This window comes from Burkholderia sp. Ax-1724, assembly GCF_011752995.1.
Taxonomy (GTDB): domain Bacteria; phylum Pseudomonadota; class Gammaproteobacteria; order Burkholderiales; family Burkholderiaceae; genus Paraburkholderia.
In genome coordinates this window covers 226548-283454 of the sequence record NZ_VWWL01000003.1, presented here as the reverse complement: position 1 = coordinate 283454, position 56907 = coordinate 226548, and the positions used below count along the sequence as shown (strand labels likewise).

Here is a 56907-nt window from a genome sequence, read left to right as displayed (position 1 = left end):
TGTCCACACCAACGCCCCGCGCTCCCATGCTCGCCACTGCCGATGCGCTGGCGATCCTGCTCGACGCAGCGCGCCCGATCGACGGTATCGAAACGCTGCCGACGCTCGACGCGCTGAACCGCGTGCTCGCCGCCGACGTCACGTCGCCGCTCGACGTCCCGCCGATGAACACGAGCGCGATGGACGGCTACGCGGTCCGCCTCGCCGATCTCGCGCACGGCAGCCGCCTGCCGGTCTCGCAACGCATCCCGGCCGGCCATGCGCCGGCGCCGCTTCAGTCCGGCACGGCGGCGCGCATCTTCACCGGCGCGACGGTGCCGCCCGGCGCGGACGCGGTCGTGATGCAGGAGCAGACCGAAGCGGCCGGCGACGAAGTCACGATCGTGCATCGTCCGCAGACGGGCGAATGGATCACGGCGCAGGGCGCCGACATTCGCCAGGGCGCGGTGATCCTGCCGGCCGGCACGCGGCTCACGCCGCAGGCGCTCGGGCTCGCGGCTTCGGTCGGTTGCGCGCGGCTCGCGGTGCGGCGGCGCGTGAAGGTCGCCGTGTTTTTCACCGGCGACGAACTGACGATGCCGGGCGAGCCGCTGAAGCCGGGCGCGATCTACAACTCGAATCGCTTCACGTTGCGCGGGCTGCTCGAAAAGCTCGGCTGCGAAGTCACCGACTACGGCATCGTCGCCGATCGGCTCGAGGCGACCCGCGCGACGCTGCGCGAAGCCGCGCGGGCGCATGACCTGATTCTCACGTGCGGCGGCGTGTCGGTCGGCGAGGAAGATCACGTGAAGCCGGCGGTCGAGGCGGAAGGGCGTCTGTCGATGTGGCAGATCGCGATGAAGCCGGGCAAGCCGCTCGCGTTCGGCGCGGTGCGCCGCGCGGCGGGAGCGGAGGGTGCGGCATCCGTGGGGGCTGAGGCCTCTTCATCGGCGGCGTCGGCGGCTTCGGCAGCGTCCGCGACTCCCACGGCGGCCGAAACGTTTTTCATCGGCCTGCCCGGCAATCCGGTGTCGAGCTTCGCGACGTTCCTGCTGTTCGTGCGGCCGTTCGTGCTGCGGCTGGCCGGCGTGCAGGCGGTCGTGCCGCGCGCGCTGTCGCTGCGCGCCGACTTCACGCAGGCCAAGGCCGATCGGCGCAACGAGTTTCTGCGCGCGCGCGTCAACGCGGCGGGCGGGCTCGATCTGTTTGCGAATCAAAGCTCGGCCGTGCTGACGTCGACCGTGTGGGGCGACGGCCTGATCGACAATCCGCCGAATCACGCGATCAGCGCCGGCGAAACCGTGCGCTTCATTCCGTTTTCCGAACTGCTGAACTGAGGCCGGGCCGCCGCCGCATCCGTGGCGGCGCCGGCGGCATTCCGATGAAGATTGAACTCCGATACTTTGCGAGCGTGCGTGAAGCGCTCAACCGGTCCGACGAAACCGTCGACGTGCCCGATGGCGTGGCGACCGTCGGCGACGTGCGCGCCTGGCTGCGCGTGCGCGGCGGCATCTGGGCCGAAACGCTCGCCGAGGGCCGCGCGCTGCGCATGGCCTGCAATCATGTGATGACCGATGCGAGCACCCGCATTACCGAGGGCTGCGAGGTCGCGTTCTTTCCGCCCGTCACGGGCGGCTAGGGCGTGCTTGCCGCCTGCTTTGCAACCACTTTGCAGCCACCTTCGACGCCGCGCGGTTCTAGGCCGCGTGCGCATCGATTCGCCGCGCACACGCGGTAAAAGCCCGAGGAGCCGCTCATGCCCGTTCGCGTCCAGACCGAAGACTTCGACCTCAGCGCCGAGGTGGCCGCGTTGCGCGCGCGCAATCCGAAGATCGGCGCGGTCGCGTGTTTCGTCGGCACGGTACGCGACCTGAACGAAGGCAGCGCGGTCGAGACGATGGAGCTCGAACACTATCCGGGCATGACGGAGAAGTCGCTGGAAGCGATCGTCGAGCGCGCGCGCGAGCGCTGGCCGGGCATCGAGGTGCTGATCGTGCATCGGGTCGGCCAGCTCTATCCGCTCGACCAGATCGTGCTCGTCGCGACGACGGCCGCGCATCGCGGCGACGCGTTTGCGTCGTGCGAGTTCGTGATGGACTATCTGAAGAGCGAGGCGCCGTTCTGGAAGAAAGAGAAAACCGACGCGGGCGAGCGCTGGGTCGATGCGCGCGTGACCGACGATGCGGCGCTGGCGCGCTGGGGTATCGAGTCGGGGAACCGGAAGGGCGCGTAGAGGCTCGTTGGTTGCGGACCGCTTTGCGACCTGCTTGACTGCGGGCTGCGCCCGCAATACCGCCACCGTCCGCGCAACCCATCTCACTCGTCGCGCGACCGGCCCACAATCGGCACCGGAAACGGCTCGCCGGCGGGCCGGACCGGATGATCGCCGTCATCGTCACGCGGACGGCGTTTCGGCGCGACGCGTTCGAGCAGCGCCTGCTGCTCCGCCGGAATCTTGTAGTCCCACCCAAAACGGCTCAACTGCAGACTTTGCGCGATGCGCAGCGCCGGTTCCATGAATCGGATCGCCGCGGCCGGCTGGTAGCGCGATTCGACGGTATCGAGAAACAGGTACAGCCAGCGGCTGAAATGCTGCGGCTCGATGCCTTCGAGAGGCTGGTGCGCCTGCTGCACATTGCCGCGATACTGCTTCGCGCCGAGCACGAGCGAGCCCCAGAACGTGCACATCTTCGGCAGGTGATCGTCCCAGCGGCCCGCGAGCTTCGCATCGAAGACGGGACCCAGCAGCGCATCGGCGCGCACGCGATCGTAAAAGCCGTAGACGAGCTCGCGGATATTCGCCTCGGTGGGTTCGGCCGCGCGCTCGACCGGCGGCGTGGCGGGAAAAGACGGATTCATGCAAATTCCAGAAAAATTCGGTTGCTGAGCAAGGCGGGGCGTTGCCGTGCCGCGAACGGCTGCCGACCGGCAGGCCCCGCAGTGGCGTTTTTTACGCCAGCCGCGACGAGGGCGCCGGGGGCGGTACGCCAGTGTTTCCGCAACGATCGGAAGCACGCTGCGAATACCTTGCTTGGCATACAAAAGATTAAAGCTTGCCGGACATGACACGAGGCTCGGCGCCGCCAGCCATGCATCTTAGGGCGCGGCGGTGATCCCCGGCAAGCCTGGGGCCGTTTGCCGCAGCCTTGCAACGATGACTTCGCCATGCCGCCCGCGCGCTGCGCGCGAAGCGGCGAGCCGGGCCTTCCTTGTCGCATCCAATCACTATACGATCGACGAAATCGCGCAACCGCAGGCGCCGTTTGCGGCTTTTCTTGGCCTCGGCGACCAGCTTCGGGCCTTTTGCCGGTAACAGCGATCGCACGCGGTGGCAGCCCAGCATCCGCAGCCCGGCGTTCGCCGCAGCCAAACCAGCCGGACAAAAAAGCCAGCCGAACCGGGCGAGTTCGCGCCAGATCCAGCACCCAGGCGGGCCGACAACCCGTCCGCTTGCCGCAGTGGGGCGCGATCACGTTGGTTCTTTCGCTCAAATGTTAAATAGTTGCGCCCGAGGCCAAAAAAACGCTTGAAACCCCAATAAAACGCCTCATTTTGGTGGTAATCGAAATTGGAGGTCTCTTGATGAGAATCGACAAACTCACCACTAAATTCCAGGAAGCCTTGGCGGATGCCCAGAGCCTGGCTGTAGGTCATGACAATCAGTACATCGAACCGGTCCACGTGCTGTCGGCGCTCGTCGCGCAGCAGGACGGTTCCGCGCGCTCGCTGCTTTCGCGCGCCGGCGTGCACGTGCAGCCGCTGCTCACCGCGTTGAACGACGCGATCACGCGGCTGCCGCAAGTGCGCGGCACCGACGGCAACGTGCAGATCGGCCGCGAACTGACCGGTCTGCTGAATCAGGCCGACAAGGAAGCGCAGAAGCTCAACGACACGTTCATCGCGAGCGAGATGTTCCTGCTCGCGGTCGCCGACGACAAGGGCGAGGCCGGCCGTCTCGCGCGCGAGCACGGCCTGTCGCGCAAGGCGCTCGAAACCGCGATCGCCGCGGTGCGCGGCGGCTCGCAGGTGCATAGCCAGGACGCCGAAAGCCAGCGCGAGGCGCTCAAGAAATACACGATCGATCTGACCGAGCGCGCCCGCGCCGGCAAGCTCGACCCCGTGATCGGCCGCGACGACGAAATCCGCCGCTCTATCCAGATCCTGCAGCGCCGCACCAAGAACAATCCGGTGCTGATCGGCGAGCCGGGCGTCGGCAAGACCGCGATCGTCGAAGGGCTCGCGCAGCGCATCGTCAACGGCGAAGTGCCGGAAACGCTGAAGAACAAGCGCGTGCTGTCGCTCGACATGGCCGCGCTGCTCGCGGGCGCCAAATATCGCGGCGAGTTTGAGGAGCGCCTGAAGGCCGTGCTCAACGACATCGCCAAGGACGAAGGGCAAACCATCGTCTTTATCGACGAGATTCACACGATGGTCGGCGCGGGCAAGGCCGAGGGCGCGATGGACGCGGGCAACATGCTGAAGCCGGCGCTCTCGCGCGGCGAGCTGCATTGCGTGGGCGCGACGACGCTCGACGAATACCGCAAGTACATCGAGAAGGATGCCGCGCTCGAACGCCGCTTCCAGAAGGTGCTGGTGGACGAGCCGTCGGTCGAGGCGACTATCGCGATCCTGCGCGGCTTGCAGGAGCGCTATGAGCTGCACCACGGCGTCGACATCACCGACCCGGCGATCGTCGCGGCGGCCGAGCTGTCGCATCGCTACATCACGGACCGCTTCCTGCCGGACAAGGCGATCGATCTGATCGACGAAGCCGCCTCGAAGATCAAGATGGAAATCGACTCGAAACCGGAAGAGATGGACCGGCTCGACCGTCGCCTGATCCAGCTGAAGATCGAACGCGAAGCGGTGAAGAAGGAAAAGGACGAAGCCTCGCAGAAGCGTCTGCAACTGATCGAAGAGGAAATCGAGCGCCTGAACCGCGAATATTCGGACCTCGACGAAATCTGGACCGCCGAAAAAGCCACGGTGCAGGGCAGCGCGCAACTGAAGGAAGAGATCGAGAAGACGCGCGCGGAAATCACGCGTTTGCAGCGCGAGGGCAAGCTCGAAAAGGTCGCCGAATTGCAGTACGGCAAGCTGCCGGGGCTCGAAGCGCAACTGAAGGAAGTGACGCGCGCCGAAGCCGAAGAGCAGAACAGTCCGAAGCGTCCGCGTCTGCTGCGCACGCAGGTGGGGGCGGAAGAAATTGCCGAGGTCGTCTCGCGTGCCACCGGTATTCCGGTGTCGCGCATGATGCAGGGCGAGCGCGAGAAGCTGTTGCAGATCGAGTCGAAGCTGCATGAGCGCGTGGTCGGCCAGGACGAGGCGATCAACGCGGTCGCCGATGCGATCCGCCGCTCGCGCGCGGGTCTGTCGGACCCGAACCGTCCGTATGGCTCGTTCCTGTTCCTTGGGCCGACCGGCGTCGGCAAGACCGAGCTGTGCAAGGCGCTGGCGTCGTTCCTGTTCGATTCGGAAGAGCACCTCATTCGTATCGACATGAGCGAGTTCATGGAGAAGCACAGCGTCGCGCGTCTGATCGGCGCGCCGCCGGGCTACGTCGGCTACGAGGAAGGCGGCTATCTGACCGAGGCCGTGCGCCGCAAGCCGTATAGCGTGATCCTGCTCGACGAGATCGAGAAGGCGCATCCGGACGTGTTCAACGTGCTCCTGCAGGTGCTCGACGACGGCCGCATGACCGACGGCCAGGGCCGCACCGTCGACTTCAAGAACACGGTGATCGTGATGACCTCCAACCTCGGTTCGCAGGTGATCCAGTCGATGGTCGGCGAGTCGCAGGAAACGGTGAAGGACGCCGTGTGGGAAGAGGTGAAGCTGCACTTCAGGCCCGAGTTCCTGAACCGGATCGACGACGTCGTCGTGTTCCATGCGCTCGATCGCTCGAATATCCAGTCGATCGCGCGGATTCAGTTGCAGCGACTGCACGAGCGGCTTGCCAAGCTCGACATGCAACTGGTGGTATCGGACGCGGCGCTCGAACACATCGGCAAGGTCGGCTACGACCCGCTGTTCGGCGCGCGGCCGTTGAAGCGCGCGATCCAGCAGGAGATCGAGAACCCGATCGCGAAGCTGATTCTGGCCGGCAAGTTCGGTCCGAAGGATGTGATTCCGGTCGAAATGGAAGACGGCAAACTGGTGTTCGACCGCGTCGTGCATTGAGCGCGGTGTGCTCTTGTCACGCCGGGTAGCAGGGTTGGCGGGGCGTTGATCGAGCGGCTCCCGCCGCCGCAATGAAAAAGCGGCAACGAAGGAAACTTCGTTGCCGCTTTTTTTTGCCCGCGGGCTTGGGCGCGCGCCGCGGGTTCCGGGTTGCGAGCGAATCGCCGCGCTTAAGCGTTGCCCTTGTTGCCGAGCAGCGATGCGATGCCGCCGAGTGCGCCGAGCACCGAGGTCGTGTTCAACTGGCCGCTGGCCGGCACTTCGCCTTCCGGCGTGGCCGCGTTGACGACGTGCGGCAGGATCTGCGAGAGCAGGCCCGTCACCTGATCGGGCTGGATGCCGGCCTTCGCGGCGAGGCTGGTCACGGCTTCCGAGCCGAGCACGCCATGCAGCGCATCGGCGGCGATCGGCTGGTTCTCGCCGTTGCCGACCCACGAGGACACGACGTCGCCGAGGCCCTTTTCCTGGAAGCGCTGGACCAGGCCGTTCAGGCCGCCCGGCTGGTTGTTGACGAATTCGAGCGCGGCTGCGATCAGCGCTTGCTGGCCGCCGCCTTCGGGCGACTTGCCAATCAGGGAACCGATAGTGTCGAGTAGGCTCATGACGGTCTCTCTTGAATGCCGGCGCGCGCATGGCGGCCTGGCGGGTGAAAGCGCCGCGCGGTTGCGCGGCACGTTGAAACGGAAGAACGGTGGCGGGCGGCTTGGCCACGCACGTTACGCGTGAATCGTCTGCATTCGTTCGCGTGTTGCGCGGGCCTGAAGCACGGCCTTGCAGCATGGATTCGCGATGCCGCCGGCCACGTCCTGGCGTGTTGCTGCTCGTGCTGCTCGATGCGTTGCTGCGGTAGGGCTTCGGTACGTCTGCGGCAGCGTTATGCGCCGGAAGCCGCGGCGGCCGATGCCGCCTTGCTCTTCTTCGCCTTCTTCTTCGAGGCCTTGGTGCCGGATGCGGCAGCCGGCGCGCTCGCAGCGGCTACCGGTGCCGATGCGGCCGCTGCCTCGGCTGCGGCGGCTTTGCTCTTCTTCTTCGACTTCGACGGTTTCGCCGCGGACGCTTGCGTGGGCGCGGCCGGTGCGGTCGTGGCAGCCGGTGCCGGTGCTGCGGTCGTAGCCGCGGGTGCGGCGGTGGTCGGCGCGGGAGCCGCCGTGGTCGCAGCCGGAGCCGCTGCCGGTGCGGCCTTCGTGCTGGCCGATTTCGTGGATGCCTTCGCGCCGGTCGGCGGCGCGGACGAGCCGTTGATCGTCAGGCCGGCCGCTTCGAGATTCTGGACCGATTTGGTGCCGATGCCCTTCACCCGCGCGGCGAGATCATCGGCATCCTTGAACGGGCCGTTTTTGGTCCGCTCGTCGATGATCGCTTTCGCATGCACGGGGCCGATGCCCTTGACCGATTCGAGCCCCGCCTGATCGGCGGAATTCACTTCAACGGCTGCGGCAAAACCGGCCGACAGCGACAAAGCCACAGCAACGCAAAGCATTAAAAGCTTCTTCAGCATGGCAAGCACTCCATTGAGGGCAAAAAAAGTTAGCCGGGAACGGACGACGCATTCTGTCGAGCGGCGCTGCGCTTAAGCATAGAACAAATCGCCGGCCCTTATTTGCGAACGCGGACGATTTATACCGATCGTTTCGAGACAAGTAAATCGCGGCGGACAATATTTAAACTTTTTGCCAGCCGGATAGCATGGTCTGCATAGTCTCCTTGAAGCCGTCGTTGCGAGAATTCGCCGTTGCCGTTTGAATCTTCCGATTCAAACCCCGCTTTCTCCCGATCCTACCCGCAACCACACGCAGCCACCCACAGCCGCTTTATCGCGCAGCCGAATCCACCTTCATTCCTACAGCTTCGCGCATATGTCGCCGGCTCACGAAGCGCCAGTACACGAACAGGCCGATTCCGGCCAGCGCGAGACTCGCCGTATTCGCGACCCAGAAGCCGCGCGCGCCGGTCAGCCACGGTGGCGTGACGCCGGTCGTATCGAAGCCGAGCAGGTAGCCGCCGCCGAGCCCGACGCCCCACAGCGCAACCGCATAGATCACGGTCGGCACGACCGCCACCTTGTAGGCGCGCAACACGAACGCGGTCGAGATCTGCAACGCGTCGAACAGGTGATAGCAGACGACGATCAGCACGAGCGGCAACGCCTTCGCCGCGACCTGCGCGTCGGTCGTATAACCGTCGACGATATACGGCCGCAGCAGAAGCACGAGCGCGCCATAGCAGCAGGCGATCGCCACCGCCATCGCGATGCCGTGACGCGACAGCGTGCGCGCCGCGTCCGGCTTATGCGCACCGAGCGCCTGGGCGACGAGCGTCGACGATGCGATGCCGATCGACAGCGGCGTCATGTAGAGCACCGCGCCGATATTGCCGGCGATCTGATGCCCCGCGAGCGTCGTCGTGCCGAAGCGCGCGATAAAGAGCGCCATGAACGTGTACGAGGTGACTTCGATCAGGTACGACAGACCCATCGGAATGCCGAGCCGCAACTGCGCCACCTGACGCTTCCAGACTGGCCAGCAGAAGTGCGTGAAGATGCCGAGCGGCCTGAACACGTCGACGCGCACGAGCAGCAGCATGCCGAGCACGGCGAGTCCCCAGTTGAGCGCGGTGCTGGCGAGCGCGCAGCCGGGACCGCCGAGCGCCGGCACACCGAGGCCGCCGAAAATGAGCCACGTATTGAGCGGGATCTTGAGCAGCAGCGCGCCGATCTGCAGGAACATCACGAGCCGCGGCTTGCCGAGCGCATTGGCGACCGAACTGTAGACGCGAAACGCGAGGCCGGCGGGCAGGCCGAACGCAAGAATCCGCAGATACGCGAGCGTGCGTTCGTGCAGCGCCTCGGGCACGCGGGAGAGTGCCAGCAGCGGCCCCGGAAAGAACAGGATCAGAAAGCCGATCACGGTCAGCGCGGCGGCGAGCCAGAACGACTGGCGCACTTCCTCGCCGATCTCGCCATGGCGGCGCGCGCCGTAGAGCTGCGCGGCAATCGGCTGCAATGCGGTGAGGATGCCGGTCAGGCTGATATAGACCGACACGTAGATCGACGAACCGAGACCGAGCGCGGCCAGATCGACGGCCGAGTAGCGGCCGACCATCGCCGTATCGATCACGCCAAAGGCGATGATCGCCAGTTGGCCGATCAATACGGGCCACGCGAGCGCGGCGATTTTCCGTATGTCGGCGAACATCGTCAGTCGAGCCTCTTGCGCCAGCCGCGCCGCTTGCCGGGCGGCGGCTTCGGACGGTCGATGCGCACGTACAGGCGGAAGCGTTCGTCGCGGTCGGCGGCGCGGCGGCCTTCCCAGACGAGCTTCCAGATGTAGTCGGGCATCGCGCTCGGATCGCCGTACTCCTGCGTGTCCTGGCGCAGGATCACGTCGCAGTCCTGGTCGAACGCGAAGTGCATGTCGCCGAAATAGGCGAAGGTCGCGATCTGCGCATTGCCGAGCCGCACGGGCGAGATGCAGGTGTAGTCCTCGGGCAGATGGCTCGCGATCTGTTGCGCGACGTCGCGGTAGGTCCGGCTGTAGTTGACGACCGGCAGCCAGAGGGTCATCAGCAGCACCCACATCAGCGTGGTGCCGGCGCTCGAGAGCACGACGCTGCGCCACAGCACCTTCGGATGACGCGCGAGACGCCAGCGCACGAGCACGAACCAGCACACGGTCACGGCCACCGCGCACACGAACGAGAGAATTTTGAACTGCGGCACGAAGCCCGGCGCGAGCCGAGCCAGATTGCGCGCGAGCGGATGCGGAAAACCGGTGAGGCTAGCCACGTACACGAGCCACACGAAGCTGCCGAGAATCGTGAAGCTCAACAGTGCGAACCAGTCGATCGCATTGATCGCGCCGCGCTTGAGAGTCGGCAGCGCGAAGGTCGCCAGCACCGCGAGCGGCGGCAGCAACAGCATATAGAGCCGGTTCGACTGGTGGCTTTGCAGCACGACGAGCACGAAGAGCGGACCGATCACCGAAAGTGGAATTGCCACGTGCGGCGCACGGCGCAGCCCCTTCCAGCTGAACCACGACCACAGCGCGAGCGGCCATGCGGGCCAGGTGAAGAGCGGCAGGTTTTTCAGCGCATAGGCGGCGACCGAGCCGGGCGGCCCCGCGAACGAAATCAGGCTGACGTGGACCCACTGGTTCAGATACCAGACGGCGTCGTCGGGGAAGGCGGCGATGGCGATGAGCGGCCACGATATCGCGAGCACGAGCGCGACCGGCAGACCCGCGAGCAGCAGCCAGCGCGAGCGCGTTTCGCGCACGATCAGCGTCATCGCGAGCGTGCCGAGCAGCAGCGCGCCGACCAGCACGGGACTGCTCGCGAGCGTGACGAGGCCGATCGCGAGACCCCAGATCAGCGCGCCCTGGATCGGCTTGTCGATCATGCGCACGAGGCCGTACACGAGCATTGCGATGCAGACGAACTGCGCGAGTTGCGGCGTGGTTTCGTGACCGCGCTCGGCGAGGCCGAAGCATGCGAGCAGGATCAGCAGCGCGCCGTCGCCGAGCGTGCGGCCGTAGTCGCGCGGTTCCGGCTCGCCGCCGAACGCATATTTGAACGGCTGGACCTCGGCGCGCCGGCCGAGCAGGTAAGCGGCATACCAGACGAACGCGCAGCCCGCGCAGAACAGCAGGCCCGTGAATACGCGCGAGGCGTTGCTCGCATCGACCCACGGCGCGAGCACGCGGATCGCACTGGCGCCGAGCCAGTAGCCGAGCGGGCCGTCCTCGGTCATATATTTGCCGACGAGGTTCGGCAGCAGCCAGTCGTGGGCGCCGCCGTTCGCCATGGTCCACATGACACCGAAGCCGGCTGCGTCCTCGTTCTTCCACGGGTCGCGACCGAACAGGCCGAACGATGCATAGACGATACAGATGGTCAGCAGCAGCCAGCGCGGCAAGGCACTGGTTGCTGAGGCAGTGAGGCGAACGACAGGTCTCATGCGGTGTGTCGGTATTGGATAGGCGATGCAGCCGGAGCGGGCCGGCGGGTCAGGGCGGAAGGGCCCGTCTCGAGCATCCGGCATTGTAGACGTGCCGTGCGATGCGCGTCACGGGCGGTAACGGCTGGCAACGTCCTTGTGCGTGCTGTAACAGTGGCGATAGCGGTGGTGCGAGCGGAGTACGCGCGCGGGAACGCCAGGGAGCGTGTGGCAGTGAGCAGGGCGGTGAGCGGAAGCGGCTACAAACGCGGGCACAAAATCGGACGCAGAAGCGGACACAAACGCAGGCGAAAGCAGGCGATACGAAAAAGGGCAGCTCGCGCTGCCCTTTTTTTGCTTCGCTGCCGGCCCGAGGCCGGCGACGATGCGGTATTACTTTGCTGCCTTGCCCGAAGCGCGTGCGCCGAACTTCTTGTTGAACTTCTCGACGCGGCCTGCCGTGTCCATGATCTTTTGCTGGCCGGTGTAGAACGGATGCGATTCCGACGACACTTCGATCTTTGCGAGCGGGTAGGTCTTGCCGTTGAATTCGGCGGTTTCACGCGTCTGGATGGTCGAGCGCGTCACGAACTTGAAGTCGTTCGACATGTCGATGAACAGGACTTCGCGGTAATCCGGGTGAATGCCTTCTTTCATGGTCTTTCCTTTAATCTGGCGGTAGCCAACCCGCGTGCAGCCTCGATAATCGGACTGCCTTCAGGCGCGAGCCACTTGCCTACGGTCGAAAAACCGCGATTATGCCAGAAAATCAGTTGCTTGGCGAATTTTCTGCCAGCGGTTTCTCTTGGCCTTGCCTCGGCTCATTGAATGGCGCCGGCGGCCCCCCGGCGCTGCCATCAAACCGGCGCGAAGCTCAGCCTCACGCGCGCCGGGTCCTGCCGGTAGTAGCGCGCGAGCAGCCGGTACAGTTCCGGATACTCGGCCTCGAACGCTTGCGGCCGCACGAACAGCGCCTCGCTGCACACGGCAAAAAATTCCGACGGATGATCGGCCGCATACGGATCGATCAGCGAGTCGCGCTCGAAACGCACCCAGCGGTGTTCCGGCACCGCGTCGACCTTCGCGCAGAACTGGTCGTACGCGTGGTCGAACACGTCGGCCCATGCCCCGCTATCGAGCGGCGCGTGCCAGCGGCGCAGCAGCGGCGGGTGGCCGTCCGCTTCGCCGTTCAGCATGTCGATCTTGTGCGCGAACTCGTGGATCACGACGTTGTACGCGTCGGTGCCGTCCGTCATCTGCGCGTCTTCCCACGACAGCACCACGGGCCCGCCTTGCCACGCCTCGCCGCTCGCATCGTGCTCGATCTCGTGGACGACGCCGTCTTCGTCCTCGACGGTCTTGCGAATCACGAATTCACCCGGATAGACGATCACGCCGACCCAGCCGCGGTACAGATCGAGGCCCAGGTTCAGCACGGGCAGGCAGGCTTGCACGGCGATGCCGACCGTCATTGCGTCGGTCAGCTCCAGTTCGTGCGCGGTGGAGAACTCCTTTTGCGCGATGAACAGGCTCGTCAGCTCGCGCAGCCGCGCGAGATCGGGCGCATCGAGATGCGCGAGAAACGGCAAGCCGTCGAGCGTGGCCTGCCACAGCGGCTTGTCGATTGCGTAATCGCGCAGCGCGCGCTCGCGGCGGCGTGTGCCGAGCCAGTCGGTGAGTTTCGAGAGCATGGCGTGAGCCTACCTCTAGTCGATCTGTTTTTGCTGCACGGTGAACAGGGCGCCGCGTAGCGCGACGCCGATCGGCGGATTAAAACCGTTGGGCGAAGCCGGAAAGCTTGTCTGCCGCGCGAGCATCCGCGCTGGTCGTGCGACTCGCGAGTGTGTCCCGGTACACCGGATTGTACGGACTCGCGGCCCCCGCGAGGCGACTCCGATGCAGCGTGAACCGATGCCGGCCCGACGATGATCCCGGCGGCGGGCTGGTGCCGAGCGTGTCGACACTTGAACCGATAGACGGGCATGTTTGACGACGCTGGCGATGCGCGGAGCAAGCGGCATAGGCGAAAAAAAACCGCTCGCGGATCGCGAGCGGTTTTGCATTCGATGATGCAGTCGCCAGCCTTTACATACAGCCAGCATGCGTCGTCATGCGTTAGCTGCCGCCACCGCGACGCATCATGTCGAAGAACTCGGAGTTGCTCTTCGTCTGACGGATCTTGTCGAGCAGGAATTCCATCGACTCGACTTCGTCCATGTCGTGGATGAACTTGCGCAGCACCCAGATTTTCTGCAGCACTTCGGGCTTGATCAGCAACTCTTCGCGGCGCGTGCCCGATTTGTTCAGGTTGATCGACGGGTAGACGCGCTTCTCGGCGAGGCGTCGCTCGAGGTGCACTTCCATGTTGCCGGTGCCCTTGAACTCTTCGTAGATCACGTCGTCCATACGGCTGCCGGTTTCGATCAGCGCCGTGCCGATGATGGTCAGCGAGCCGCCTTCCTCGATATTGCGCGCCGCGCCGAAGAAGCGCTTCGGGCGCTGCAGCGCGTTCGCGTCGACACCGCCGGTGAGCACCTTGCCCGAGGCCGGCACGACGGTGTTGTAGGCGCGCGCGAGCCGCGTGATCGAGTCGAGCAGGATCACCACGTCGTTCTTCATTTCGACGAGACGCTTGGCCTTTTCGATCACCATTTCGGCGACCTGCACGTGACGCGCGGCCGGTTCGTCGAACGTGGAAGCGATCACTTCGCCCGCCACCGAACGCTGCATTTCCGTCACTTCTTCCGGACGTTCGTCGATCAGCAGCACGAACAGCTTGACGTCGGGATGGTTCTGTTTGATTGCATGCGCGATGTGCTGAAGCATGACGGTCTTGCCCGACTTCGGCGAGGCGACGAGCAGGCCGCGCTGGCCTTTGCCGATCGGCGCGATCATGTCGATGATGCGGCCCGTCACGTTTTCTTCGCCACGCATTTCACGTTCGAGCAGCAGCACCTTGTTCGGGTGCAGCGGCGTCAGGTTTTCGAACATGATCTTGTGCTTCGAGGCCTCCGGCGGCTGGCCGTTGACCTTGTCCACCTTCACCAGCGCGAAATAGCGTTCGCCGTCTTTCGGCGTGCGCACTTCGCCTTCGATCGTGTCGCCCGTATGCAGGTTGAAGCGGCGGATTTGCGACGGGCTGATGTAAATATCATCCGTGCTGGCGAGGTAGGACGTTTCCGGCGAACGCAGGAAACCGAAACCGTCCGGCAGCACTTCGAGCGTGCCGTCGCCGAAGATCGTGTCGCCCGCTTTGGCTCGTTTTTTTAGAATGGCGAACATCAATTCCTGCTTGCGCAGGCGGTTCGCGCTTTCGATCTCGAGGCCATTGGCCATCTCGATCAATTGGGACACGTGCAGAGTCTTAAGCTCGGATAAATGCATACGGAGAACCCGCAGGAGAAGGTGCGACGAAATGAAATCTGGGAGGAGGGTGAGCGGAACGCTCAAAGACTTACACGTCTTTTCGACGTTGTGCGGATTCTAGCATAGCACACGCCAATTTCCGCCAGTGCGGCGGCGTGGCCTCTTTCTCGCGGGGCGTGTTGCCGGCTGACAACACGCCCGGTGGGTACGCACGGGTCAGGCGTTCTGGCGGAAGCGCTTGCTGAGTGCCGCGAGTCCGCCTGCGCCGCGGCGTTGCTTTACAGGTTGCCGTCGAGGAACGCGGTGAGTTGCGACTTCGACAATGCGCCGACTTTCTGAGCGGCGACTGCGCCGTTCTTGAACAGGATCAGCGTGGGGATGCCGCGCACGCCGAACTTGACCGGCGTGGACTGATGCTCGTCCACATTGATCTTCGCGATTTGCAGGCGATCTGCGTAATCCTTCGCGACTTCGTCGAGGATCGGCGCGATCATCTTGCACGGACCGCACCATTCGGCCCAGAAATCGAGCAGCACGGGTTTGTCGGATTTCACTACGTCCTGTTCGAACGATGCGTCGCTGATATGTTTGATTTGTTCGCTCATTTATGAATACCTCTATCGGTTCGAGGCCCGCCTGAATTGCTCGCCACGATACGTCAAAAACCGGGAAAACTTCCGTTCGTTTTGCCGCGCCCTGAGTCTTGCCGCGCATGCCTGCGAAAACCCGAAAACAGTCTGAAAAGACACCGGATTTTCACGGAATGAGCGGAAAGACTCGCGTTTGCGGGTCTTTCAACTGGCAGTGTAGCTTAATTCGCTATGCGTTGCCGGGGGCGATAGTACTCACAAAGGCAGTGGGGCCAACGACTGCCGGTGAAGCGCCATCGGGTTCCCTTGATTCCCGTTACTGTGACTGATTGATGTACGGTCATCGCGACGCAACGTAGATGGAGGCGGGCGTGCCGAACTCAAGTGCGGTGCGTGGACGCGATTTCGGCATGTGCTCATCTATATATAGAGAGGCGACGAAGGCAACGAGAGGGCGGGTGTCGCGAAGTGTCTGATCCCATGCGCCGAACTCGCTTTGCTCGTATTAACAGTCGCGCGATGCGCCAAGCAATGATAGAATCTTTCGTGACGGGCCTCCTCGCATGGAGGGATGGTCAACCTGGTCAGGTCGGGAACGAAGCAGCCACAGCCGTTTTCCACCAGTGCCGAGGGTCGGGCTCGTCACCTTCCTCTTCTGTTTTTCCCCGTAGCGGTTTTCTTTCGCGGTTTCTCCGCAGCCATTTCCGGTTTTCGTTTTCATTGCCTGCCGCGTTCGCCTAGAGCATCGTCGTGGTCAATGCGCGCGTCCATCGTGATCGCTCATCGCCGCTTCTTTTTCCGGCGGCCGTCGCGCATGCGGCCGCGAATGTCACCGGCTTTCCACGATGCTTCGTCAGCCTGTCCGAGGGGCGCGGCAACGCGCGCTCGCGCTCGTGTCCGATTCGGTTTTTCGCCGCATCGTTACTGATACAATTTCCGGATGACCTATCAAGTTCTCGCACGCAAATGGCGGCCGAAGGATTTCGCTTCGCTCGTCGGACAGGAGCACGTGGTGCGCGCGCTCACCCATGCGCTCGACGGTGGCCGTCTGCACCACGCCTATCTGTTTACCGGCACGCGCGGCGTCGGCAAGACCACGCTGTCGCGCATCTTCGCCAAAGCGCTGAACTGCGAGACCGGCGTGACCTCGACACCGTGCGGCGTGTGCCGCGCGTGTCGCGAGATCGATGAGGGGCGTTTCGTCGATTACGTCGAGATGGACGCGGCGAGCAATCGCGGCGTCGACGAAATGGCCGCGCTGCTCGAGCGCGCGGTGTACGCGCCCGTCGATGCGCGCTTCAAGGTCTATATGATCGACGAAGTGCACATGCTGACGAACCACGCCTTCAACGCGATGCTGAAGACGCTCGAAGAACCGCCGCCACACGTCAAATTCATTCTCGCGACCACCGACCCGCAGAAGATTCCGGTCACGGTGCTGTCGCGCTGTCTGCAGTTCAATCTGAAGCAGATGCCGGCCGGTCATATCGTGTCGCATCTCGAACGCATTCTCGGCGAAGAGCAGGTGCCGTACGACGCGCAGGCGCTGCGTCTGCTCGCGCGCGCGGCCGACGGCTCGATGCGCGACGCGCTTTCGCTGACCGATCAGGCGATCGCCTATTCGGCGAACCAGGTCAGCGAGGACGCGGTGCGCGGCATGCTCGGCGCGCTCGACCAGAGCTATCTGATCCGTCTGCTCGACGCGCTCGCGCAGGGCGACGGCGCGGCGGTGCTCGCGGTTGCCGACGAAATGGCGCTGCGCAGCCTGTCGTTTTCGACGGCGCTGCAGGATCTCGCGAGCTTGCTGCATCGGATCGCATGGGCGCAGTTCGCGCCGTCGTCGGTGCTCGACGAATGGCCGGAGGCGGCCGATCTGCGCCGCTTCGCCGAGGCGATGAGTCCCGAGCAGGTGCAACTGTTCTATCAGATCGCGACGATCGGCCGAAGCGAACTGGGGCTCGCGCCCGACGAGTACGCCGGTTTCACGATGACGCTGCTGCGCATGCTCGCGTTCGAGCCGGCGCCGGACGGCGGTGGCGGCGGTGGAACGGCAGGCGCGGGTTCGCAGGCAGGCGGCGCGGGCGCGGCGGGTGCGAAGCGCTCGGGCGCGCCGACGGTTGCCGCGTTGCGTGCGCCGTCGGGATCGTCTGCTGCGGTGGCTCCGTCGGTGCCGGCCGCGAGCACGCGCGATGCGATGCCGGCAGCCGCGGCGGTTCGCGGGCCGCAGGCTGGCGGCGATGTCAGCGGAGATCAACGCGAGGCGGTGAAATCCGCCGCGCCGGTTGTGCAACCGGCTGTGGTCACGCAAGCGTCGGCGGCATCGCAATCGTCCGATGCCGAAGTCGTCGGTGAAGGCGAGCCGGTTGCGGCTGAGGGCAAGGCGACGTCTGCCGGCATCGGCGATGCGTCGCCAGCAGCCGCGGAGCGTCCGGTGGCGCCTTGGGAAGACATGCCCACGGGCGAAAACGCCGCCAGCGCTGACTCGGCCGAGTCGGCTTCGCCAGCGCTGACCGATCACGCAGCGCCGGCATCCGCGCCGGCCGCGTCCGCAACAGCCGCGCATGCCGGCACCGGGCAAGCCGCATCGCAGATGCAGGAGCGGGATGAGCCAGAGGAACAGGCACAGCCCACCTCGACAACCGCGCAAGCCGCAGCCGATTCCACTGCGCGTCGTGCCGGCGGCGCGAGCGCCGCACTCGACGTGCTGCGTAACGCCGGCCTCAAGGTATCTTCGAACCGCGGCCGCGCGACTTCGGGCACGGCGCCTGCCGCACCCGCGACACCGAAGCCGGCCACACCGCGCGTAGTCGTCCCGGTGCCGACACCGGGCGCGCCGCGCCGTGCGCCACAAGAGGCGACGGGAACGGCCAGCGCCGCCGCGCAAGCATCGTCGCCGCGCAGCAGCAGCGCGGAGCCGGACGGCTCGTCAGTCCCGCCGTGGGACGACATGCCGCCCGACGACTACATGCCGGTCTCGGCTGCGGACGACGCCTATTTCGTCCCGCCGGACGATAACTACGTACCCGTATTCGATCGCGGCCCCGACGACGTCCGCATGGACCGCGCACCCGCGAAACCGGCTCCCGCGCCGGTCGTCGATACGCGCCCGCTGCCGCCCGCCGTGCCGCTCGATCCGCTCGGCTTCACGGGCGACTGGCCCGCGCTCGCGGTCGATCTGCCGTTGAAGGGCATTTCGTACCAGCTCGCGTTCAACAGCGAACTGATGGCGCTCGACGGCAACACGCTCAGGCTCAACGTACCGGTGCCGCAATACGCGGAAGCGTCGCAGGTCGCTAAACTGAAGGTGGCGCTCGCCGAGCGGCTTGGCCAGAGCGTCGACGTGCAGGTCGAGGTCGGCCCGGCGCGCCGCACGGCCGCCGCGCACGACGCCGCGCAGCGCGCCCAGCGCCAGCAGGAAGCCGAGCGCGAGATTCGCGCCGATCCGTTCGTGCAGTCGCTGATTCGCGAATTCGGCGCGAGCATCGTCGACGGCTCGATCCGCCCGCTTACCCCGGACGCCGCCAACGGCGCGTCGCCGGCCCACTGATCCAACCTGATCCACCCTTTGCGGCGTCGTCGGAGCACGGCGCCGGAACCCCGGATTTCACGCTATCCAGAAGGAGCATGTCCATGATGAAAGGCCAACTCGCCGGGCTGATGAAGCAAGCCCAGCAGATGCAGGAAAACATGAAGAAGATGCAGGAGCAACTCGCGCAGATCGAAGTCGAGGGGCAGTCGGGCGCCGGTCTCGTCAAGGTGACGATGACCTGCAAGAACGACGTGCGCCGCGTGTCGATCGATCCGAGCCTGCTTGCCGACGACAAGGACATGCTGGAAGACCTCGTCGCCGCCGCGTTCAACGACGCCGTGCGCAAGGCCGAGGCGACCGCCCAGGAAAAGATGGGCGGCATGACCGCGGGCCTGCCGCTGCCGCCGGGCTTCAAGCTGCCGTTCTGAATCTGCTGTCACGAGGGCGAATGCCGCGGCGCCCGTCGCCGTGGCGTGCGCGCAGGCGCTGAGACGGCGCGCGACGTGTGCGGGCTGCGGGGACTGAAAGCATCCGCAGGCATCCGCCGCGCGAAAGGCGAGGCCGAACGTGCCGCCGCCGCGGACGTTGCGAACTTCAACGTCACCGTCGCGCCGAAGCACGCTTCGCGCGGCGCGCCCGCACCTCGATTCGCCCACCAGAGCCTCATCCACTTCGACGCCGATCCGCATGAAACAACCTTCCGCCCTGTCGGCGCTCGTCGAAGCGCTGCGTGTGCTGCCCGGTGTCGGGCCCAAGTCCGCGCAACGCATGGCGTATCACCTGATGCAGCACGATCGCGAAGGCGCCGAAAAACTCGGCCGCTCGCTGCTGTTCGCCACCGAGCATCTGCGCCACTGCGAAAAGTGCAACACGTTTACCGAAGCGCAGATCTGCGAGGTCTGCCTCGATGAAGAGCGCGATCCGTCGCTGCTGTGCGTCGTCGAAACGCCGGCCGACCAGATCATGCTCGAACAGACGATGACCTATCGCGGCCTTTACTTCGTGCTGATGGGGCGGCTCAGTCCGCTCGACGGCATCGGCCCGAAGGAGATTCATTTCGACCGGCTCGTGAAGCGCGCCTCGGATGGCGTCGTCAAGGAAGTCGTGCTCGCGACCAATTTCACCAACGAAGGCGAAGCCACCGCGCACTACCTCGGGCAGACGCTCAAGGCGCGCGGGCTTGCGGTCACGCGTCTCGCGCGCGGCGTGCCGGTCGGCGGCGAACTCGAATATGTCGACGCCGGCACGATCGCGCGCGCGATGCTCGATCGCCGTTCGATGTAGCGCGGCGCGGTTGTGCGGTTGTGCGATTGCTGTGGCGAAGCGCACTGCTTTTTGCCGTGATTCGCGTTGCCGCCAGCATGAGCAGTGCGAGCGTGAAGAGCGGGAGCAAGCCACGCCGCGGCGGCAACGAAAAGCGCGCGGCCCGACCGCGCACCGCGCGTTCGTCGCCGCGGTTTGACGCAGAGAGAAGATAAGGAGCCCCATGAGCGCCACCCCCGAAGCAGGCACGAGCGACTCGGCTGGACGCGAAGGCCAGACTCAAACCCAAGGTCCGCTCGCCGGCGTCAAGGTGCTCGAACTCGGCACGCTGATCGCCGGTCCGTTCGCCGCACGTTTTCTCGGCGAATTCGGCGCCGAGGTCATCAAGATCGAAGACCCGAAAGGCGGCGATCCGCTGCGCAAATGGCGCAAGCTGTATCCCGAAGTCGGCGGTACATCGCTGTGGTGGGCCGTGCAGGCGCGCAACAAGAAGTCCGTCACGATCAATCTGAAAGCCGAAGAGGGCAAGGAGATCGTGCGGCGGCTCGCGAAAGAGGCCGATATCGTCGTCGAGAATTTCCGCCCCGGGCTGCTCGAAAAGCTCGGGCTCGGTTATGACGTGCTCTCGGCCGAGAACCCCGGCCTCGTGATGGTGCGGCTGTCCGGTTACGGTCAGACCGGCCCGTATCGCGACCGGCCAGGCTTCGGCGCGATTGCGGAGTCGATGGGCGGGCTGCGCCATATCACCGGCTATCCGGATCTGCCGCCGCCGCGCATCGGCATTTCGATCGGCGATTCGATCGCGGCGCTGCATGGCGTGATCGGCGCGCTGATGGCGCTGCATCACAAGCAGGTGAACGGCGGCAAGGGGCAGGTCGTCGACGTCGCGCTGTACGAGGCCGTCTTCAACATGATGGAAAGCGTGGTGCCCGAGTACGGTGTGTACGGCATGGTGCGCGAGCGCACCGGCGCGTCGCTGCCAGGCATCGTGCCGTCGAACACGTATCCGTGCCGCGACGGCAGCATCGTGATCGGCGGCAATAGCGATCCGATCTTCAAGCGCCTGATGAGCGCGATCGAACGCGACGATCTCGCGAACGACCCGGCGCTCGCGCATAACGACGGCCGCGTGCCGCGCACCCAGGAGATCGACGCTGCGATTGCCGCGTGGCTCTCCACGCGCACGATCGACGAGGCGCTCGCGGTGCTCAACGCGGCCGACGTGCCGGTCGGGCGCATCTACAGCGTGGCCGATATGTTCGCCGATCCGCAGTTCATCGCGCGGCAGATGATCGAGCGTTTCAAGTGGCAGGACGGCCGCGAAATCACGCTGCCGGCGGTCACGCCGAAGCTCTCGGCGACGCCCGGCGAGACGCGCTGGCTCGGCCCCGCACTGGGTGAACATACCGATGAAGTCCTGCAATCGCTAGGTTATGATGCTGACGACATTGCAAGGCTGCACACGCAACAGATCGTTTGACGCGCACGCAACAGGCGAGACCAGAAGCAACACAATAAGCGACACGACAGGCGGCGCAAAGAACGCCATCACGACCGACGCCGGGAAAACCGGACAACAAAAATCTGGAGACAACAGACCATGCAACGCAGAACCTTCCTTGCCGGCGGCGTCGCGCTCGCGGGCGCCACGCTCGCCACCACGCCGCTTGCCTTTGCGCAGGGCAAGCCTGAAACCACGAAGGTGGCGATCGCGGTCGGCGGCAAGAACCTGTTCTACTACCTGCCGCTCACGATCGCCGAGCGCCGCAATTACTTCAAGGACGAAGGGCTCGAGGTCGAGATTTCCGATTTCGCCGGCGGTTCGCAGGCGCTGAAGGCGGCGGTCGGCGGCAGCGCGGACGTGGTCTCCGGCGCGTTCGAACACACGCTGCTGCTGCAGGCGCAAAAGCAGTTTTTCCGCGAATTCGTGCTGCAAGGGCGCGCGCCGCAAATCGTGCTCGCGGTGTCGAAGAAGACGATGCCGAACTACAAGTCGATCGCCGATCTGAAGGGCAAGAAGATCGGCGTGACCGCACCGGGTTCGTCGACGTCGATCATGGCGAGCTTCGTGCTCGCGAAAGCGGGGCTCAGTGCGAAGGACGTCGCGTTCATCGGCGTCGGCGCGGGCGCCGGCGCGATCGCCGCGATGCAGTCCGGGCAGATCGACGCGATCGCCAATCTCGATCCGGTCGTGACGCGCCTCGAGCGCGCGGGCGACGTGCGCGTCGTCTCGGATACGCGCACGCTTGCCGATACGCACAGCGTGTTCGGCGGTGATATGCCCGCTGGTTGTCTGTATGCGTCGCAGGCCTTCATCACGAAGAACCCGAACACGACCCAGGCGCTGACCAATGCGATGGTGCGCGCGCTCAAGTGGCTGCAGAACGCGAGTGGCAGCGAACTCATCAACACGGTGCCGGAGAGCTATCTGCTCGGCGACCGCGCGCTCTATCTCGACGCATGGCAGCACGTGCGCGAAGCGATGTCGCCCGACGGCCTGATGCCCGTCGACGGTCCCGCGACCTCGCTGAAGACGCTGAAGGCCTTCGATCCGGTCGTGCAGAACGCACAGATCGATCTGTCGAAGACCTGGACCAACGACTTCGTGAAGAAGGCGCTGGCGACCGTCAAGGCATAAACAGGGCGGCGTGCGAGCGCCTCGGGAGCGATCCGGATGGCATGGCGGGTTCTGTCCATGCCACTCCCGGAGCCTTCGCCGCCGCGACGCTCCGCCCGAACCTGAAACCCGACCGATCCCGATCCCCGAAGCGAGCCGAACGATGACCGTTGCCGCCCTTGCGCTGGAAAACATCACCTGCACGTTTGCCGCGCGCGATAACCGGGCGCAGCGCTACACGGCGGTCAAGGACACCACGCTGCGCATCGAGCCGGGCGAGTTCGTCTCGGTGGTCGGGCCGACCGGCTGCGGCAAGTCCACGCTGCTGAACGTCGGCGCGGGTCTGCTGCAACCGTCGGCGGGTGAAGTCAGCGTGTTCGGCGAAAAGCTCGATGGCCTGAACCGGCGCGCCGGCTACATGTTCCAGGCCGACGCGCTGATGCCGTGGCGCTCGGCGATCGACAACGTGATGGCCGGCCTGTCGTTTCGCGGCGAACCGGCGGCCGACGCGCGCGCGAAAGCCGACGAATGGTTAAAGCGCGTCGGTCTCGGCGGTTTCGGCGACCGCTATCCGCACCAGCTCTCGGGCGGCATGCGCAAGCGCGTCGCGATGGCGCAGACGCTGATACTCGATCCCGACATCATCCTGATGGACGAGCCGTTTTCCGCGCTCGACATTCAAACGCGCCAGCTCATGGAAAACGAGCTGCTCGATCTGTGGGCCGCGAAGCGCAAGGCGGTGCTCTTCATCACGCACGATCTCGACGAGGCGATCGCGATGTCGGACCGCGTCGTCGTGCTCTCGGCGGGACCGGGCACGCATCCGATCGGCGAATTCAGGATCGACCTGCCGCGTCCGCGCGACGTCGCCGAGATTCGCTCGCATCCGCGTTTCGTCGAACTGCATGCACAGATCTGGAGCGTGCTGCGCGACGAGGTGCTGAAGGGGTATCAGCAGCAAATGACCGCCGTATAAGCCTGCCGCGCAGGCGGCCATGCACATCGAAAAAGAAGACGCGTTCAACCATCGTCGAAGGCAAACCAAGTCATGTGGAAGACGTTGCGCCCGAGCCGGGCGAATCTGGTGATCTGGCAATGGCTGCTGCTCGTGCTGTGCTTCGTGCTCTGGTACGTGCTGACGAGCCCGACGCTCCTGCCGCCGTTCTATTTCGACGATCCGAACAAGGCCGCGTTCTTCTTCGGCGAGCCGCAGAAAGTGCTGCAACGGATCTGGGAGTGGTTCACGGGCGGCGAAATCTATCTGCATCTGTGGATCACGCTCGTCGAGACCGTGCTCGCGTTCGTGCTCGGCACCGCGCTCGGGCTCGGCGTCGGCCTGTGGCTCGCGCTCGCGCCGGTGGCGAGCGCGCTGTTCGATCCGTACGTGAAGGCCGCGAACTCGATGCCGCGCGTGATTCTCGCGCCGATCTTCGGCGTGTGGTTCGGCCTCGGCATCTGGTCGAAGGTCGCGCTCGGCGTCACGCTGGTGTTCTTTATCGTGTTCTTCAACGTCTATCAGGGCGTGAAGGAAGTGAGCCCGGTCGTGCTCGCGAACGCGCGCATGCTCGGCGCGAACCGCAAGCAGCTGCTGCGCTTCGTCTATCTGCCGAGCGCGATGAGCTGGGTGTTTTCGAGCTTGCATACGTCGGTCGGGCTCGCCTTCGTGGGGTCGGTGGTGGGCGAGTATCTCGGCTCGGCGCGCGGCGTCGGCTATCTGATCCTGCAGGCCGAGGGCACCTTCGACATCAACACCGTGTTCGCGGGGATTCTCGTATTGACCGCGTTTGCGCTGATTCTCGATGGGGGCGTCGGACTCGGCGAGCGGCGCCTGATGAAGTGGCAGCCGCGCACGGGGGATACCGAAAAACTGTGAGGGCAGGGTGGGTGTGTGAGGAGTGGGGCACCGCACCGCGCGCAAAAAAACGCGCCCGGCCAACACGCGCAAGGGCCGCCAAAAAAACAAACGGCGCGGAGTCTGACAACGTTGTTCAGTCTGCGCGCCGTTTTTCATGCTGCGTCACGGTGTAGCCAAGGCGTAGTTACGGCGTAATCACCACCTTGCCGATCACGCGACGCTCGGCCATGTCGCGCAACGCGCGGCCGGTGTCGTCGAGCGCATAGCGGGCCGACACATAGGGCTTCAACTTGCCTGCGCGAATCCAGCCGGTCATCTGCTCGAATGCCGCCTGATTGCGCTGCGGCTCACGCTTCGCGAAGTCGCCCCAGAACACGCCGACCACGCTCGCGCCCTTGAGCAGCATCAGATTGAGCGGCAGCTTCGGAATCTCGCCGTTCGCGAAACCGACCACGAGATAGCGTCCGCGCCAGCCGATGCTGCGAAACGCGGGCTCCGCATACACGCCGCCGACCGGGTCGTAGATCACGTCGGGACCCTTGCCGTCGGTGAGCGCCTTGATGCGCTCGCGCAGGTCTTCGCTCGCGTAGTTGATGGTCGCGTCCGCGCCGTGCTTCACGCAGGTCGCGAGCTTCTCGTCGCTCGACGCCGCCGCGATCACGCGCGCGCCGAGCGCCTTGCCGATCTCGACCGCCGCGAGCCCGACGCCGCCGGCCGCGCCGAGCACGAGCAGGGTCTCGTCCGCCTGCAACGCGCCGCGATCGACCACCGCGTGATGCGACGTGCCGTACGCGAGCGTGAAAGCCGCCGCGAGTTCGAACGGCACGTCGTCCTCGAGCGGCACGCAGGCCGCGGCCGGCGCGAGCGCCTGCTCGGCGAAGCCGCCCGAGCCCATGAACGCGGTCACGCGCGAGCCCGGCCTGAATTGCGTGACACCCGCCCCCACCGCACGCACCACGCCCGCGGCTTCAGAGCCCGGCGTGAACGGCAGCGGCGGCTTGAACTGGTATTTGTTCTCGATGATCAGCACGTCGGGGAAGTTGACGGCGGCGGCCTTGACGTCGATCACGACGTGACCGGGCGGCGCTTCGAGGTCCGGCAGGTTGTCGACGACCAGGCTCTCGGGCGGCCCGTATTGCTTGCAGCGAATCGCGCGCATCGTGTCTCCATCTCGGTTAGGGTTCGCAACGATTTTGAGTGTAAAACAATTCGCACGACCGTGCGATTTATTGCCGGGCAGTGCGCAAGGCCGGCGCGTTTCGCTTGCCACGCAAGCGCGCCGGTCATGTCGCTCGCGTGCCATCTTTCCTCGGTTACAATCGCCGCATGCGAATCCTACTCAGCAACGACGACGGTTATCTGGCGCCGGGCCTGGCCGCGCTCTACGAAGCGCTCAAGCCGATCGCGGACGTCACCGTCATGGCTCCCGAACAGAACTGCAGCGCCGCGTCGAATTCCCTGACGCTGTGGCGGCCGCTGTCGGTTCTGCGCTCCGCCAACGGTTTCTACTACGTGAACGGTACGCCGACCGACTCGGTGCACATTGCGCTGACGGGCATGCTCGACCACAAGCCGGACCTCGTCGTATCGGGCATCAACAACGGCCAGAACATGGGTGACGACACACTGTACTCGGGCACCGTCGCGGCGGCCACCGAGGGCATCATGTTCGGCGTGCCGGCCATCGCGTTTTCGCTTGTCGACAAAGACTGGGCGCATCTCGACGATGCGGCCCGCGTCGCCGCCGAAATCGTCGCGCATTATCTCGAGCGGCCGTTGCCGGGGCATCCGCTGCTGAACGTCAACATTCCTAACTTGCCGTACGAAGAACTGCGTGGCTGGCAGATCACGCGGCTCGGCAAGCGGCATCCGTCGCAGCCGGTGATCCGCGAGACCAACCCGCGCGGCGAGCCGATCTACTGGATCGGCCCATCGGGCAGCGCGCGCGACGCGAGCGAAGGCACCGATTTTCACGCGGTCGCCAACGGCGCCGTGTCGATCACGCCGCTGCAGCTCGATCTGACCTACACGCAAATGCTGTCCACGGCGCGCGACTGGCTGCGCGACGGCAGCGGCGCTTCATGACCAGCGAGCGCGCGAGGCGTTTTCCGCTCGGCCTCGAGGACCTGGTGCGCGAGCCGCGCCGTCCCGAAGGACGTCCCGGTGAAATGCGCGCGGCGGCGATCGCCGCCAGCGCGGCGCTGAACACGCGGCAGCAGTCGGCGAAACCGGCGCAGGGCGGCTCGGCGGCACGCGCGCAGGCGAGGGCGGCGACGGTTACGCAGACAGCGTCGCCGGCGCGGCCTCAGGTGATTCCCCAGGCGAAGACGCAAGGCGTTACGTCGGGCGCGTCCGTGGCGGGAAATGGTGCAATAGGTGCGATGGGGGCGATGGGGGCGACGCCGCCGAAACCGCAGGCCGCGCCGCTCGCGAGAACCACGGCGAACCCGTTGACGAATGCGTCGGCCGGTGCGCAAGCAAGGCCGTCGCCCAAACAGGCTGTAAAGCAGGCTGTGAAGCCGCGGGGCGTGCAGGCGGCGCAGGCCGTGCCGGTCAAGACGTCGCTGCAGGCGACTGGCCACGGTGCGCGCGCGACGCCAGCGCCTCTTCAGCCGCAGCAGCAAGCCGCGAAACCGGCGCCGCGCGCGAGCGAGCGCGGCAACGTGCCGAACGCCGCGCCGGGCAGCGCCATGAGCGGAACATTCGGCGGTGCGTTCGGTGGTGCAAGCAGCGGCGCGCAGAACAACGCATTGGCGTTGACCTCGGAACGGGTTCGCGAGCGCATGGTCGAACGCCTGCGTGCCAACGGCGTGACCGATCAGCGCGTACTGAATGCGATGGCGGCGGTGCCGCGCCACCTGTTCGTCGATCCGGGTCTCGCGGCCCAGGCCTACGAAGATGCGGCGTTACCGATCGGCCATCACCAGACCATCTCGAAGCCCTCGGTGGTCGCGCGCATGATCGAACTGGCCGCGGCCGGGCGCGCGCTGAACACCGTGCTCGAAATCGGCACCGGTTGCGGCTATCAGGCGGCCGTGCTGAGCCAGGCCGCGCGCGAGGTTTACTCGATCGAACGCATCAAGCCGTTGTCCGAACGCGCGAAGACGAATCTGCGTCCGCTGCGCATTCCGAATATCCGGCTGCATTACGGCGACGGGCGGCTCGGGTTGCCGTCGGCGGCGCCGTTCGACGCGATCGTGATCGCGGCGGCAGGGCTCGATGTGCCGCAGGCGCTGCTCGAACAGCTTGCAATCGGCGGGCGCCTGGTGGCGCCGGTCGGTTCGCAGGAAGGGCAAAGCCAGGTGCTGACGCTGGTCGAGCGCCTCGGGCCCGCGCAATGGCGCGAGTCGCGGCTTGATCGCGTTTTCTTTGTACCCTTAAAATCCGGAGTGATTTGACACCGATGAGTATGTTGCGCGCGATGCAGAGAACCACCCCGAATTCCCCCCTGACCGTCACCCAGCGCAGCGTGTGCGTGCTCGCCTTGTCCCTGTTGATGACGGCCTGCGCCTCGCGGCTCGACCAGGCGCCCGTCGTCGACCGCTCCGGCGGCGGCGTGCTCGCCACGGCGCCGGGCGCGGCGTCGCAGCCGGCCGTGCCGCTCGGTCCGCCGCCGCCTGGCTACTATCGCGTGAAGCCGGGCGACACGCTATACCGGATCGCGCTCGAAAACGGCCAGAATTACCGCGATATTTCGGCGTGGAATAATTTGACCAATCCGAATCAGATCGAGGTCGACCAGTTGCTGCGCGTCGTGCCGCCGGGTGCGAATGCCGCGGCCATGACACCGGGTGTGGCGACCGCGCCGATCGGCGGCACGGGTGCGGTGCAGAGCGAGCCGCTCAACAACAACGCGCCGGCCGCGGTCGGCGCCGCGATGCCGCCGCTCTACGGCGCGGCGACCGGCGGCGCGAGCACGAATGGCGCAACGGTGCCGGCCAATCCGGCTGCGGCACCCGACACGGGCAGCGCTGCCGCGGGTAACGTCGCGTTCGCATGGCCGGTGCGCGGTCCGCTGCTCAACACGTTCAACGACTCGACCAACAAGGGCGTCAATATCGGCGGCACGGCGGGCGAGCCGGTGAAAGCGTCGGCGGACGGCCGTGTCGTCTATGCCGGAAATGGGCTGCGTGGTTACGGCAATCTCATTATCATCAAGCATGATGCAACTTATCTCACCGCGTATGCACACAACCGCGCTTTGATGGTAAAAGAGGGGGACGCGGTGACGAAAGGGCAGAAGATCGCTGAGATGGGCAATAGCGATTCCGACCGCGTGATGTTGCATTTCGAAGTTCGCCGGCAGGGCAAACCTGTCGACCCACTGAAGTATTTGCCGCCGCAATAAGCGATACGACCATGCCGAAATCGAAGCGCCGCCCGCCGCAAGCCGAGTCTGAGAAGATCAGCAAAGCCACGTCCGCCGCAGCGGACGAAAGCGGCGCTTCGGAAGTGGAAGAAGAGATCGTCGAAGAGCGCGATCTCGACGAGAACGAAACCGCCGACACACGCGAAGGCTCGAGCGGCGCGGCACCCGACGCCGACGATTTCCGCGCCCTGCTGCAGGCCGAGCTGACGGCCGACACGATCCAGCACTATCTGAACCGCATCAGCGTGAAGCCGCTGCTCACCGTCGAGGAAGAGCAGAAATATTCGCGTCTTGCCAAGGCCGGCGAATTCGAGGCGCGCCAGGTGATGATCGAGCGCAATCTGCGGCTCGTCGTCAGCATTGCCAAGGGTTATCTGAATCGCGGCGTGCCGCTGCTCGATCTGATCGAAGAGGGCAACCTCGGCCTCATGCACGCGATCGAGAAATTCGATCCGACGCGCGGCTTCCGCTTCTCGACTTACGCGACGTGGTGGATTCGCCAGAGCATCGAGCGCGCGATCATGAACCAGGCGCGCACGGTGCGATTACCGGTGCACGTGATTCGTGAGCTCAACCAGGTGCTGCGCGCGAAGCGCCATCTCGAGAAGAATTCGATGAATTCCGGCGAGGCCGCCGAGCGTCGCGACGCCAGCATCGACGACATCGCCTACCTGACCGGCAAAACCAGCGACGAAGTGACCGACATCCTCGCGCTGAACGAGCACACGGCCTCGCTCGATGCACCGCTCGATCTCGATCCGGCGAGCAGCCTGCTCGATCTGCTGTCCGACGATCAAAGCCAGTCGCCCGATGCGGAGGTGCAGCATCGCGAGCTCGAAACGCTGACGCGCGCGTGGCTCGCGCGTCTGTCGGACAAGCACCGCCATGTGATCGAACGGCGCTTCGGCCTCAATCACATTGAACCCGCCACGCTCGAAGAGCTGGCCGACGAAATGGGCCTCACGCGCGAGCGTGTGCGCCAGATCCAACAGGAAGCGCTGGTGCGTCTGAAGCGCTTCTTCGCCTCCAACGGTGTCCGCAAGGACGCCGTTCTGTAATCTGATGACACCGATTCTTGTTTTCGACATCGAGACGATTCCCGATGTCGCCGGCATCCGCCGTCTCGAAGATTTACCCGCCTCGATGAGCGACGCCGAAGTCGCCGAGCACGCGTTCGCCGCGCGTCGCGAAAAAACCGGCAGCGATTTCCTGCCGCATCATCTGCAACGGGTCGCGGCGATTTCCTGCGTGTTCCGCGACAGCAACGGCTTTCGCGTGCGCTCGCTCGGCACGCCCGAGGACGGCGAGGCAACGCTCGTGCAGTCGTTCTATCGCGTGATCGAGAAGTACACGCCGCAACTCGTGTCGTGGAACGGCGGCGGCTTCGATCTGCCGGTGCTCAACTATCGCGCGCTCGTCAACGGCATTCCCGCGTACCGCTTCTGGGACGTCGGCGAGGACGACCGCGAGTTCAAGTGGAACAACTACCTCAGCCGCTACCACGCGCGCCATACCGATCTGATGGACGTGCTGGCGATGTACCAGGCACGCGCCAACGCGCCGCTCGACGCGCTCGCGAAGATGTGCGGTTTTCCGGGCAAGATGGGCATGGACGGCAGCCAGGTGTGGCAGGCGTTCCAGGAAGGGCGCATCGAGGAAATCCGCAACTACTGTGAGACCGACGTCGTCAACACGTACCTGCTGTATTGCCGTTTCCAGTTGATGCGCGGCGGCTTCTCGCCGTCGGAGTATGCTGACGAGATCAATCTCGTGAAGAACGCGCTCGCGCTCGAAACTGCGCCGCAGTGGGCCGAGTATCTGGCGGCGTTCGAGCAGTGAGCCGCCGCGCGCGGTTGGGTGGGCGCATCGAGTCGGCGTGTTGCGGCTGGGAGGAAGACGTGCGGGTCCGGTTGCCGCGGTAATTCGGCCTCGGCTCTTTGCGGCGCACGCGGCCGAGTCGCGTACGATCGCAGGCAAGCCCGGCGCTTCGTCTACAATCTCGCCTTTCCCCACAGTTTGTCAGGAAGTCGCAGGTGTCCCGAACTGCCCCCCAACGTCGCGCGCCGCGGCGCTCATCGAAGCATGCCAAGGCGCCGGCCCCGACGCCGGCGCTCGTCATTACCGGCAACGAGCCGGTCATCGAAATCGTTTCGCTCGATATGGAAGCGCGCGGCGTGGGCCGCACCGACAGCGAAGACGGCACGCCAGGCAAGGTGATCTTCGTCGAAGGCGCGTTGCCGGGCGAGCGCGTTAGCTATACGACGCATCGCAGCAAGCCGAAATTCGAGCAGGCCGAAGTCGTGCAGGTGTTCCGCGAGAGCGCGATGCGCACCACGCCCCAATGCCGCCACTTCGACATTTGCGGCGGCTGTTCGATGCAGCATCTCGACGTGCGCGCGCAGGTCGCGGTCAAGCAACGCGTGCTTGAAGACAACCTGCAGCGCCTCGCGAAGCTGCGCCCTGAAACCGTGTTCCGGCCGATTCACGGGCCGTCTTGGGGTTATCGCTATCGCGCGCGTCTGGCCGTGCGTTATCTGCCGGAAAAGGGCGGTATGCGCATCGGCTTTCACGAGAAGAAGAGCAGCTATATCGCGGACATGAAAACCTGCGAGGTGCTGCCGCGGCATGTGTCGGCCATGCTGATGCCGCTGCGCTTCATGGTGCGCAAGCTGTCGATCTACGACCGCATGCCGCAGATCGAACTCGCGGTCGGCTCGTCGGTCACGGCGCTCGTCGTGCGCAACCTCGAACCGCTCACCGCCGCCGACGAACAGGTGCTGCGCGATTTCGCCGACGAGCACAAGGTGCAGTTCTGGATTCAGCCGGGCGGCCCGGACACAGTCACGCCGCTCTATCCGCTCGACGCGCAGCTCGACTACACGCTGCCCGAATACGGCATCCGCATGCCGTTCAAGCCGACCGACTTCACGCAGGTCAATCACGCGATCAACCGCGTGCTCGTGAGCCGCGCGTTGCGCCTGCTCGCGCCGGCGCGCACTGATCGCGTGCTCGATCTGTTCTGCGGAATCGGCAACTTCACGCTGCCGCTCGCGCGGCTTGCGCGGGAAGTGGTCGGTATCGAGGGCAGCGAGGTGCTGACCGGGCGCGCGCTCGCGAACGCCGAGCTGAACGGCGTCGCGGGGCATACGTCGTTTGCGTGCCGCAATCTGTTCGAAGTGACCGCCGACGACCTGCGCGCGCTCGGCCACTTCGACAAGTTCCTGCTCGATCCGCCGCGCGAAGGCGCGCTCGCGGTCGCGAAGGCGCTCGCGGAGATCGCGCAGAGCGGCAATGGACCGCTGCCGAAGCGCATCGTCTACGTGTCGTGCGCGCCGGCTACGCTCGCGCGCGATGCGGGCCTGCTCGTGCACGAAGCCGGCTATCGGCTCGTTGGGGCGGGTGTCGTGAACATGTTCCCGCACACGTCGCACGTGGAGTCGATTGCGTTGTTCGAGCGGGATTGAGGGGGAGCGCGCGACGCCCGCGGCCAGGCGGCGGGCGTCGCGTGTCAGTGCGCATGCAGACACGTTGACGTGCGGATGCGCGGGCATAAAAAACGCCACGACTTTCAGGTCGTGGCGTTTTTTATTTCAGAGGCTGAATGTATTCAGCGGGCGGCAAAGCTCAGCAAAGTTAGCTTAGAACTGCCACCACGACTTCTGCGTGCCCGGCCGCGCGTGGCCCGTGATGTACGGGCTGTCCGGGAACGTGCCCGCGAGCACGCGGCGCGTGTCGTCGGCCAGTTGCGGCTGGTTCAGCTTTTCGTACGACAGCATCATGATGTGCAGCGCGTCTTCGATGGCCGGCGCGTTCTTGTATTCGTGCAGCGCGAGTTGCGCGCGGTTGATTGCCGCGACATAGGCGCCGCGACGGTAGTAGTAGTCCGCCGCGTGGACTTCGTGCGACGCCAGCGCGTTCACGATATAGCGCATGCGTTGCGCCGCGTCCGGTGCGTACTTGCTGTTCGGGAACCGGTCCACCACGACCTTGAACGCGTCATACGATTCGCGGAGCGACTTCGGATCGCGCTCGCTCATGTCCTGGCCCGAGAAGCGGCCGAACAGACCGAGGTCGTCGTTGAAGTGGATCATGCCTTTCAGGTAGTACGCGTAGGCGATGTCCGGGTGATCCGGGTGCAGCTGGATGAAGCGGTCGATGGCCTGGTCGGCGGCGGCGTCTTCGTTGTCTTTCCAGTTGCAGTATGCGACGTTGATCTGCGCCTGCTGCGCGAAGTGGCCGAACGGGTCGCGGCCCTCGAGCATTTCGAAGTATTTCGCGCACTTGCCGAAGTCACCGCCGGTCAGGGCGTCGTTCGCCTCCGTATATAATTTGTTGTTGTTCCACGTTGCCGTTTCGTCGGTCTTCTCCGGCAGGCCGTGGCAAGCCGCAATAGCGACGACGGCCGCGGCGCACGCAACGTATCCGGCCACTTTCCGGGCCGCCTTCTTGATGGCCGCCAAATTGAGCGCCGCTGCTTCAGTGATGGTGTTCAAGGCTCGCATTTTCCAGTCTAGCTTTACGTCCAGGTGACCCAGACTCAATGACCCGCTCAAATACTCCAGGCACCGCAGGCGCCGGGAATAGCAACGAAGATTATAGCGTAAGCGCCGACCCCGCCGACGCGTTGGGCGTCGATTCGCTCGACGACGATTTTGCTGTCGACGCGCCCGCCGCAAGCCATTCGCAAGAAGCCGCCGCGAGCCCGGCGGCGCCGGTGCCGGGCCGCATCGCCGACGAAAGCCCGCGCCAGGTTGTGGTGCCCGACGAACTGGCCGGCGAGCGGCTCGACAAGGTGCTCGCCAAAGTGTTTCCGGAATTTTCGCGCAGCCGTCTGCAAAGCTGGATCGAAGCCGGGCGCGTGCGCGTCGACGGCAAGCCGGCGAAGATTCGCCAGCCGGTGCCGCTCGGCGCCACGATCGAGCTCGTGCCCGACCTGCTGCCCGAGCAGCTCGCCTTCACACCCGAGCCGGTGCCGCTCGAAATCGTCTACGAGGACGACACGCTCGTCGTCATCAACAAGCCGGCCGGCATGGTCGTGCATCCGGCCGCCGGCAACTGGAGCGGCACCGTGCTCAACGGTCTGCTGCATCGCTATGGCGAAGCCGCGGCCGGCCTGCCGCGCGCGGGCATCGTGCACCGGCTCGACAAGGAGACCTCGGGGCTCATGGTGGTCGCGCGCACGCTCGAGGCGCAGACCGACCTCGTGCGCCAGTTGCAGGCGCGCACGGTCAAGCGCCGCTATCTCGCGCTCGTGTGGGGCAACATGCCCGAGGACGGCACGATCGACGCGCCGATCGGCCGCGATCCGCGCGAGCGCACGCGCATGGCCGTGGTGACGGGCGCGGCCGGCAAGCCGGCGCGCACGCATTTCCGCCGCGTCGACGCGGCGATCTGGCAGCGGCAGCCGGTCACGGCGATTCACTGCGATCTCGAAACCGGCCGCACGCACCAGATTCGCGTGCATTGCGCGCACGTCGGCCATCCGCTGCTCGGCGACCCCGTGTATGGACGCGCGCGCGGCAAGCGTTCGGTTACGCCGCTGCCGGGCGGCTTCGCGCGCCAGGCGCTGCATGCATGGCGGCTCGGGCTGATTCATCCGAAGACGGGCCGCTCGATGCAGTGGCGCGCCGAGGTGCCGGCCGACATCGCGGCGCTGTCCGAGGCGCTCGGCCTCGGTCGCGACGACGCGGGCGAGTTCGACGACGCGTACTACGAGGATGAGGACTACGACGCATCGTCCGCCGACGCCGATTACGATGAAGATCACGACGGCGACGCCGACCCCGAAGATCACGACGCCAACGACGCCAACGACGCCAACGAGGCCCACGAGGCCCACGACGAGGACGATCCCACATGAACGCAGCTTTGCCGGAACTGGATTTCGCCGATGTCGTGCAACCCGCATGGAACGTCTCGCCGCGCGTGCGCGCGCTCGTCACCACCCGCAACGGCGGCGTGAGCGACGCGCCATTCGGCCGCTGGCGGGATGGCGCGGACCAGCCCGGCGGCCTCAACCTCGGCATGAAATCCGGTGACGATCCGGCCGCGGTCGCGAGCAATCGCGCGCGGCTGCTCGCGCTTGCCGGCGTTCGCGAAGCCGCGTGGCTCGAACAGATCCACGGCGCCGGCATCGTGCGCGCCGAGGACGTGCTCGCGCAGACTCACGCGGACGGCACGCCGACGCGCGCCGACGCGAGCGTCACCGATCGCGCGGGCACCGTCTGCGTCGTGCTGGTTGCCGATTGCATGCCGGTGCTGCTGTGCGACGCAGCGGGCCGCGCGGTCGGCGCCGCGCATGCGGGCTGGCGCGGCCTCGCGGCCGGCATCGTCGAGCAGACCGCGCAGCGCGTCGCGGCGCTCGCGGGCGTGGAAGCGGGCGCGCTGCATGCGTGCCTCGGGCCGTCGATCGGGCCGGACGCATTCGAAGTCGGCCCCGACGTGCGCGACGCGTTCATGGATGGCGTCGAGGGCGCGCAGCGCGACGCCACCGCGCATGCGTTCGTCGCGCATCCGGCGAACCCCGGCAAATATCTCGCCGATCTGCCGGCACTCGCGCGCCTGCGTCTGCAAGGCCTCGGCGTCACGCATATCAGCGGCGGCGATCTCTGCACGGTCACGCAACGCGAACGTTTCTATTCGTATCGCCGCGATCGTGAAACCGGCCGCATGGCCGCGCTGATCTGGCTCGACGCTCACGCGCAAGGCCTCGCCGACTGACGCATGCGCCGCGTGTCGAGGCGCGACGTGCGCGCGGCGTCTCGTCAGACGTTTGGCGATCAAGCAATCATTGGGCAATCGCATTGGGCAATCGTTAAGCCATTCATGCATGGGGTCCATGCCGGCATGAAGCCGCGCGCCATGCGGCAGACCTCGTGCGGACGCGGGCGCGAACGCTATCCGCTCGGGACGCCGGGCCATTTTGCTGCGCTGCCGGAAGGTCGGGCGGCAGCGTAAATCGCCGGCGGGAAATGTCCGCGGTCGCAGGTCTCGAGCGCCTTGAAAAGCCATGCGTCGCGGGTGCTTTTTCGATTCGTCGCGACGCCGCCCGGCGGCTCGTCAAAGCGTGATTTGTCACACAGGGAAAACGATAATTAAAAAAGTATCGCACTGCGGCAAAATCGGGAACAAGCATTGACATGCCTTGTGATGGGGAGCAAGAATGTTCCTCCCAAGCTCCTCGTCGTATATGGGACAGGGCGTGACGGATTCGCGAGCAATCGCCATGCGCGCACGAACCTGCCTCTCAACCCGTCCGCAAGGACTTACCGGTCAAAAGCAGGTATGGCTGCCTCTCATTCCTCAGATTCCCACAGCACGGACTCCTCGAAGGAGCAAACGCAGCAGGCCGGTACGAGCGGTGCATCGCCAGCCGCAGGCATGCAGCAGTTTTTCGATGCCTGGATGAACGCGTGGCGTTCGTTCGGCGTGCCGCCCGGCGGTGCGCCATTCCAGGTTCCTCCCGTGCAGATGCCCAACGTCGCGCAGATGGGTTTCCCGCCGATGCCGTCGTTTCCGGGCATGCCCGACTTCAGCAAGCTGGCCGCGGGCGCGATGCCGTCGCTGCCGCCGTTTCCGGCGCTGAACCTTCCTCCCGCCGCGATTCCACCGGAGCGCTTGCAGAAGCTGCAAGCCGACTATTCGCGCGAGGCGATGGAGCTGATCCAGCAGGCCACTACGTCGTCCAGCAAGGCGCCCGAACTCAAGGACCGGCGCTTTAGCGCGGACGCATGGAGCGAGACGCCGGCCTATGCGTTTACCGCCGCGTGGTATCTGCTGAACGCGCGCTATCTGCAGGAGATGGCCGACGCGCTCGACACCGAGCCGAAGATGCGCGAGCGCATCCGCTTCGCGGTCCAGCAGTGGACCGCGGCCGCTTCGCCGAGCAACTTCTTCGCGCTGAATCCCGAAGCGCAGAAAACGCTGCTCGACAGCAAGGGCGAGAGCCTGCGCCAGGGCGTGATGAACCTGCTCGGCGACATGCAGCGCGGCAAGATTTCCCAAACCGACGAATCGCGTTTCGCCGTGGGCGAGAACCTCGCGAACACCGAAGGCTCGGTCGTGTTCGAGAACGATCTGCTACAGCTGATCCAGTACAAGCCGCGCACGCCGACCGTGCGCGAGCGGCCGCTCCTGATCGTGCCGCCGTGCATCAACAAGTTCTACATTCTCGACCTGCAACCCGAAAACTCGCTCGTCGCGCATGGGCTCGAATCGGGTCACCAGGTGTTCCTGATTTCGTGGCGCAACGCAGATCAATCGGTCGCCAACAAGTCGTGGGACGACTACATCGGCGAGGGCGTGCTGGCCGCGATCGAGACCGTGCGCAAGATCAGCGGCCGCGAGCAGATCAACACGCTCGGCTTCTGCGTCGGCGGCACGATGCTCGCCACCGCGCTCGCGGTGGCCGCGGCGCGCGGCGAACATCCGGCCGCCTCGCTGACGCTGCTCACCGCGATGCTCGACTTCTCCGACACGGGCGTGCTCGACGTGTTCGTCGACGAGGCGCACGTGCAGATGCGCGAGCAGACCATCGGCGGCAAGAACGGTGCGCCGCCGGGACTGATGCGCGGCATCGAGTTCGCCAACACGTTCTCGTTCCTGCGCCCGAACGACCTCGTATGGAACTACGTGGTCGACAACTACCTGAAGGGCCGCACGCCGGTGCCGTTCGACCTGCTGTACTGGAACAGCGACTCGACCAGTCTGCCGGGGCCGATGTACTGCTGGTATCTGCGCAACACGTACCTCGAGAACAAGCTGCGCGAGCCCGGTGCGTTGACCACCTGCGGCGAGCCGGTCGATCTGTCGAAGATCGATGTGCCGACCTTCATCTACGGTTCGCGCGAAGACCATATCGTGCCGTGGCAAACCGCCTATGCGTCGGTGCCGCTGCTGTCCGGGCCGCTGAAGTTCGTGCTCGGCGCGTCGGGCCACATCGCTGGCGTGATCAATCCGCCCGCGAAGAAAAAGCGCAGCTTCTGGCGCCTCGAAACCGAAGAGAAGATGCTGCCGGAAACCGCCAACGAGTGGTTCGACGCCGCGACCGAAGTGCCCGGCAGCTGGTGGCCCGAATGGACCGCATGGCTCGATCAGCACGGCGGCCGGAAGGTGAAGCCGCGCGCCTCGGCCGGCTCCGACGAGTTCCCGGTGATCGAGCCGGCGCCCGGCCGCTACGTGCGGCAACGGGAATAGGTCCGACGCGCCGTGATGTCGAACACGGCGCGCGGTCGTGCGGTGTGTGGGTGTGGCTGGTCAATGAGCGTCTGGTTAAGGCGTAAGAGCAACGGAATTTTTTAACGTAACGGGCTGCGGCGCAGTTTGCCGAGGTGCCCGGAGGATATGGAAATGACTGATGTTGTGATCGTATCGGCCGCTCGTACTGCAGTGGGCAAGTTTGGTGGGTCGCTGGCCAAGGTTGCCGCGCCTGAACTCGGCGCGTTGGCGGTGCGTGCCGTCCTCGAACGGGCTGGCGTGAAGCCGGACCAGGTGAGCGAAGTGATTCTCGGCCAGGTGCTGACGGCGGGCTCGGGCCAGAACCCCGCGCGTCAATCGGTCATCAAGGCGGGCTTGCCGTCGTCGGTGCCGGGCATGACGATCAACAAGGTGTGCGGCTCGGGCCTGAAGGCTGTGATGCTGGCGGCCAACGCGATCATCGCGGGCGACGCGGACATCGTGGTCGCGGGCGGCCAGGAGAACATGAGCGCCGCGCCGCACGTGCTGCCGGGTTCGCGCGACGGCTTCCGCATGGGCGATGCGAAGCTGATCGACTCGATGATCGTCGACGGCCTGTGGGACGTCTACAACCAGTACCACATGGGCGTGACGGCGGAAAACGTCGCGAAGGAATACGGCATCACGCGCGAAGAGCAGGACGCGTTCGCGGCGCTGTCGCAGAACAAGGCGGAAGCCGCGCAGAAGGCCGGGCGCTTCAACGATGAAATCGTGCCGGTCGAGATTCCGCAGCGCAAGGGCGAGCCGCTGCGCTTCGCCACCGACGAATTCGTGCGCCACGGCGTGACGGCCGAATCGCTCGCGGGTCTGAAGCCGGCCTTCTCGAAGGAAGGCACGGTCACGGCGGCGAACGCGTCGGGTCTGAACGACGGCGCGGCCGCGGTGCTCGTGATGTCGCTGAAGAAGGCCGAAGCGCTCGGTCTCACGCCGCTCGCGCGCATCAAGGCGTATGCGAACGCCGGTATCGATCCGAAGGTGATGGGCATGGGCCCGGTGCCGGCATCGCGCCGTTGTCTCGAGCGCGCGGGCTGGACGCCGGCCGATCTGGACCTGATGGAAATCAACGAAGCGTTCGCCGCGCAGGCGCTCGCGGTGCACAAGCAGATGGGCTGGGACACCTCGAAGATCAACGTGAACGGCGGGGCAATCGCGATCGGCCATCCGATCGGCGCGTCCGGCTGCCGGATTCTCGTCACGCTGCTGCACGAAATGCAGAAGCGCGATGCGAAGAAGGGTTTGGCGTCGCTGTGCATCGGCGGCGGTATGGGTGTCGCGCTGGCTGTCGAGCGCATGTAAGGTATGGCTGGGGTGCGCCGCGCCGGTCCTGCGCGGTGTACCCCGGAACGTGGCTCGCGCCGGTAGTGCGCGTTGCCGGCTGGTCGCCCGGCCGCAGCGGAGAACCAGCATCAGGCGAGACAGGAGGTTGCCGGTCGGCACCTCGAAAACGATAACGGAGTAGGGTTTATGACACAGCGAATTGCGTATGTAACGGGCGGCATGGGCGGCATTGGCACGAGCATCTGCCAGCGTCTGCACAAGGAAGGTTTCAAGGTGATCGCGGGCTGCGGCCCGAATTCGCCGCGCCGCGCGAAGTGGCTCGATGAGCAGAAGGCGCTCGGTTTCGATTTCGTCGCCTCCGAAGGCAACGTCGGCGACTGGGAATCGACCAAGGCCGCGTTCGACAAGGTCAAGGCCGAGGTCGGCGAGATCGACGTGCTGGTCAACAATGCCGGTATCACGCGCGACGTCGTGTTCCGCAAGATGACGCACGAAGACTGGACGGCGGTGATCGACACCAACCTGACGAGCCTTTTCAACGTCACCAAGCAGGTGATCGACGGCATGGTCGAGCGTGGCTTTGGCCGCGTGATCAACATTTCGTCGGTGAACGGCCAGAAGGGCCAGTTCGGCCAGACCAATTATTCGACGGCGAAGGCCGGTATTCACGGCTTCACGATGTCGCTCGCGCAGGAAGTGGCGACCAAGGGCGTGACGGTCAACACCGTGTCGCCGGGCTATATCGGCACCGACATGGTCAAGGCGATCCGCCCCGACGTGCTGGAAAAGATCGTGGCGACGATCCCGGTGCGCCGTCTCGGCCAGCCGGACGAAATCGGCTCGATCGTGGCGTGGCTCGCGTCGGAAGAGTCGGGTTTCTCCACGGGCGCCGATTTTTCGCTCAACGGCGGCTTGCATATGGGTTGAGCCCCCGGCGCGCCGCTCACAAGGCGGCGCGCTTCGGCTCAGAGGGTTCCGCCGGCGTTCCACCTGTGCAATGATCCGATTGCACAGGTGGAACGCCGTTTCCGCGTTTAACTCGAGCTTAAAAGGCGCTACATGACTACTACTACAAAGAAAACGGCCGAACGACTGATAAAGAAATATCCGAATCGTCGGCTTTACGATACCGAGACGAGTACCTACATCACGCTGACCGATGTGAAACAGCTCGTGCTCGATCAGGAGGATTTCAAGGTTATCGATGCCAAAAGCAACGAGGACCTGACGCGAGCCATCCTGTTGCAGATCATTCTCGAAGAGGAGAGCGGCGGCTTGCCGATGTTCTCGTCGTCGATGCTCTCGCAGATCATCCGTTTCTATGGTCATGCGATGCAGGGCATGATGGGCACGTACCTGGAAAAGAACATCCAGGCCTTCATCGACATTCAGGCGAAGCTCGCCGACCAGTCGAAGAATCTCTATGAAGGCAAGGCGATGAACCCCGAAGTCTGGTCGCAGTTCATGAACATGCAGGCACCGATGATGCAGGGCATGATGACCAGCTATATCGAGCAATCGAAGAACATGTTCGTGCAGATGCAGGAGCAGATGCAAAACCAGGCAAAAACGATGTTCGCTACCTTCCCGTTCACGCCCGGTAGCGGGGTCAACGCGAGCAATGCGCCTGCTGCGTCGCAGGACAATCCGGAACCGGAGAAGAAGTAATAGCGACGAAGTAATGGCGACTCGCGGCGTAAGCGACGCTGCGCCATTGCCGGGGCTCGGGGAGCCGCCGTGGGATGGCAGGCAGGTCTGCTTGCGTGGGGTGCCTCGCGGGTATTGAGCGTATCGGCGGGTGCTGGCGGTGGGCCGGTTGCGCGGCGCCGTGCGTGTCGGCGGACGGCGTTCCGGATAAGCGGGATGGGCCTGGTGCCGGATCGGCCAGCCCCGACGTCGGCGTCCTTGCGGGCCTTACCCGTTGCGTGGAAGTGCGCGGTGGGCAGCACGGTACAATAGCGGGTTCGCGTGCACGCGGAATCACGCGGATTAATCACCTGGATTATTTCCGCCGGCGGAGCCGGGCATGCCGTGCGCATGCTTGCATGCTGCTTGTGCGGTCGTTCGTGTGCCCTGTTTGTGCATCGTCGCCCGCGGTTCGACGTTCCGCTGTTCCCGTCGCCCGGTTCGCTCGCGTCTTGAGTTTCGCGCCATTCCTTCTGGTTTGATGAGTCATTCTCCGGCGCGACCGACGTCCTCACCGTTGCCATCGCTTTTTGCCGGACCCGCCCCGTGTTTCAGATCGTTTCCCTCATTGCCTCGATGCCTGTGCCCAGGCTGCATCGCTTCGCTTTAGCCGCCGTTGTCCGGCATTTCATCGAGGCGCTGCGATGAGCCGGCTGTTTCTTGCACCGATGGAAGGGCTGGCGGACTACGTGCTGCGCGACGTGCTGACCGGCACCGGCGGATTCGACGGCTGCGTGTCCGAATTTATCCGCGTGACGGGCACGTTGTTGCCCACGCGCATCTACGAGCGCGAGGCGCCCGAAATCCTGCATGCGAGCGTGACCGCGAGCGGCACGCCGATGGTGATCCAGTTGCTCGGCAGCGATCCGGAATGGATGGCGCGCAATGCCGCGCACGCGGCCACGTTGTCGCCCTATGGCATCGATCTGAACTTCGGCTGTCCCGCCAAGGTCGTCAATCGGCATGGCGGCGGCGCGATGCTGCTCGCGGACCCGACGCAATTGAACGAGATCGTGTCGGCGGTGCGCGCGGCGGTGCCGGCCGGGATCGTGGTGACCGCGAAAATGCGCCTTGGCGTTTCCGATACGTCGCGGGCGATCGATTGCGCGCAGGCGCTCGCGGAAGGCGGCGCGGCGTCGCTGGTCGTACATGCGCGCACGCGCGACGACGGCTACCGGCCGCCCGCGCACTGGGAGTGGATCGCGCGTATCGATGATGCCGTCGACGTGCCCGTCATCGCGAACGGCGACGTCTGGAGCGTCGCGGACTGGGCGCGCTGCCGTGCCGTGAGCGGTTGTGCGGACGTGATGATCGGACGCGGCGCCGTATCGGACCCGTTCCTCGCGCGACGGATTCGCGGATTGATGGACCCGTCCCCGTCGGCTGGCGAGTGGTGCGACGTGCTGCGCTCCATTGCCGGCTATCTGACGAGGCTGCAGGCGCGCGGCACGTTGCGCCACGAGCATGGCCGCGTCAAGCAATGGCTCAGCTATCTGCGGCGCACCTGGCCGCAAGCCGCCGAATTGCACGAGACGATCCGGCGCATGCAGGATTCCCGCGAGATTTTTGCGGTGATCGGGCAGGCGTTGGCGTGTGAGGGCGCGGTGATGGCGTCCGGATACGAAACGGTTGATGGTTGCGTGTGACGGGGAGTTGACTGCCGACTGGTCTGGGCGCGACTGCCATCACACTTTAGTGGCTGCGTTTCGGGATCTCGATGATTGTCGGGCCGGCGAGCTTGTACGTGTCTTTATGGGTGGGTGGATACGTGTGTGCCTGGCTTTGCCGGTGGGATTCGCATCCCGACTGTGCGTGCCGGTGCGTCATCGATCACGCCTTGCATTCGTTGCGAACTGCCTGGACGCAGCGCGCCGAAGTACGCTCGATCTTTCGCGCAGCGCAGCATCGGGACGACGACGGAGTACCTCACGATCTTTAAGCCGGTTAATTGTCGGTGGGGGGCGGTTGTGTGTTTTGCGTGGCAGTAGTAAGCGGCGATAAAGACGGTTGCCCCAGCGCGAGTAGCAGGAGACTTGCAAGGCCGAGCGTGCGCGCGAATTCGTCATCCAGTTGATTGCCTTGATCGGTAATCGACATCGGCACAACGAGCTCCCGGTTTGTCAGCTTGATCGCAGCATCCTTGGGGACCGTCGAGATGCAGATTGATTTATTCGCTTCATCATAAGTAATGACCACACCACGGGGCGGCATCTGCTTTTTTATCGACATCGCTACATTCCTTTTAGCGTGCAGCTCCGATGAGTTCCAACCTTGAATTCGATCGCCATCCGCCTTCCATGTCCGCGTCAGATCAGCGGGCAAACCTATCATGGCGTCGAATCACGTATGACAAAAGAATGAATCCCTGAAACCACTGCGCACGCCGCAATACCCGCCGGCAGCCGCAGGAACACACCATGCCGCGAGTGAGAGCATCTCGCAACATCGTGGACAACCGTCAACGAAAGCCGGCAGAAACCACCGAAGATCGATCGCGGACGAATCGGCCCGTACGCAGCCGTGCTTCGCCGTGTCACGCGCCGCAGGTTCGAGCGGCGCGGCTGCCTGTTGTCAGCCACCTGTTTTTGGATCGGGGAACCACAAATAGCTGTAAACTCTCGTCTTTGCTGCCATTCCAAGATTCCCCTCACATGTCCAAGCTGCACAGCGTCAACCCGTCCGAGCCGCCTCGCGTGGGCTTCGTATCCCTCGGGTGCCCCAAAGCCCTCGTCGATTCCGAGCAGATCATCACCCAGCTGCGTGCCGAAGGTTATGAAATCTCCGGCACCTACGACGGCGCGGATCTCGTGGTCGTCAACACCTGCGGCTTTATCGACGAAGCCGTGCAGGAAAGCCTCGACGCGATCGGCGAAGCGCTTAGCGAAAACGGCAAGGTCATCGTGACCGGCTGCCTCGGCGCGAAAAAGAGCGCGAGCGGCTCGGGGCTGATCGAGGAAGTGCATCCGAAGGTGCTGGCCGTGACCGGTCCGCACGCGGTCGGCGAAGTGATGCAGGCGGTCCATAACCATCTGCCGAAGCCGCACGATCCGTTCGTCGATCTCGTGCCGGCCGCGGGCGTCAAGCTCACGCCGCGCCACTACGCCTACCTGAAGATTTCCGAGGGCTGCAACCACCGCTGCACGTTCTGCATCATCCCGTCGATGCGCGGCGATCTCGTGTCGCGCCCGGTCGCCGAGGTCATGCTCGAAGCGGAAAACCTGTTCAAGTCCGGCGTCAAGGAACTGCTCGTCATTTCGCAGGACACGAGCGCCTATGGCGTCGACGTCAAATATCGCACCGGCTTCTGGAACGGCAAGCCGATCAAGACGCGCATGACCGACCTCGTCGGCGCGCTCGGCGAACTCGCCGCGCAATACGGCGCGTGGGTGCGTCTGCATTACGTGTATCCGTACCCGAGCGTCGACGAAGTGATTCCGATGATGGCCGAAGGTCCGTACAAGGGCCACGTGCTGCCGTATCTCGACGTGCCGTTCCAGCACGCGCATCCCGAAGTGTTGAAGCGCATGAAGCGTCCGGCCAATGCCGAGAAGGTCATGGAGCGCGTTAAGGCATGGCGCGAAATCTGCCCGGACCTGACGATCCGCAGCACGTTTATCGCGGGCTTCCCCGGCGAGACCGAGGCGCAGTTCGAGACGCTGCTCGATTTCATCCGCGAGGCGGAACTCGACCGTGTGGGCTGCTTTGCCTACTCGCCGGTCGAAGGCGCGAGCGCCAACGAACTCGACGGCGCACTGCCCGACGAAGTGCGCGAGGAGCGCCGCGCGCGCTTCATGGAAGTGGCCGAGCAGGTGTCGGCCAAACGCATCGCGAAGAAGGTCGGCAAGACGCTGAAGGTGCTCGTCGACGAAATCAACGCCGACGGCGGCATCGGCCGTACCGCGGCGGATGCGCCGGAAATCGACGGCGTCGTCTATATCGCGCCGACCACCAAGGCGTCGAAGCGCTACAAGGTCGGCGATTTCGTCTCGGTGAAGATCACCGGCGCCGACGGTCACGATCTGTGGGGCGAGGTCTGAGCGATGACGGCAAACATGGTGGCAAATCGGACACCGGAGATCCTCGCGCTCGGCGAGGCGATGATCGAATTCAACCAGTCGGCGAAGGATCAGCCGAACTATCTGCAAGGCTTCGGCGGCGACACCTCGAACTTCTGCATCGCGGCGTCGCGCCAGGGCGCGAAGACCGGCTTCGTGTCGGCGGTCGGTGCCGATCACTTCGGGCGCCTGCTCGTCGATCTGTGGCAGCGCGAGCAGGTCGACACCGCGTTCGTGCGCGTCGATCCGCTGGCGCCGACCGGCGTCTATTTCGTGTCCCACGGTCCGAACGGCCACGCGTTCGACTATCTGCGCGCGGGCTCGGCGGCGAGCCGCTATGCGCCGGCCGATCTGCCGCGCGAGGCGCTTGCGGCGGCCAAGGTCGTGCATCTGTCCGGCATCAGTCTCGCGATCAGCGTGAGCGCCTGCGATGCCGCGCTCGAGGCGATCGCATATGCGCGCGCGAACGGTGCGCGCGTGAGCTTCGACACGAATCTGCGCCTGAAGCTGTGGCCGCTCGCGCGGGCGCGCGCGGTGATGCTCGAGGCGATCCGTCAGACCGACATCTGCCTGCCGAGCTGGGACGACGTGACCGAACTCACGGGCCTGACGGGCCGCGACGAGATCGTCGATTTCCTGCTGTCGCACGGGCCAAGCGTCGTTGCGCTGAAGCTCGGCAAGGACGGCTCGTATATCGCGACGCCGAACGAGCGGCGCGTCGTGCCGGGGCACGTCGTCAATGCGGTCGATGCGACCGGCGCGGGCGACTGCTTCGGCGGCGCGTTCATCGCGCGCATCGTCGCCGGCGACGATGCGTTTGCCGCCGCGCGTTATGCGAACGTCGCCGCGGCGTTGTCGACGCAAGGTTATGGCGCGGTCGCGCCGATTCCGTCGCGTGAGGCGGTGGAGAAGCTGCTGGCGGGTTGAGCATCACGAAGCCGCGGGGGGGCCGCGAGCGCCATGTGCGGCGTCGCGCGGCAGGCGGTACCTGATGCCGCAAGCGAGGCAGTAAGCGAGGCGACAAGCGAGGCAGCAGAATCATTCGAAGAGACCGGAACAGGAGCGAGCGATGCAACGGGACGTAGTGGTGGTAAGCGGCGTGCGCACGGCAATCGGCGCGTTCGGCGGCAGCCTCAAGGACTTTGCGCCGACCGATCTCGGCGCGCGCGTCGTGCGAGAGGTGCTTGAACGTGCGAGCGTGTCGGGCGACGAAGTGGGGCACGTCGTGTTCGGCAATGTCGTGCACACCGAGGCGAAGGACATGTATCTCGCGCGCGTCGCGGCGCTCAACGGCGGCGTCGCGCAGCATACGCCCGCGCTGACCGTGAACCGCCTGTGCGGCTCGGGCCTGCAGGCGATCGTCTCGGCCGCGCAAAGCGTGCTGCTCGGCGACGCCGACATCGCGATCGGCGGCGGCGCGGAGAACATGAGCCGCGCGCCGTACTCGATGCCGGCCGCGCGCTTCGGGCAGCGCATGGGCGACGCGCGCCTCGTCGACATGATGGTCGGCGCGCTCAACGATCCGTTCCAGTCGATCCATATGGGCGTGACGGCCGAGAACGTCGCGCGCCAGTATGACATCTCGCGCGACGCGCAGGACGCGCTTGCGCTCGAATCGCACCGCCGCGCGGCGCACGCGATCACGAACGGCTACTTCAGGGAACAGATCCTGCCGATCACGATTCCCTCGAGGAAGGGCGACGTCGTGTTCGACACCGACGAGCACACGCGGATGAACGCATCGGCGGAAGACTTCGCGAAGCTGAAGCCGGTGTTCGCAAAGGAAAACGGCACGGTGACGGCCGGCAACGCGTCGGGCATCAACGACGCGGCGGCCGCCGTCGTGCTGATGGAGCGTGGCATCGCCGAGAAGCGCGGCGTGAAGCCGCTGGCGCGGCTGGTGTCGTATGCGCATGCGGGCGTCGATCCGGCGTATATGGGCATCGGGCCGGTGCCGGCGAGCCGCAAGGCGCTCGAACGCGCGGGCCTTACCGTCGCCGATCTCGACGTGATCGAGGCCAACGAGGCGTTCGCCGCGCAGGCCTGCGCGGTCAGCAAGGAACTCGGACTCGATCCGGCCAGGGTCAATCCGAACGGCTCGGGCATTTCGCTCGGCCATCCGATCGGCGCGACCGGCGCGTTGATTACCGTCAAGGCGTTGTATGAGTTGCAGCGTATCGGCGGGCGCTATGCGCTCGTCACGATGTGCATCGGCGGCGGGCAGGGGATCGCGGCGATCTTCGAGCGTCTCTGAGGTCGCGCGGCACGCCGTCGCCGGCAGGGTAGGAAGCAGGATCAGGCAACAAGGATGAAAAGGATGCGGGAATCGAAAGCGACGCAGGGCTCGCCAGCGAGCATGTCGAGGGATAGCGCGGCGCGCACGGCAAGACGCGCGCCGCGGCAACGCGCGAGGGTGATCGCGGCCGTAGCCGCGCTGCTGTGTGCGGGCACGGTGCTGTGGATGCCGTCGCAGGCATGGGCCGAGAGCGATGCGGTCAAGGCACTGGCGCCGCCGCCGCCGATCTCGTTGCCGCTCAAACCGAGCCCGGAGTTCGCGAAGTTTCCGCGTTATGCCGGCACGCTCGGCAAGCGTCCGATCGTGCTGCGGCTCGGCCCGAAGACCGACGATCCGTCCGGCGTGCACGGCGAGTATCAGTACGGCGATACCGGCGAGGTGATCCTGATCGCCGGCGACCGCGCCGATGACACGCTCGAAGTCGAGGAGTCGAACGACGGCACGCATATCACCGGCAACTGGGTCGGCAAGTTCGGCGCGGATGGGGCGCTCGAAGGCGAGCGCATGAATGTCGACGATTCCGATCCGCAGCCGTTCGATCTGAAGCCGCTGGCGGCGGGGCAGGCGGTGCCGGTGGCGGGGGCGGCGGGTGTAGCCAATGCAGCCGCGCCGAAGCCGGCTACCGTGCCGCAGCCTGCGGCGAACGGTGCGCCCGCGCCGGCTGCGGGTGGTCATGCGGTCGGCGGCGTCAGCAACCTGCAAACCGGCGATTGATGTTGCCGTTGGCCCTGTTGCCGGACGTGTGCGGTATAGGCAGCCTATGTCGCGTAGGCTGCTCGGGCCGCCTCGGCCGCTCACCCCGCGCACGCGGCTCGCATCGCGCGTCCGACGCGAGCCGCTTGGCGTGTCCGGGCTCGCGTAGCCGACGCACCGCACGCAACGGCGCGGCCGTCGCATTGACCCGGCATTCCCCGTTTTCTCACCGAACTTCACCATGACCCAATCCAAACTCAAACGCGGTCTGCAAACCCGCACGGTGCGCGCCGAGGACCGTATCACGCCGGGCTTCGAGTCGTTCTCGACGCCGGTCACGCGAGCGTCGACGGTGGTGTTTCCTGATCTCGCGACGATGCGCGCGCTCGACTGGAAAAACGACGAGCAATGGCGCTACGGCCTGCACGCGACGCCGACGCAGATCGCGCTCGCGCAGCGGCTCGCCGCGATCGAGGGTGGCAATCATGCGCTGTTGCAGCCGTCGGGGTTGTCGTCGATTTCGAACGTGTACTTCGGTCTCTTGAAGGCCGGCGACGACGTGCTGATTCCCGACAACGTCTATTCGCCGAACCGCGATCACGGCGACTGGCTCGCGCGCGATTTCGGCGTGACGGCGCGCTACTACGATCCGCTGATCGGCGCGGGCATCGCCGGTCTGATCCAGCCGAACACGCGCCTGATCTGGATCGAGGCGCCCGGCTCGGTGACGATGGAAGTGCCCGACGTGCCGGCCATCACGGCGGCGGCGCGCGCGCGCAACGTCGTCACCGCGATCGACAACACGTGGTCCGCGGGGCTCGCCTTCCGGCCGTTCGATCACGGCGTCGACATCTCGGTGCAGGCGCTGACGAAGTACCAGTCGGGCGGCGGCGACGTGCTGATGGGCGCGACGATCACACGCGAGCGCGAACTGCATCTGAAGCTGAAGGCGGCGCGCATGCGCATGGGCATCGGCGTTTCGTCCGACGACTGCTCGCTGATTCTGCGCAGCCTGCCGAGCATGCAACTGCGTTTCGCGCAGCATGACCGCGCGGCGCTCGCGATCGCCACGTGGCTGAGGAGCCGGCCGGAAATTGCCGCGGTGCTGCATCCCGCGTTCGCCGATTGTCCGGGGCACGAGGCGTTCAAGCGCGATTTCACGGGCGCGGGCGGCCTGTTCTCGGTCGTGTTCGACGAACGCTACAGCGCGGCGCGGATCGACACGTTCTGCGAGTCGCTCGAACTCTTTTCGCTCGGCTGGAGCTGGGGCGGCGCACATAGTCTCGCGATGCCGTACGACATCGTGTCGATGCGCACGGCGGCGCAATGGCCGCATCGCGGCACGCTGGTGCGCTTCTATATCGGCCTCGAGGAAGAAGCGGATTTGCGCGCGGACATCGAACAGAGTCTTGCGGCGCTGGCTTGACGCGCCAGGGATTGATTCGCCGCGGCTACGCTTGAGAAACCCGCCGGGATATCTTTCCCGGCGGGTTTTTTTATTCGCGCAGACTCGCTCGAACGGGACAGCAAGCCTGACCATTCGGCCGAATGGCCGACGCCTTGCGGCGCCGCTACGATGATGTGCATTCCGATCAACGATTGCGGCGCGCGTGAGGTTCGATGAATCTTTTCTTCTGGATGTTGCTGAATCTTGCCGTGCCGATCGCGGGTCCGCTCTTCACGCTTGCGCTCGTCGCGCCCGCGTATGGCTGGCGCGTTTCGTGGCGATTGATTGCGGCGTCGGTGAAGGACGGGCAACTGTTCTGGTGTGCGATTGGATTGTGTGCCGCCGCGATCTACGAGGCGGTGGCGGCATTGGAGCAGGACAGTCGGGAAACGTCGCTGCTTGCGCTCGGGATTGTCGGGTTTTGCGGGCTGGCGTTCGTGGGTTCCATGGTTGTGACGTCGAGCTTGCTCAAGGCGCGGCACGACGGTTCGGGCACAACGAAGGGGCACGCGCAGAGGGCGCATGCGGATGGCACATTCTCGCGTGTCGCGATAGGCGCATCGATTGCCATGACCTGGCTGGCGGCGCTTCTATTCGCATTCCTTTACATGCACTTGAATCACTTTTTTTAGATAGTGCAGCGTTTATACTGATTCCTTCTTGTGGAGGAACTGATGAAGCAATTTATCTTGTCCTTGGGATCGGACAAAAATCATGAGCGCATCGTAAAAGGAGGGCTGATCGTCAGCATCCTGATTTCCATCGTCATGTTTGTGGCGTTCCTGCCCGGCACCTTCAGCAGATAACCCTGTGGCCTGCCCGGCTTGTTAGCGCGGTGGCTGGTGTCCCGACGCGCTACCGCAACCGCAATGCAACCCCAAACACAGCCTCAACGCATCCGCCTCAAAACAGCCGCAGCAAGCCATCCAGCCCAACCCAATTGAACGACACGCTCGCGGCTTCGCGCACCACCGGCTTCGCGCGGAACGCAACGGAGAGTCCCGCTTCGGCCATCATCTTCAGGTCGTTCGAGCCGTCGCCCATCGCAATCGCGCGGGACGGTTCGATGCCGAGCGTCGCGCAGGTCTCGCGCAGCGTGCGCGCCTTGACGTCGGCATTGACGATCTCGCCGAGCACCTTGCCGGTCAGCTTGCCGTCGACGATTTCCAGCGTGTTCGCGCGCGTGAAATCGAGGCCGAGGCGTGCCTTGAGTTTTTCGGTGAAGAACGTGAAGCCGCCCGAGACGAGCAGCGTTTTCAGACCGGCCTGCTTCGCGCCGGCAAGCATCGTTTCGGCGCCCGGCGACAGTTGCAGCCGCTCCTCGTAAACACGTTCGAGCGCGCTCGCGTCGAGCCCTTTCAGCAGAGCGACGCGGCGCGTCAGGCTTTCGTTGAAGTCCTTGATCTCGCCGCGCATCGATGCCTCGGTAATGGCCGCGACCTCGGCCTTGAGCCCGCAGAAGTCGGCGATTTCGTCGATGCATTCGATCGTAATCAGCGTCGAGTCCATGTCCATCGCGACGAGGCCGAAGTCGCGCAACGCGCGGCCGGCGTCGACGAACGCGTAATCGAGCCGATGTGTCTGACAATACACCTCGATGTCGGCGCGCTGAGAAAGGTGCGCATTGGCGATACGAATGGCGTGCGTGTCGACGATGGTAGCCTGCGAGCCGCGCGCGAGCGCGACGAGCGTTTTGTGGTGGTCGGCGGAGAAGGGCGCGGTGCTTTGAATGACGAGGTTCATGGACGACCGGTGACGCGAATAGATGGACGAATCAGTGGACGCGCGGCGCGCGCGGAAAATCCCGCTATTGTAGCGGTTCCGCGCGCGGCGCCGTCGCATGCGGCAGTCCGGCCGGCGTGCAATCTGGTAGCGCGCGGTTCATACTGGCGCATCGAGCGCATGCACCGAAGCGACTGCACCTGGCCGTTGTGTCAGGGCGAAAGCGAATCGCGACGTGCGGCGATTGGCGCACGAAGCCGCTGCAACCAGTCGGACCAGGATCGCGGCGGTGTATTGACGAATTGCGATGAATCGCGACGAATCCTGACGAGTCACCACGAATCGCGACGCACAACGCAATATCGCGACGTATCGGTGCGAGCCGCATCAACCGGGGCGCAACAAGGCGCCTTCACGGAGACAACGCATGACCCAGGCGACCGCCAGCGACGCAGCCTCTCTTGCCCGCAACTTCGATCTGCGCCATCTGAGCCCGGCGTTCCATGCCGATCCCTATCCGGTCTACCACGCGCTACGCACTTGCGAGCCGGTCAAGCGCATGCCGGACGGTTCGCTCTTTCTGACGCGCTTTCGCGACGTGCAGGCGGTCTACCGCGATCCGAAGACCTTCAGCTCCGACAAGACCGTCGAGTTCCGCCCGAAGTACGGCGATTCGCCGCTCTATGCGCATCACACGACGAGTCTCGTGTTCAACGATCCGCCGCGTCATACGCGGGTGCGCAAGCTGATCGCCGGCGCATTGACCGCGCGCGCGATCGCGGCGATGGAGCCGGGGCTGATCCGGCTCGTCGACAGCTTGCTCGATGCGGCCGCGCAGCGCGGGCGCATCGATCTGATCGGCGAGTTCGCCTCGGCGATTCCGGTCGAGATCATCGGCAATCTGCTCGACGTGCCGCATGCCGAACGCGCGCCGCTGCGCGACTGGTCGCTCGCCATACTCGGCGCGCTCGAACCGTCGCTGAGCGAGGCGCAGTTCGAGCGCGGCAACCGCGCGGTCAGCGAGTTCGTCGACTATCTGCGCGGACTCGTCGCGCGACGCCGCCGCGAGCCGGGCGATCCGCAGCACGATGTGCTGACGCGGCTGATTCAGGGCGAGGGACCGGGTGAACAGTTGTCGGAAGCGGAGTTGCTGCAGAACTGTATTTTCATTCTCAACGCCGGGCACGAGACGACCACGAACCTGATCGGCAACGGTCTCGTCACGCTGACCGAATGGCCCGACGCGCGCGCCGCGTTGCTGCGCGAGCCGGCGCTGATCGATACGGCGATCGAGGAGTGCCTGCGCTTCGAGAGTTCCAACCAGCTCGGCAACCGTATGAGCACCACGGACACCGAAATCGGCGGCGTCGCGGTCGCGCGCGGTACGCCGGTCACGCTGTGCATCGGCGCGGCCAATCGCGATCCCGAGCAGTTTGCCGAACCGGATCGCTTCGATATTCGCCGCGACCCGAACCGGCATCTCGCGTTCGGCTTCGGTATTCACCAGTGTGCGGGTTTGTCGCTCGCGCGGCTCGAGGCGCGCATCGCGATCGGGCGCTTCGTGCAGCGCTTTCCGGACTATCGGCTCGACGGTGTGCCGACGCGCGGCGGGCGCGTGCGGTTTCGCGGCTTCGCGGCGGTGCCGGTCGAACTGGAGCCGTGATGCGCGGTGCGGCGTGACGGGGCGCGAGCCGCGGAGCAATCCGCGAAATGTCGGCAAGCAGGTGTGAGAGGACTTCGAACGCGAACTTCGGGACACCGGCCGCGCTCGTACTTCAGGTGCTTCAGGTGCTTCAGGTGCTTCAGGTGCTTCAGGTGCTTCAGGTGCTTCAGGTGCTTCAGGTGCTTCAGGTGCTTCAGGTGCTTCAGGTGCTTCAGGTGCTTCAGGTACTTCAGGTACTTCAGGTGCTTCAGGTACTTCAGGTACTTCAGGTACTTCAGGTGCTCCAACTCGCGGCACGCCGCAACCGATTCCCCACCAGGCACCACACATAATCAGGCCCGGCACTTCGCGAAAAGCACCGGGCCAAGGCGCACTACGGCGTATTACTTATCGTCTCTCTCGTCACCCTGCTTCAGGTGAAGCCCCGGCAGCGTCCGCGTGCCTTCGGCAACCACCGCATGCAGCAGGCGCGGATCGAGGTCGAGCGCCGCGAGGATGGTCGGCGCGACCTGCGTCGTCAGCACGCGCTCGTCGATCTGGCGACCGGCGCCATGCATTCCCGGGTAGCCGATGACGAGGCCGAGGTGGCTGTCGTCCGGTGCGTTGCCGCCGTGCTCTTCATCCTTCGCCGTGCTCGACGTGTAGATCACGCCCGGATTCGGCTGCACGATGATGTCGGGCGTACGGCCTTGCGCCGGATCGCCGAAGCGCGCCGCCAGTTGCTTGCCGGACAGGATGTAAGCCTGCGGACCGTCCGCGCAGATGCCGGGCGCATTGCACGACAGATTCTGCTCGAGCGTCTGGATCACGGCGTTGCGCTGCGATTGATCGCGCAGCCAGATCAGGCCCACGTCGTCGGTCTGCACCATGCCGGTGTCGACGAGACCCGTGCCGTCGTTCAGGTTGCCGCTTTTCGTACTGTTCTGGCCGAAGTTGCCGTTCGGGTCGAGGTAGTTGTTCGCTTCAAGCAGCTTCGACAGCGTGTCTCCGTTCTTCACGAGCTTCGTATGATCGGTCGGCGACTGGCCGTGCTTGGCCGTCACGATGACGAGCGTCGACTTGTACAGGTTCTGCTGCTTGAGCGCTGCCACCACGCGGCCGAGCGAATTGTCGATATAGCCGATCGCGCCGGCCACCTGCGTACCCGGCGTGAAACTGGCATCGAGATAGCCGCCGCCGCTGGCTACCGTGGCCTTTTGCGCAACGCTCAGCGTCTGGAAGTTCGCGCCGAACACCGTCGGCACCGGTTCGTTGTGCGTACCCGTCGAGTCCATGCCGCCGATCTGGTTGATGAGCGCCTGTACGTGGTAGTCGTCGAACTTCTCGGTGTGCGTATACGTGTCGAGGTAGTACGTGTTCGTCGCGGGGTCGATCGAATTGATCTCGGTGCGGGCCAGGTCGTCCACGCCATGGCCCGACGGTCCGTTCAGCCAGTCGTAGCCCCATGCGTGCTTGTCGGCCCATGCGGTGCGCGCACCGTGCATGCCCTGCTTGACCGCCTCGAAGACCGTGTTCGTCTTGACGTAGTTGTGCGGATAGACCGGCACGCATTGGCCGTTGACGAGCGCGTGCGGAATGGCTTGCGGATTGAATGCGCCGCCGCCGTCGAGGTGCGTGAGCGGGCCGCCGTTCTCGCCGTCGATGCCGGTGGTTTCGTCGAACACGACGTTCCAGCCCTGCTTGCCGGTGCAGCTCGTGTCGCTCGGCGAGTACAGCGTGCGGTCGTAGGACACGTCATAGAAGAGGCCGGCGGACTTCGGCGAGCCGCCCGTGACGAGTGCGGCGAGGCCCGGGAACGAATCGGAGAGGCCCGGCGTGTAGGCGTTCGTGTAGGTGACGCCCGATTTGGCGAGGAGCGCGATATTCGGGCAGGTATTGCCGGCGATGCAGCGCGCGACGTCCTGTTCGTGCAAGCCGTCGAAGCTGATGAGCAGAACATGCTTGACGCCCGCGTCTCCTTCGCCATGGTCATGGTCGTGGTCGTGGGCCTGGGCGGGCGAGAAGGCGCCGCTCAATGCAAGCACGCCCGCGCTGAGCGCCGTCAGACCAGTCGACCATTTTTTTATTGCTTTCATCGTTCACCTCGTTTGCTGGTTGGGGGAAGTCCTGTGAAGCGCGGTGAATGTTGCAAGCGTATTGCGGCGGAGCGATGAACGCGAACTTTCAATTACACAATGTTACGAGTGGGGGCGTCGCGAGATTGGCAGGCTGATTGGGCAGGCTGACGGGGCGATGCATGTCGTTGGCATATGGCGCGTTGTGATCGAGTACGTCAAGCATGCGGCGTAGCCGATGTAGTGGTTTGGCGGTTGACAGTCCTGACGAATCGCTTCGCTTCTGCAGGGACCCGGTAATAACCCGGTAGCGTTCCGGTAGCGACTCGGCAGAACCCAGACGGCCGCTTCGCTCGCACCTCAGCCCCACGCCTTAACCTCGTTCATCCGGCTCGCGATCCCAATACGGCGGATCGCCGAAATGCGCGGCGAGAAAGTCGATGAACGCGAGCGTCTTCGGCGGCACGAATGCACGGCTCGGATACACGGCCCAGATCGCGACGTCGTCGGCGAGCGGATAGCTGTCGAGCACGCTGACCAGCGCGCCGCTGCGCAGATACGGCGCGACGTCCCATGTCGATTTGAGCGCGATGCCGAAGCCGGCGAGCAGCGCGTCGCGGATCACCTCGCCGTTGTCGGTCGCGAGGCGTCCGCCGACCCGCACGTCGAGTGTGCCGGCCGGCGTCACGAAGCTCCAGTCGCGCTGATCCGACAGGATGATGCACTCGTGCCGCGCGAGGTCCGACGGATGGTGCGGCGTGTCATGCGCGGCGAGATACGCGGGCGCGGCGCACAGCACGCGGCGGTTCGCCGCGAGGCGCCGTGCGACCAGCGACGAATCCTTGAGCGCGCCGACCCGGATCGCGACGTCGATGCCCGCGTCGACGAGATCGACGAGTTGATCGGTCATCCGTAAATCGAGGCTCACGCCCGGATAGCGGCGCAGAAATTCGCCGATGACGGGCGATATATGCTGGCGCCCGAACGACGAGGACATCGTCACGCGCAGGCGGCCTTGCGGCTCGGTCTGCGCGCGGCCCACCGAGGCGCGCGCGGCAGCGGCCGCGTCGAGTAGCGCCTCGGCGCGCGTCATGAACACTTCGCCGTCCTGGGTGAGGCTGATGCGGCGCGTGGTCCGATGCAGCAGGCGCGCGCCGAGCAGTTTTTCGAGCTGTGCGATGCGCGAACTCGCGACCGCCGCCGACAGGCCGAACTCGCGCCCGGCCGCCGACACGTTCGCCAGCAGCGCCGCGCGCACGAACAGCGCGACGTCGAGCAGATCGAGCCGCGCGCGCTCGCCGGGCAGCGCCCGGTCAGTGGAAGTTGGGGTATTCATTATTCTGAAAATCAAAAAAATGTTTCAGTCATTATGACTGTTTTATCAGAATAAGAACCCGCCTACGATGACGCTCATGGATTCGGCAGTGACGGCACGCGGTGCGAAACACGAAACGCAGCGGCGGCCGGTTCCTGTCCTCACCGAAGCCGAATCAGAACCCCAACCTCACTTCATTTCACTTCACTCACTTCAACCGAACCCCCGGAGCAGCCATGAAAGCCATCGGACTTTACCGTTATTTGCCGATCGATCACGCCGAAGCGCTCGTCGATGTCGAGATCCCGCAACCCGAAGCAAGCGGACACGATCTGCTCGTGAAGGTCGAAGCGATTTCCGTGAACCCGGTCGACACCAAGGTGCGCGCGCCGAAGGACACCGTCGAGAACGCGCCGCGCGTGCTCGGCTGGGACGCCGCCGGCACGGTCGTCGCGGTCGGGCCCGATGTCTCGCTGTTCAAGGTCGGCGATCCGGTGTTCTACGCGGGCAGCATCACGCGGCCGGGTGCCAACAGCGAGTTTCATCTTGTCGACGAGCGCATCGTCGGGCACAAGCCGGCCTCGCTCGATTTCACGCACGCGGCGGCGTTGCCGCTTACCGCGATCACCGCTTGGGAAGCGCTGTTCGACCGCCTCGGCGTGTCGCCGCAAGGCGCCGACGCGGGCCGCACGGTGCTGATTTTCGGCGGCGCGGGCGGGGTTGGCTCGATCGGCATCCAGCTTGCCAGACAGCTGGCGAAGCTCAAGGTGATCGCGACCGCGT

The 56907-nt window shown here is 65.3% G+C and carries 49 protein-coding genes and 1 other RNA gene (1 of these 50 cut by a window edge); 35 read left to right on the top strand and 15 right to left on the bottom strand.

Features of this window, described 5'->3' with window-relative positions; genetic code table 11:
- Positions 1–26: 26 nt before the first annotated feature.
- The 3 genes from glp to F3J19_RS05270 all read left to right on the top strand — a co-directional run bounded on the left by glp (position 27) and on the right by F3J19_RS05270 (position 2212).
- A complete protein-coding gene (gene glp, locus F3J19_RS05280; RefSeq protein WP_167038503.1) occupies positions 27–1316 on the top strand; it encodes a gephyrin-like molybdotransferase Glp in 1290 nt (429 codons plus the stop codon).
- A gap of 44 nt (positions 1317–1360) precedes the next feature.
- Positions 1361–1618 carry a molybdopterin converting factor subunit 1 gene (gene moaD / locus F3J19_RS05275; RefSeq protein ID WP_167038501.1) on the top strand — a complete coding sequence of 86 codons (258 nt, stop codon included), beginning with the start codon at positions 1361–1363 and terminating at the stop codon, positions 1616–1618.
- Between the two features lie 117 nt (positions 1619–1735).
- On the top strand, positions 1736–2212 hold the full coding sequence (locus F3J19_RS05270; protein WP_167038499.1) for a molybdenum cofactor biosynthesis protein MoaE: 477 nt from the start codon (positions 1736–1738) through the stop codon (positions 2210–2212).
- Positions 2213–2295: 83 nt separating this feature from the next.
- Here F3J19_RS05270 and F3J19_RS05265 read toward each other — a convergent pair whose 3' ends face one another.
- Complete coding sequence (locus F3J19_RS05265; protein WP_167038497.1) at positions 2296–2838, bottom strand: group III truncated hemoglobin; 543 nt, start codon at positions 2836–2838, stop codon at positions 2296–2298.
- 723 nt (positions 2839–3561) lie between these two features.
- On the opposite strand from F3J19_RS05265, the gene clpB reads away from it, so the two are divergent.
- The gene (clpB, locus tag F3J19_RS05260) at positions 3562–6159 is read left to right on the top strand and encodes an ATP-dependent chaperone ClpB (protein ID WP_167038495.1); all 2598 of its coding nucleotides are present in this window, start codon (positions 3562–3564) and stop codon (positions 6157–6159) included.
- A 170-nt stretch (positions 6160–6329) separates the two neighbouring features.
- Here the strand turns inward: clpB and F3J19_RS05255 are convergent, their stop codons facing one another.
- From F3J19_RS05255 to trxA, 8 genes are all read right to left on the bottom strand, one after another.
- A complete protein-coding gene (locus F3J19_RS05255) occupies positions 6330–6761 on the bottom strand; it encodes a YidB family protein (RefSeq protein WP_167038493.1) in 432 nt (143 codons plus the stop codon).
- 272 nt (positions 6762–7033) lie between these two features.
- Positions 7034–7657, bottom strand: coding sequence for a helix-hairpin-helix domain-containing protein (locus tag F3J19_RS05250; protein ID WP_167038491.1), 624 nt, complete (start codon positions 7655–7657; stop codon positions 7034–7036).
- Positions 7658–7970: 313 nt separating this feature from the next.
- The gene (locus F3J19_RS05245; protein WP_167038489.1) at positions 7971–9353 is read right to left on the bottom strand and encodes an MATE family efflux transporter; all 1383 of its coding nucleotides are present in this window, start codon (positions 9351–9353) and stop codon (positions 7971–7973) included.
- A 2-nt stretch (positions 9354–9355) separates the two neighbouring features.
- On the bottom strand, positions 9356–11113 hold the full coding sequence (locus F3J19_RS05240; RefSeq protein WP_167038487.1) for a glycosyltransferase family 39 protein: 1758 nt from the start codon (positions 11111–11113) through the stop codon (positions 9356–9358).
- Between the two features lie 372 nt (positions 11114–11485).
- Complete coding sequence (locus F3J19_RS05235; RefSeq protein ID WP_012400355.1) at positions 11486–11749, bottom strand: type B 50S ribosomal protein L31; 264 nt, start codon at positions 11747–11749, stop codon at positions 11486–11488.
- A gap of 200 nt (positions 11750–11949) precedes the next feature.
- A complete protein-coding gene (locus F3J19_RS05230) occupies positions 11950–12783 on the bottom strand; it encodes a M90 family metallopeptidase (RefSeq protein WP_167038485.1) in 834 nt (277 codons plus the stop codon).
- A gap of 424 nt (positions 12784–13207) precedes the next feature.
- Entirely contained in the window at positions 13208–14476 is a 1269-nt protein-coding gene (gene rho / locus F3J19_RS05225; RefSeq protein ID WP_167038483.1) for a transcription termination factor Rho, read from the bottom strand.
- 260 nt (positions 14477–14736) lie between these two features.
- Positions 14737–15063 carry a thioredoxin TrxA gene (trxA, locus tag F3J19_RS05220; RefSeq protein WP_006048864.1) on the bottom strand — a complete coding sequence of 109 codons (327 nt, stop codon included), beginning with the start codon at positions 15061–15063 and terminating at the stop codon, positions 14737–14739.
- A gap of 533 nt (positions 15064–15596) precedes the next feature.
- On the opposite strand from trxA, the gene ffs reads away from it, so the two are divergent.
- The 8 genes from ffs to F3J19_RS05180 all read left to right on the top strand — a co-directional run bounded on the left by ffs (position 15597) and on the right by F3J19_RS05180 (position 24330).
- Positions 15597–15695: signal recognition particle sRNA small type (gene ffs / locus F3J19_RS05215), an RNA gene on the top strand.
- A 293-nt stretch (positions 15696–15988) separates the two neighbouring features.
- Positions 15989–18595, top strand: a complete 2607-nt coding sequence (locus tag F3J19_RS05210) for a DNA polymerase III subunit gamma/tau (protein ID WP_167038481.1) — start codon at positions 15989–15991, stop codon at positions 18593–18595.
- 83 nt (positions 18596–18678) lie between these two features.
- Positions 18679–19005 (top strand): YbaB/EbfC family nucleoid-associated protein, encoded by a 327-nt coding sequence (locus F3J19_RS05205; protein WP_008923976.1) that lies wholly within the window; start codon positions 18679–18681, stop codon positions 19003–19005.
- A 259-nt stretch (positions 19006–19264) separates the two neighbouring features.
- Entirely contained in the window at positions 19265–19861 is a 597-nt protein-coding gene (gene recR / locus F3J19_RS05200) for a recombination mediator RecR (RefSeq protein WP_013089345.1), read from the top strand.
- A gap of 202 nt (positions 19862–20063) precedes the next feature.
- The gene (locus F3J19_RS05195) at positions 20064–21320 is read left to right on the top strand and encodes a CaiB/BaiF CoA-transferase family protein (protein WP_167038479.1); all 1257 of its coding nucleotides are present in this window, start codon (positions 20064–20066) and stop codon (positions 21318–21320) included.
- Positions 21321–21440: 120 nt separating this feature from the next.
- Positions 21441–22478 (top strand): ABC transporter substrate-binding protein, encoded by a 1038-nt coding sequence (locus tag F3J19_RS05190; RefSeq protein WP_167038477.1) that lies wholly within the window; start codon positions 21441–21443, stop codon positions 22476–22478.
- Positions 22479–22620: 142 nt separating this feature from the next.
- Positions 22621–23433, top strand: coding sequence for an ABC transporter ATP-binding protein (locus F3J19_RS05185; RefSeq protein ID WP_167038475.1), 813 nt, complete (start codon positions 22621–22623; stop codon positions 23431–23433).
- A gap of 72 nt (positions 23434–23505) precedes the next feature.
- Positions 23506–24330 carry an ABC transporter permease gene (locus F3J19_RS05180; protein ID WP_167038473.1) on the top strand — a complete coding sequence of 275 codons (825 nt, stop codon included), beginning with the start codon at positions 23506–23508 and terminating at the stop codon, positions 24328–24330.
- Between the two features lie 166 nt (positions 24331–24496).
- On the opposite strand, the gene F3J19_RS05175 is transcribed toward F3J19_RS05180, so the two are convergent.
- A complete protein-coding gene (locus F3J19_RS05175; protein ID WP_167038470.1) occupies positions 24497–25471 on the bottom strand; it encodes an NADPH:quinone oxidoreductase family protein in 975 nt (324 codons plus the stop codon).
- 167 nt (positions 25472–25638) lie between these two features.
- On the opposite strand from F3J19_RS05175, the gene surE reads away from it, so the two are divergent.
- The 6 genes from surE (at position 25639) to rlmD (ending at position 32145) form a co-directional block, all read left to right on the top strand.
- Positions 25639–26397 (top strand): 5'/3'-nucleotidase SurE, encoded by a 759-nt coding sequence (gene surE / locus F3J19_RS05170; protein ID WP_167038468.1) that lies wholly within the window; start codon positions 25639–25641, stop codon positions 26395–26397.
- Complete coding sequence (locus F3J19_RS05165; RefSeq protein WP_167038466.1) at positions 26394–27710, top strand: protein-L-isoaspartate(D-aspartate) O-methyltransferase; 1317 nt, start codon at positions 26394–26396, stop codon at positions 27708–27710. The genes surE and F3J19_RS05165 overlap by 4 nt, the downstream gene beginning before the upstream one ends.
- A gap of 5 nt (positions 27711–27715) precedes the next feature.
- The gene (locus F3J19_RS05160) at positions 27716–28660 is read left to right on the top strand and encodes a peptidoglycan DD-metalloendopeptidase family protein (RefSeq protein ID WP_167038464.1); all 945 of its coding nucleotides are present in this window, start codon (positions 27716–27718) and stop codon (positions 28658–28660) included.
- 11 nt (positions 28661–28671) lie between these two features.
- Positions 28672–29739 (top strand): RNA polymerase sigma factor RpoS, encoded by a 1068-nt coding sequence (gene rpoS, locus F3J19_RS05155; RefSeq protein WP_167038462.1) that lies wholly within the window; start codon positions 28672–28674, stop codon positions 29737–29739.
- A gap of 4 nt (positions 29740–29743) precedes the next feature.
- Positions 29744–30520, top strand: a complete 777-nt coding sequence (locus tag F3J19_RS05150) for a 3'-5' exonuclease (RefSeq protein ID WP_167038460.1) — start codon at positions 29744–29746, stop codon at positions 30518–30520.
- 194 nt (positions 30521–30714) lie between these two features.
- Entirely contained in the window at positions 30715–32145 is a 1431-nt protein-coding gene (gene rlmD, locus F3J19_RS05145) for a 23S rRNA (uracil(1939)-C(5))-methyltransferase RlmD (RefSeq protein ID WP_167038458.1), read from the top strand.
- A gap of 174 nt (positions 32146–32319) precedes the next feature.
- Here the strand turns inward: rlmD and F3J19_RS05140 are convergent, their stop codons facing one another.
- Entirely contained in the window at positions 32320–33183 is an 864-nt protein-coding gene (locus F3J19_RS05140; protein ID WP_167038456.1) for an outer membrane protein assembly factor BamD, read from the bottom strand.
- A gap of 38 nt (positions 33184–33221) precedes the next feature.
- On the opposite strand from F3J19_RS05140, the gene F3J19_RS05135 reads away from it, so the two are divergent.
- From F3J19_RS05135 to F3J19_RS05105, 7 genes are all read left to right on the top strand, one after another.
- Positions 33222–34541: an RluA family pseudouridine synthase gene (locus F3J19_RS05135; RefSeq protein WP_167038454.1), complete on the top strand. Its 1320-nt coding sequence runs from the start codon at positions 33222–33224 to the stop codon at positions 34539–34541.
- Complete coding sequence (gene pgeF / locus F3J19_RS05130; RefSeq protein ID WP_167038452.1) at positions 34538–35401, top strand: peptidoglycan editing factor PgeF; 864 nt, start codon at positions 34538–34540, stop codon at positions 35399–35401. Before F3J19_RS05135 ends, pgeF begins: the two co-directional genes overlap by 4 nt.
- A 660-nt stretch (positions 35402–36061) precedes the next feature.
- The gene (gene phaC / locus F3J19_RS05125; RefSeq protein ID WP_167038450.1) at positions 36062–37876 is read left to right on the top strand and encodes a class I poly(R)-hydroxyalkanoic acid synthase; all 1815 of its coding nucleotides are present in this window, start codon (positions 36062–36064) and stop codon (positions 37874–37876) included.
- Positions 37877–38029: 153 nt separating this feature from the next.
- Positions 38030–39211 (top strand): acetyl-CoA C-acetyltransferase, encoded by a 1182-nt coding sequence (locus tag F3J19_RS05120; protein WP_167038448.1) that lies wholly within the window; start codon positions 38030–38032, stop codon positions 39209–39211.
- 168 nt (positions 39212–39379) lie between these two features.
- A complete protein-coding gene (locus F3J19_RS05115) occupies positions 39380–40120 on the top strand; it encodes a 3-ketoacyl-ACP reductase (protein ID WP_167038446.1) in 741 nt (246 codons plus the stop codon).
- 132 nt (positions 40121–40252) lie between these two features.
- Complete coding sequence (gene phaR / locus F3J19_RS05110) at positions 40253–40861, top strand: polyhydroxyalkanoate synthesis repressor PhaR (RefSeq protein WP_167038444.1); 609 nt, start codon at positions 40253–40255, stop codon at positions 40859–40861.
- A gap of 662 nt (positions 40862–41523) precedes the next feature.
- Complete coding sequence (locus F3J19_RS05105) at positions 41524–42525, top strand: tRNA-dihydrouridine synthase (RefSeq protein ID WP_167038443.1); 1002 nt, start codon at positions 41524–41526, stop codon at positions 42523–42525.
- Positions 42526–42823: 298 nt separating this feature from the next.
- On the opposite strand, the gene F3J19_RS05100 is transcribed toward F3J19_RS05105, so the two are convergent.
- Positions 42824–43108 carry a hypothetical protein gene (locus F3J19_RS05100; protein WP_167038441.1) on the bottom strand — a complete coding sequence of 95 codons (285 nt, stop codon included), beginning with the start codon at positions 43106–43108 and terminating at the stop codon, positions 42824–42826.
- Between the two features lie 422 nt (positions 43109–43530).
- Here F3J19_RS05100 and rimO point away from each other — a divergent pair, with 422 nt between their 5' ends.
- From rimO to F3J19_RS32960, 7 genes are all read left to right on the top strand, one after another.
- Positions 43531–44916: a 30S ribosomal protein S12 methylthiotransferase RimO gene (gene rimO, locus F3J19_RS05095; protein ID WP_167038439.1), complete on the top strand. Its 1386-nt coding sequence runs from the start codon at positions 43531–43533 to the stop codon at positions 44914–44916.
- Positions 44917–44919: 3 nt separating this feature from the next.
- On the top strand, positions 44920–45861 hold the full coding sequence (locus F3J19_RS05090; RefSeq protein WP_167038437.1) for a sugar kinase: 942 nt from the start codon (positions 44920–44922) through the stop codon (positions 45859–45861).
- A 142-nt stretch (positions 45862–46003) separates the two neighbouring features.
- Positions 46004–47188, top strand: coding sequence for a beta-ketothiolase BktB (gene bktB / locus F3J19_RS05085; RefSeq protein WP_167038435.1), 1185 nt, complete (start codon positions 46004–46006; stop codon positions 47186–47188).
- Between the two features lie 102 nt (positions 47189–47290).
- Positions 47291–47944 (top strand): hypothetical protein, encoded by a 654-nt coding sequence (locus F3J19_RS05080; protein WP_167038433.1) that lies wholly within the window; start codon positions 47291–47293, stop codon positions 47942–47944.
- A 220-nt stretch (positions 47945–48164) separates the two neighbouring features.
- Positions 48165–49349 carry a cystathionine beta-lyase gene (locus tag F3J19_RS05075; protein ID WP_167038431.1) on the top strand — a complete coding sequence of 395 codons (1185 nt, stop codon included), beginning with the start codon at positions 48165–48167 and terminating at the stop codon, positions 49347–49349.
- A 194-nt stretch (positions 49350–49543) separates the two neighbouring features.
- A complete protein-coding gene (locus tag F3J19_RS05070) occupies positions 49544–50002 on the top strand; it encodes a hypothetical protein (protein ID WP_167038429.1) in 459 nt (152 codons plus the stop codon).
- Positions 50003–50044: 42 nt separating this feature from the next.
- Positions 50045–50176, top strand: coding sequence for a hypothetical protein (locus tag F3J19_RS32960; protein ID WP_275691476.1), 132 nt, complete (start codon positions 50045–50047; stop codon positions 50174–50176).
- A 97-nt stretch (positions 50177–50273) separates the two neighbouring features.
- On the opposite strand, the gene serB is transcribed toward F3J19_RS32960, so the two are convergent.
- The gene (gene serB, locus F3J19_RS05065; RefSeq protein WP_167038427.1) at positions 50274–51113 is read right to left on the bottom strand and encodes a phosphoserine phosphatase SerB; all 840 of its coding nucleotides are present in this window, start codon (positions 51111–51113) and stop codon (positions 50274–50276) included.
- Between the two features lie 406 nt (positions 51114–51519).
- Here serB and F3J19_RS05060 point away from each other — a divergent pair, with 406 nt between their 5' ends.
- Positions 51520–52755: a cytochrome P450 gene (locus F3J19_RS05060; RefSeq protein ID WP_167038425.1), complete on the top strand. Its 1236-nt coding sequence runs from the start codon at positions 51520–51522 to the stop codon at positions 52753–52755.
- A gap of 125 nt (positions 52756–52880) precedes the next feature.
- Positions 52881–53087 carry a hypothetical protein gene (locus F3J19_RS05055; protein WP_240158748.1) on the top strand — a complete coding sequence of 69 codons (207 nt, stop codon included), beginning with the start codon at positions 52881–52883 and terminating at the stop codon, positions 53085–53087.
- 51 nt (positions 53088–53138) lie between these two features.
- Here F3J19_RS05055 and F3J19_RS05050 read toward each other — a convergent pair whose 3' ends face one another.
- Positions 53139–54830 (bottom strand): alkaline phosphatase family protein, encoded by a 1692-nt coding sequence (locus F3J19_RS05050; RefSeq protein ID WP_167038423.1) that lies wholly within the window; start codon positions 54828–54830, stop codon positions 53139–53141.
- Between the two features lie 352 nt (positions 54831–55182).
- Positions 55183–56145, bottom strand: a complete 963-nt coding sequence (locus F3J19_RS05045; RefSeq protein WP_167038421.1) for a LysR family transcriptional regulator — start codon at positions 56143–56145, stop codon at positions 55183–55185.
- Positions 56146–56360: 215 nt separating this feature from the next.
- Between F3J19_RS05045 and F3J19_RS05040 the strand changes: the two genes are divergently transcribed.
- Positions 56361–56907, top strand: the 5' portion of a protein-coding gene (locus F3J19_RS05040) for a zinc-binding alcohol dehydrogenase family protein (protein ID WP_167038419.1). Its footprint extends 470 nt past the window's final position; 547 of the gene's 1017 nt are visible here — the first part of the coding sequence; the start codon lies at positions 56361–56363; its stop codon lies beyond the right edge, outside the window.

Excerpts from the sequence above, each read along its gene's own strand:
- surE (WP_167038468.1), top strand. The coding sequence starts at position 25,639 with ATGCGAATCCTACTCAGCAACGACGACGGTTATCTGGCGCCGGGCCTG.
- recR (WP_013089345.1), top strand. The coding sequence starts at position 19,265 with ATGAAACAACCTTCCGCCCTGTCGGCGCTCGTCGAAGCGCTGCGTGTG.
- F3J19_RS05175 (WP_167038470.1), bottom strand. The coding sequence starts at position 25,471 with ATGCGCGCGATTCGCTGCAAGCAATACGGGCCGCCCGAGAGCCTGGTC.
- F3J19_RS05255 (WP_167038493.1), bottom strand. The coding sequence starts at position 6,761 with ATGAGCCTACTCGACACTATCGGTTCCCTGATTGGCAAGTCGCCCGAA.
- F3J19_RS05245 (WP_167038489.1), bottom strand. The coding sequence starts at position 9,353 with ATGTTCGCCGACATACGGAAAATCGCCGCGCTCGCGTGGCCCGTATTG.
- F3J19_RS05230 (WP_167038485.1), bottom strand. The coding sequence starts at position 12,783 with ATGCTCTCGAAACTCACCGACTGGCTCGGCACACGCCGCCGCGAGCGC.
- F3J19_RS05050 (WP_167038423.1), bottom strand. The coding sequence starts at position 54,830 with ATGAAAGCAATAAAAAAATGGTCGACTGGTCTGACGGCGCTCAGCGCG.
- moaD (WP_167038501.1), top strand. The coding sequence starts at position 1,361 with ATGAAGATTGAACTCCGATACTTTGCGAGCGTGCGTGAAGCGCTCAAC.
- F3J19_RS05080 (WP_167038433.1), top strand. The coding sequence starts at position 47,291 with ATGTCGAGGGATAGCGCGGCGCGCACGGCAAGACGCGCGCCGCGGCAA.
- phaC (WP_167038450.1), top strand. The coding sequence starts at position 36,062 with ATGCAGCAGTTTTTCGATGCCTGGATGAACGCGTGGCGTTCGTTCGGC.
- F3J19_RS05140 (WP_167038456.1), bottom strand. The coding sequence starts at position 33,183 with ATGCGAGCCTTGAACACCATCACTGAAGCAGCGGCGCTCAATTTGGCG.
- F3J19_RS05265 (WP_167038497.1), bottom strand. The coding sequence starts at position 2,838 with ATGAATCCGTCTTTTCCCGCCACGCCGCCGGTCGAGCGCGCGGCCGAA.
- glp (WP_167038503.1), top strand. The coding sequence starts at position 27 with ATGCTCGCCACTGCCGATGCGCTGGCGATCCTGCTCGACGCAGCGCGC.
- F3J19_RS05075 (WP_167038431.1), top strand. The coding sequence starts at position 48,165 with ATGACCCAATCCAAACTCAAACGCGGTCTGCAAACCCGCACGGTGCGC.
- F3J19_RS05135 (WP_167038454.1), top strand. The coding sequence starts at position 33,222 with ATGACCCGCTCAAATACTCCAGGCACCGCAGGCGCCGGGAATAGCAAC.
- F3J19_RS05150 (WP_167038460.1), top strand. The coding sequence starts at position 29,744 with ATGACACCGATTCTTGTTTTCGACATCGAGACGATTCCCGATGTCGCC.
- serB (WP_167038427.1), bottom strand. The coding sequence starts at position 51,113 with ATGAACCTCGTCATTCAAAGCACCGCGCCCTTCTCCGCCGACCACCAC.
- F3J19_RS05180 (WP_167038473.1), top strand. The coding sequence starts at position 23,506 with ATGTGGAAGACGTTGCGCCCGAGCCGGGCGAATCTGGTGATCTGGCAA.
- F3J19_RS05235 (WP_012400355.1), bottom strand. The coding sequence starts at position 11,749 with ATGAAAGAAGGCATTCACCCGGATTACCGCGAAGTCCTGTTCATCGAC.
- bktB (WP_167038435.1), top strand. The coding sequence starts at position 46,004 with ATGCAACGGGACGTAGTGGTGGTAAGCGGCGTGCGCACGGCAATCGGC.
- F3J19_RS05070 (WP_167038429.1), top strand. The coding sequence starts at position 49,544 with ATGAATCTTTTCTTCTGGATGTTGCTGAATCTTGCCGTGCCGATCGCG.
- F3J19_RS05060 (WP_167038425.1), top strand. The coding sequence starts at position 51,520 with ATGACCCAGGCGACCGCCAGCGACGCAGCCTCTCTTGCCCGCAACTTC.
- F3J19_RS05185 (WP_167038475.1), top strand. The coding sequence starts at position 22,621 with ATGACCGTTGCCGCCCTTGCGCTGGAAAACATCACCTGCACGTTTGCC.
- F3J19_RS05090 (WP_167038437.1), top strand. The coding sequence starts at position 44,920 with ATGACGGCAAACATGGTGGCAAATCGGACACCGGAGATCCTCGCGCTC.
- F3J19_RS05240 (WP_167038487.1), bottom strand. The coding sequence starts at position 11,113 with ATGAGACCTGTCGTTCGCCTCACTGCCTCAGCAACCAGTGCCTTGCCG.
- F3J19_RS05160 (WP_167038464.1), top strand. The coding sequence starts at position 27,716 with ATGAGTATGTTGCGCGCGATGCAGAGAACCACCCCGAATTCCCCCCTG.
- trxA (WP_006048864.1), bottom strand. The coding sequence starts at position 15,063 with ATGAGCGAACAAATCAAACATATCAGCGACGCATCGTTCGAACAGGAC.
- F3J19_RS05210 (WP_167038481.1), top strand. The coding sequence starts at position 15,989 with ATGACCTATCAAGTTCTCGCACGCAAATGGCGGCCGAAGGATTTCGCT.
- F3J19_RS32960 (WP_275691476.1), top strand. The coding sequence starts at position 50,045 with ATGAAGCAATTTATCTTGTCCTTGGGATCGGACAAAAATCATGAGCGC.
- rpoS (WP_167038462.1), top strand. The coding sequence starts at position 28,672 with ATGCCGAAATCGAAGCGCCGCCCGCCGCAAGCCGAGTCTGAGAAGATC.
- F3J19_RS05165 (WP_167038466.1), top strand. The coding sequence starts at position 26,394 with ATGACCAGCGAGCGCGCGAGGCGTTTTCCGCTCGGCCTCGAGGACCTG.
- F3J19_RS05205 (WP_008923976.1), top strand. The coding sequence starts at position 18,679 with ATGATGAAAGGCCAACTCGCCGGGCTGATGAAGCAAGCCCAGCAGATG.
- clpB (WP_167038495.1), top strand. The coding sequence starts at position 3,562 with ATGAGAATCGACAAACTCACCACTAAATTCCAGGAAGCCTTGGCGGAT.
- F3J19_RS05120 (WP_167038448.1), top strand. The coding sequence starts at position 38,030 with ATGACTGATGTTGTGATCGTATCGGCCGCTCGTACTGCAGTGGGCAAG.
- rimO (WP_167038439.1), top strand. The coding sequence starts at position 43,531 with ATGTCCAAGCTGCACAGCGTCAACCCGTCCGAGCCGCCTCGCGTGGGC.
- pgeF (WP_167038452.1), top strand. The coding sequence starts at position 34,538 with ATGAACGCAGCTTTGCCGGAACTGGATTTCGCCGATGTCGTGCAACCC.
- F3J19_RS05045 (WP_167038421.1), bottom strand. The coding sequence starts at position 56,145 with ATGAATACCCCAACTTCCACTGACCGGGCGCTGCCCGGCGAGCGCGCG.
- F3J19_RS05270 (WP_167038499.1), top strand. The coding sequence starts at position 1,736 with ATGCCCGTTCGCGTCCAGACCGAAGACTTCGACCTCAGCGCCGAGGTG.
- F3J19_RS05100 (WP_167038441.1), bottom strand. The coding sequence starts at position 43,108 with ATGTCGATAAAAAAGCAGATGCCGCCCCGTGGTGTGGTCATTACTTAT.
- F3J19_RS05105 (WP_167038443.1), top strand. The coding sequence starts at position 41,524 with ATGAGCCGGCTGTTTCTTGCACCGATGGAAGGGCTGGCGGACTACGTG.
- F3J19_RS05115 (WP_167038446.1), top strand. The coding sequence starts at position 39,380 with ATGACACAGCGAATTGCGTATGTAACGGGCGGCATGGGCGGCATTGGC.
- F3J19_RS05190 (WP_167038477.1), top strand. The coding sequence starts at position 21,441 with ATGCAACGCAGAACCTTCCTTGCCGGCGGCGTCGCGCTCGCGGGCGCC.
- phaR (WP_167038444.1), top strand. The coding sequence starts at position 40,253 with ATGACTACTACTACAAAGAAAACGGCCGAACGACTGATAAAGAAATAT.
- F3J19_RS05250 (WP_167038491.1), bottom strand. The coding sequence starts at position 7,657 with ATGCTGAAGAAGCTTTTAATGCTTTGCGTTGCTGTGGCTTTGTCGCTG.
- rho (WP_167038483.1), bottom strand. The coding sequence starts at position 14,476 with ATGCATTTATCCGAGCTTAAGACTCTGCACGTGTCCCAATTGATCGAG.
- F3J19_RS05195 (WP_167038479.1), top strand. The coding sequence starts at position 20,064 with ATGAGCGCCACCCCCGAAGCAGGCACGAGCGACTCGGCTGGACGCGAA.